Here is a 52,919-nt window from a genome sequence, read left to right as displayed (position 1 = left end):
AATCAATCCCTACATAGATTGATTCTCCGCTAAAATCTCTTACTTTTGTTTTCATATGCTTCGGTTTTTGGTTTTCACTGCTGTTAACTTAAAGTTACTGTGAAACTGATTCCGAAGCTATTTTTTCAAACATACAAACTCAAAAGTTTTTTGTACCAAATAATATCGCTACGGCGAACCGTTTGGAATTTTTCCTCACCGCGCGGCGGCCGCCCCAACCCCTCTCCCGAGGGAGAGGGGCTTAAAGTCTCCCTCCGTGCGACGTCCGCTCCTTGTTCAGGAGAGGGAGATTTAGAGGGTGAGGAGATTTTGTGCCAAATAATATTTGGTGCAATTTCCTTTTGAGACACCCCCTTTGGATATATATATTAAAGACTTACATTAAGCATTGCCACATTTGCCTCCGCTTGAAGTACCACCTTTTGTTGAGCATACTTTTTTCTTGATACCGCTTTTGCCTGTGCTACCTTTATGTGCATACACTTTTTTTACTGTGCCATTGCTTGTAGTGTTTGGCTTTGATAAACAGACATTTTTTACCTGACGGTTTTTGGCAGATACGGTATTTTCAGTATCAAAGGCATTATCTGAATAATAAGAGTTGGATAATACGATAAAGGCAAATACAGAAGTTAGTAATAGTTTCATCTTAAAAAGAGGATTTAAAAGTAAAGTTCATCATAATTATAGGGATAAAGGTAATGAAAGATTCTTATCTACACAATCAGGAATACATGAATGGCGTGGGAATACAAAAAAAATAGAACTTTTGCTTCTTGCCGATTGACTGAAGTACCTGTCAGGATTATTACTTCTGCCTTTTAATCAATAAGTTACCGGACAATAAATATTCTATGGTGGTTTACAAGCACTTGAATAGATTTGTTAAAGTCTGCTTTTTTTCGTAAATTATATAATGGTTATCGTACAAAACCACCACTTTAAACTGACTGCCTTTTAGCTGATTTCAAACCATCAAATGATATAGACCATGTTTTTTTTCAGAATCAATAAAGTAAAGATTTTTGATAACCGTGAGAAAAAGAAATTTCTCGGTATTTTTGGTAGAGACCTGGCACAGGTCAAATTCCTGAGTTTTGTTTCAACCGAGTTTTCGGCATTCCCTGATTTATCCGATTTCCTGAATACCAATAATGCTGAAGAAAAAAAGGCCATTATAAAAAAGGAGGTAGAAAATGTAATTGCCAGCCGGATATTTACCGAAATACAGAACGTAAAAGATAACCACGTAATGACCTTTGGCGATACTGGATTCGTGCTGTATCAGTCAGCAGAAATTCCGGTATTTTTCGATTGGCAGTTTATTGCCTTTGAAAGTGATGAACGCATCAGAGACACTGGCAGAATGGTAGAGGATATTCTGAACGACAATGAGTTTGACAAGTTTACCAATAATCTGGGAACGCTGGTAGCTGCGGCGGCTAATCCGGCGTTTTCGGCCTCGGTTGAGATAACCAAATTTGCCCTGAAAGTGATTTCTAAAATTACACAGGCCAATAAAGATGAAATGATTGGTATTCTGATGATGTCGTTGAACAGGGTAGAGCATTATCCGCATGGCGAGCGAAAAAAAGACGATGTACCCGATTTGACCAATAATATGTTTATTGATTATTCTTTGTTTGGGTTTTAGGGGAGGGGTGGAGAAAGGAAAACGGAACAAGGAGAAAGTATTTATTTTTATCTAATGTCGGATATGTTAAAATTTGGTATGCGCATCACTATATTCTCATGGGTTATTGCCTGTCTGCTTATTTCGTGCGGAAGTAATCAATCCAAAGAAGCCCAAAAGGACAAACAGGAAGACTTTGAAATTTTCTGGCAGAAATTTCAATATGATAAGGATTTTCAGAAGTCAAGAGTTAAGTTTCCACTGCTAAGTAAATACTATGGTGTTGACGACGAATATCACGAAGAAACCACAAAAAAATCAGAGTGGGAGTATCGAGATTTCAACATAGAAGGACTCATCAAAACCCTTAATAAAGAATCACCTACCCGAACTATCATGGCCTTGATGATAGAAGATACGGGAGTGTATGTGGAATATATTTTTGAATTAAGGAATAAAAAATGGTTTCTGATAGAGACTGTTGATCAAAGTACCTGAGTGTTTTTATACAGAAGGCGATGATTTAACAAATAAATCATACATTTGATGCGTTGAATCGTTTCCCTGATGGCTGCCTTATGAAACACCTCATACTTTTTTTGCTACTGACAATCGGACTGGACACCTACGCCCGAAAAATAGAGGGCTACGTGGTACTGAAAAATGCTGATACCCTGAAATGTGAAATTGTTCAGAATTTTGCGGTGATAAGCGGTATTGATGTTGCTTCGTTTCAGTATGGCATCAGAGTAGTGTTTGACGATGGGAAAAAGCGGAATTTCATGCCCGAAGATATTAAGGCGTTCGGTATTTATGTCAAAAATGATACCCTGCACTTTGTGTCTGTTACAGTAGTATCGCCGGGCATGTTCGGAGGCGTAGATGAGAAACGGGTCTTTATGCGAATCATTCAGCGAGGGCATATAAAGGTTTATTATTTTATCGACCTCATGAATGGCCCTAACGGACCTGTCCGGACACCTGTTTATGCCGTTCAGTTAAGATATGATGATGTTGCTTATTGGTTGGAAGCCAAAAGAAACGATACGGGCCGATACGATTTCAAGGCTTTTTTCAAGAATTTCATACCCGAATATTATGCCTTTTTTGATTCCTTGCCTGACAGAGCGAGATTGGAAGAGGTACTGGATAAAATCAGGAAATTTAATAAGGCTATGGTAAAATAGTGATTTTGTTTTGTTTCAGTAGAGACGTAATGCATTACGTCTCCGAGGGCATATCCTTTTAGATGAACGTGTTTCGGGGGATATTTTTGAGAGAATAGATAATTATTTTAGCGCATAGTCCTTTGGTAATTAGGTTTCAAGAAATATACATTCCGATTTGTAGTGCGAATGCTATAGATCTCTGAGGCGTCCATTCAAGGTTTGTCTAATTCAAAATAGTATCTATTGGGTTAGATAGTCCTTTGGAGACGTAATGCATTACGTCTCTACGAGAAAAAACGATTTGAAGAATGTTTATTTCTTGAAACATAACCATCACACCTCTACAAATCACAGAACTCTCCTAATAAAACGCACTAAAAAAAAATATACCCACCATCTGTTTGGTATTCTCATTTGTATCTATTAACTTTGTTTTACAAAGTACTTTTAATTTTATTGACGATGTTTACATTCAGGCGGGGATATGCCTTACTGGCGCTCATTTTTTTTATCATTGAAGTACTTATTGCTCTTTATGTCCATGATGCTTTTGTCAGGCCTATTTTAGGCGATTATTTAGTGATGTTTCTGATGTATTGCTTTGTTTTTGCTTTCTATAATACCCATTTTATGAAGGCATCAATCGCAGTACTGTTGTTTGCATATCTGATTGAAACGGTACAGTATTTTCATTTTGTGCAACTCATGGGTCTGGAGAAGTACAAAGTATTAATAGTAGTGCTTGGCAGTAGTTTTTCGTGGTACGATATGTTGGCTTATACTTTAGGCTTTCTGACAATAGTTCTGATAGAAAACCGGAGAGCAGGTGCTACTAATTCAATATTGAAACAAAAAAAATTGAGCAGTTATGAATGATTTTGTTGACAAAAACTCAATTGTAAGAAAAATTTGGAGCAATTCAGATGTGATTTTATTCATCTTTGCCGGGTCGGCAGCCGAGTTTGCTTTAAATAAGGCCGTTGACTGGTTATATTTTACGGGTAAAATACCGTCTGACCCTTTGGGCAGGCTGTTTTCAACGGTTGGCTATGCCCGGAAGATTGTCTTTGCCGATACCGAAAATGCGTTTAAAGCCATAGATAAAATCAATAGTATTCATAAAGGGGTTGAGCAGAGTAGGGGAGCCAGGATTCCCGACTGGGCTTACAGAGATGTGCTGTATATGCTGATTGATTATTCGGTTACTTCCTATGAATTGCTTGAAAGAAAGCTGAGTTATGCCGAAAAAGAAGAAATTTTTGATGTTTTTCAGCGCATGGGTTTGCGGATGGGTTTAAAAGAACTCCCTGATACTTATGCAGACTGGCGACATTCCCGGGAGGCCCACTTACAGGCCGACCTCGTGCATGGGCATTATACAGCCGACCTTTATCTGCAATACAAAAAACACCTCGGTGCTGTACGTTACCTGATTTTATTAGAGTGCCAGAAACTAATTGTTCCTGACAGAGTATCCAGCTTATTAAAATTCGGTAGTTCGATGAAAGGTAAAATATTGCTGAATCTGTATCTGCTGAGTCGCAAACTGAAAGTTGACGGTTTGGTAAAACATATTCTTCTTCCGGCTGAATATAGTGAGCAGATAAACGACCTGAACTATATAGATACTCCCAAACCAATGCCGAAAGAGCCTGAATATGCTGAAAAACAGTATCACTAATCTGCATTAGTTTCATTGGTGTTTTTCCACTACAATCGTTCTATAATCCTATCTCTGACGATACAACCTTGAGTATCTCTAAGCAAGTGGATAAAACTAATTGATATTATTAACCACAGAGTTTCACTGAGCGACCGACGCCCGGTTTTGCACCGAGTTTCACAGAGTATTTATAGCTAAACTATGTGTGAATCACTCTGTGTAACTCGGTGAATTTTACTCCGAGAAACCGGTCGTCGGTCGCTCCGTGGTTTTAAGTTTTAAAAGCAATTAATATTTCCTCTTTACTTGTACACAAAAAATATTAAATTAAGTTTTGTAAAATTATATTGTGTACAATTTAATTTTGTGCTACATTTGCACAATCAGATTTTCAACCGATGACAGAGTTATTGAAATTACAGAATCAGATGTGTTTTCCGGTGTATGCGCTGGCAAGAGAAATCATCAACCATTACAGGCCTATGCTTGATGAACTCGAACTGACCTATCCGCAATACCTTGTTTTATTGGTGCTTTGGGAGCAGGAAAAGCAAACCGTTAATCAGCTTGGCGAAAAACTCATGCTTGATAGTGGCACACTTACGCCTTTGCTGAAAAGACTCGAACAAAAAGGCATTGTGAAACGGGAAAGGAGCACCGCTGACGAACGAGTAGTTTTTATTTCACTTACCGAACAGGGAAAGGCACTGGAAACCAAGGCCACTTGTATTCCTGAACAACTGATGCAATCGCTCAATATGTCGATGGAAGATATGATACAACTGAAAAGTATTAGTGATAAAATTTTAAAAGCTGTTTAAGTTAAATTTTATGAATCAAAATGTATTATTTTTTACAAAGACAAGGAGCTAAAACCGCAGTTTAGCAGAGCTAAATGAGGATTTTAGTGACGCAGTATTTGTGAAAAAGAATCATTTTGAACGAAACAATATTAACTTAAACGGCTTTTTATATCAACAACAAAAAAACAATTAAAATGAAAGCATTATATACAGCCGTAGCAACGGCCACAGGAGGAAGAAACGGACACGTAAAATCAGATAATGGTGTATTAGATTTGCAGGTAAGAATGCCAAAAGGTTTAGGTGGTGCCAACGATGATTATACTAATCCTGAGCAGTTATTTGCGGCAGGTTATTCGGCTTGTTTTGATAGCGCCTTGAACCGTATCATTAAACTGACTAAAACCGAAGCAGATGAAACCACAGTAACCGCCAAAGTAAGTATCGGACAGATAGAAAACGGCAGATTTGGTCTGGCAGTAGAACTGGCAGTAAATGTACCCGGCGTAAGTATCGAACAAGCCCATACATTAGTGGAAGAAGCGCATAAAGTATGTCCGTATTCTAATGCTACCAGAGGTAATATTGAAGTATTGCTGACAGTGAGTAATCATTGATAGGTATTTATAAGAATTGTGAGGGTGTCTCAAAAGGAAATTGTGCCAAATAATATTTGGCTTGGCAAAATTTTGAGACAACCTCACTTCTATCATACTTAATCCTTCTCAAAAACATATACTTTCCCATTGGCCGGATTATTGAATTTTTCTCCGGTAAAACCTCTGGCCGCAAGTACTTGCTGTAATAGCATCATAATAAATCCATGACTGACAATCAGCACTTCTTTTTCCTGGCCTGATAAGAGTTTTTCTACAAAATCAATTAATTTCTTTTCTGCTGCTTCCCTGACAGGGTTGTTGGCAAGCGTTTTACGCTTAATAAGAATCGCCCAGACAATAAGCGGAAGCCTGTACCGTGTATTCATCAGGTTCAAGGCACTTATCTCACGCAAATCATCAAGCAGGAGTATATTTCCTTTATAGATATGCCGGGCAGTATTGTGTGCTCGGCTCATGGGGCTGGCGTAACAGATTTCCCAGTTTGTCTCACGCAAATCAACGTTCTTATAGTGTATGTCGGCTTCATCGTATCGGGCATACCAATCGGTCAGGGCATCATGGCCTATCAGAAAACCTTTAGGCAATTGCTGCTTTACTTTAAAATGTCTTACCAGTCCTATCTTCATATTTTACTGTAAACAATATAAATACTATCAGGGCTACTGTAAATGCACAGCACCCCGATAGCAAAGGTAATCATAAAATTTATACCTGAATAATCACTTTAAACAGATATATCTATGGTGTTATCAATATAAATCATGCACTTCCAGCAACCTACGCTCCTGTACATACGCAGGCTGGTTGGCAGCCACATAAGACGTCCAGGCCATATCCCAGAAATACTCAACCCGGCGAGTCCAGTCATTTTCTGAGGCAACTTTTGTCCGCTCGTTTGCAATGGCCTCGTTGTTTTTCTCTATGGCTCTTGACACGTTACCGATAAAATCTTCGTGGGTAGCTGACAGATACACAGACTCGCCAAAAGAGGCAATATCTTCAGAGAAATTGGTGGTTACCACAGGTTTACCTGCGGCCAGATACTCGTTGATTTTCAACGGGTAAATGCCTGCTGTAAAATTGTTATAAACAAAAGGGATAATTGTGCAATCAAAGTATTGTAAATAAGCGGGTAATTCATCAATTGTTTTAGGGCCTGTAAAGACGATATTCGGAATCGCATTCAAATCTACAGAACTATATAAGTCGTTTTTGCGTGGACCTACCAGTACAAGGGTTTTATCCGGGTTTGCTTTGGCCAGTTTTTCAAGCAGAGGGTAGTCAATGCGCTGACAAACGGCTCCTGTATACCCGATAATGGGCGTAGTAATGTTTTGCAACTCAATGGGTTTAGGGTACTCGTTTTTCATCGCACTTTTAAACAGGGATACATCAGCACCATTGGGGAAAAACGCTACATTTTTACCCGAGCGTCGGGCTATATGTTTACTCAGCCAGTTTGAGGTAGCCAGCACGAGGTTATAGTTTCGGGTACATTCGTTTTCTTTGGTAGTACCTGTGGCTTTTATGGCCTCTATGTTATCACGGCTTTGGTAAACGCTGTAAGTAGGATTTAAATAATTGGTAAGGTCTGATAAGTAGAAAGGATTAAAAGAATTAAGCATGAGGTAATGCTTAATTTTCTTCTCTTTCAAAATACGTTTCACAAGCCTTGCCAGAATAAAATTATTGATTTTAGTAAACACCGTATTGAGCATTCCTTCGGGTAACGAACCTGCCGGAAGCATAACGCCGGGTGTAGCGGCTACTAATTTTTCTGATTGATTAGGAATAGGGGTGAGGTAGTTTTTTCCGAATAGCAAGGCAGGTAGTCTTTTTCTGACAGAAGCCAGTCGACGCTCTTGCCAGAGGCTTTTTAAGGTATAAGGGAAATCGATATAATACACATGATTACTGGCGCTGAAAACTTTTGCCAATGCTAAAGAAGCCGATGATATTTCTCCGTCCCAACGAGACATGGTAGTAATGAAAATCGGCATTTTACGGAATTCTTCTTGGGTAAGCATAATCTTTTTGCAGTTTGAAATCAGGTTTTTAAATCTTTATAGTAAAACGGACATCTAACAGGTACTTCCGCACCGAAAAAGAACTTCAGCTCAAAGAAACAACTGCTGTATGGGCATGTTTTTTCAGGCACAGCTATCCGCTACAGCCTGCATACAAAGTGCTGTTTCACACAAAAAATACTTTTTCTGAACGAAAGTAATTTTTAAAATACCCTATTAAACAGGGCTTTTGAAATACACGTTTTTTAAAATTAAAAATAGCTTAACTGAATGATTGCTGCATTTCGACAAATACAATTACACCAATCTGCAAAACCAGACAGTATAGCAAACATTTAAAAATAGATTATTATTGACCGTAGAATTCTTTCAACGTACGCATCTCTACAAGAGGAAATAAAGATGAACGACAGCAAAGAAATACAAGATTTGTGTCGATATTTTTCAATATCTGAGGTGTTATAATAATCAATAGCAATTGTGTACCGATAATTCAAAAATCAAACCAAAGCCATTGGCTATCTGTCTGAAAAAAAAAAATTTTATCAGCATTGTATCGGTTTATTGCTTGATTGTGCGACGTAATGGTAAAATGTGCCGACGAAAAAGGGTAGAATTTTTGAATGGTTTAGGTCAGAATTTTTTTTGCTGATACTGGCCGGAAATTTTGGCATGGGGGTAATGGTTGTTAATTGCTTGAAAATTGTTACAGATGTGTATTTGAATACTGAGTAGGAAAGGCTTAAACAAGAATGTGGCAGAAATCAGGATTTTGATTAATAAAAAAAATGACACGTGTAACGTTTCAGGTTACATTTGTGTTAAGGTTAAAAGCATTCAGCATAAAGGTTTACGGCAGTTTTATGAAGATACTTCTAAGTTGCCAGCAGCCCATATTATCAGAATACGTAATATCTTAACAAGACTGGAATTTGCCCAGTCATTAGATGATATAGGAACCCCTGGCTCTCGGTTACACCCTTTATCGGGAAATTTAAAAGGGTTTTATGCTGGAAATGTATCTGGAAATTGGCGGATTATATTCAGATTTGAAGATGGTCACGTGTACGATGTTAATTATTTAGACTATCACTAATAAGGAGATGTACTATGTTAAAAAGAGGAATGCGGCCAGCTCATCCGGGAGCACTTATAAAAGAAACCATTGATGGTTTAAAAGAGGAAACCGGGCATACATATACACAGGCAGAGATAGCAAAGGGCTTAGGTGTAACACGTAAAACACTATCTAATATTTTAAATGAACATCAAGGCATCAGTTCTGAAATGTGCGTTAGGTTGTCTGAAGCATTTGGCACCAGTGCTGAATTTTGGTTAAATGTTCAGCGCAATTATGACCTCTGGCATGCTGAAAGAAATGTTGAACGTAAAAACATTCGTCAATTTTGGCCATTAGAGGTTAATTCGTTGCAGCCAATATAATGTTCTAATAGCAATAAATATGCTACATGGATAAAAAGTAACATCCATCCTTTTGTTTTTCATATCTTGAAAACTATAAAGGGGTATGGATTATTTTGAGAGTAATCTTAACAATTATAAAAAATTAACTTTAACCCGTACAGTAAATAGAATAAGTTTGCTTTATGAATATGATAACTTTATTATTGTAGTATAGACGCAAAATCTTTAACATGTCTGTAGAATAGCAAAAGCCTTTTAGAACTTAGTAAAAACTGATGACTTTTTCTTTTAAATTTTTAAGCTTTGTATGATAAGACCATTAACAGATAATTTGTTGGTGACTGAATTTCTTGAAGGTATTTTAGGAGAAGACAGTGATATAATTAAATCTAAAACTGTAAGTAAAATTAGTGCCGCAGAATTGACAATAAAAGGTTTTGATTTAGATAACAATACTTTAAATAGCAGGAAATATAGAGACCCGAATTTTAGTACAGATAGAGATAGAAGGAAATTAAGAGACCAGATTGTTGAAGAATTATCCAATATGAAAAGGCTTTCTGATGATAATGATATAGTATTAGGAGAAGGAGGAGCGTTGCCATTGACTACTGTTAAAAAAGAATCACAAGCTTATATTGTTACAGGTTTGCCTGCATCAGGTAAATCTGGAATTGCAAATAAAATTGCGGATTCATTTGGTGCAGCCCTATTAGATTCTGATTATGCCAAAAGAAAATTGCCTGAATTTGAAGACTTTAATGCAGGTGCAAGTATTATTCACAAAGAATCAGGAGCCATTATTTTTGGCAGTGCTACTTTTAATAGTACATCTTTTGAAACGCTTCTTGATAAGTTTTCTGTTGATAATACAAATATTGTTGTTCCTAAAATCGGAGATTCAGTAGAGGAGCTATTAAGTTTAAAGAAAAAACTGAATGAATTTGGTTATGAAGTACATCTGACACTTGTAAGCCTTGATAGAAAGAAGGCTACAGAAAGAGCAATAAAAAGATTTGAATCAACAGGTAGATACGTACCATTGAGCCGGATTTACGATGTTTACGCCAATGAACCCATCCTGTCTTATTATCGGATAAAAACATTTCATGAACATGAATTTAAGAGTGTAGGTAAAATATCAAATGATGTTGAAGTAGGTATGCCACCAAGATTTATAGCATGTAATAATATAAGCAATCCGGCGTATTTGTATAAATAAAAGTTTATATTTGTATATAAAATTTGAAATAGATAAGCGTTATGAAAAGTGAAAAAATTAAGAGTAATAACAGTCAGCCTGTTATAAAAACTGCTTCTTATGCACTTCAGAAAAGAAGAATTGAAAGAGTTAGAGAAGGTATAATGGGAGTAGTTTTGCAAGAGAAAAGTCATATTGAAGACTTATCAGGGTATATACCTGCTGCTAAGAGAAAACTTGTTAAATAGAATAGATTATTGTAAATAGTTGTTGTCTATCAGTATTTTTGAGTGAAACAGACTTAATAAGCCACAAAAAAAAGCTACCCAACAGGTAGCTTTTTCAACAAAAAACCTTAATAAAATACTTGTTAATGCCATTTCAATCTATGGCGGCACATACATTGATTGGCTTTATCAAAATTAACCTATTGGCGTATTGCCTGAAACATTAATCTGCTGAGTGTAAGATTCTGCCTGATGAATGTAGGGTATGGTATGACAGATTGTTTACCGACCCAGCCAGTCTTTAAAATCGGGTACTTTATGTACACTCACAAAAACATCTTTACGAGGCACCGGGGCTAAATCTAACCTGATTTTGGTAGGGGAATATATCTGAATAGAAGTAAGTGCTTTGCGGGATACGAGAAATTGTCGGTTTACCCGAAAAAAATCAGCAGCATTCAGCTGGTTTTCCAGCCCATCAAGGCTATATTCCAATGGCAACAACTGTCCTGATTTTGTCAGCAAAAAAGTAGCTTTTTCTTCGGAATAAAAAAACGCAATATCTGCTACCTCAATACTATATATTTTAGTGCCGACCGTAACCATAAACCGTTGTTTAAAGGTGGTTTCTTTTGGTTTTTGCACCAATTGCAGTAATGCGTTCATATCAAAACCAGGGGTGGCTTTCAGGTTTTTAAACTTCTCTAAGGCACGTGCCAGTTCGTCGGCATCAATCGGTTTCAGCAGGTAATCAATGCTATTTACCTTGAATGCCTTAAGCATATATTCGTCAAAGGCAGTAGTGAAAATAACCGGAACATTCAGATTGGGGATTTGCTCAAAAATGCTGAATGCCTGTCCGTCTTCCAGATGAATGTCCATAAAGGCTATATCAGGCACAGGGTTGTGGGTAAACCAGGCAACCGATTCTTTCACAGAAGGCAACTGCGCCAGTACCTCAATGGTAGGGTCGTAGGTTAAAAGCATTCTGACTAAAGCCCTTGCCGTGCGTTCTTCATCTTCAATGATTATTACTTTCATCGGAGTAATGGTATCTTTACCATATAAGATTGATTAATTATTTCGTGGCTTACTTTCAGGTCGGTTAAGAGTGCATACCGGTTGCTGATATTACTCAACCCTACACCTGTTGATACATCGGGCTGGTCTCTTAACTGTAAGGGGTTTTCGACCACTAAGAAAGGTGCTTCATAATAAATTTTTATCAGCAATGGGTCAGTTACCGACATCCGGTTGTGTTTGACGGCGTTTTCAACCAACATCTGTAAAGCTAATGGTGTAATCTGATAATGATTTTTTATGTCAGCAGGTACATCTACCAATACATCAAACTTGTTTTCAAACCGTATTTTAAGTAGAAACGTATAAGATTCAATAAAATCCAATTCTGTTTTAAGCAGAATGAGTTCCTGGTCTCGCTGTTCTAAAATGTATCGGTAGGCTTTAGATAATTGCTGCACAAATTTACCTGAGAGGTTAACGTCTTCGTAAATGAGGGAGTTAAGAATACTCAGGCTGTTGAATAGAAAATGGGGATTCACCTGACTTTTGAGTGCGGCAAATTGTGCCAGCACGGCTTCTTTTTCTAATTGCTCGGTTTTTAGCTGCACGTCTTTTAATTGCTGATAGGCTCTGAAGTTGAGGGTAAGATAAAAGGCCGAAAACATGATGACTACCGAAAACCCCTGATTGAAGCGGGTAATATAAGACCATGTATCCGGCGAAAGTTCCATTGGTTTTTTTTCGGGCCATGAGGGCCAAATCGGATAAACAATACTTATGATGCCCTTGATGGTGTATCTTAACGTAAAAGTATAGGCCACAGATAAGCCCAATGCAATGACAATAGAAAGTAACAAGGCTCCTATGCTGAATTTCATCAGGAAGTCTTTACCCAACCAGATGCCTATCTGATATTGAATCCAGTCGGTAAAGGTAATCCAGATAAAATACATCAGCGTGGTTAAGGACGTAAAGACCACAAGAATACAGAGAAAAATGGGCGAAAAAATATGGCTTCTTTGCGCATCGGGCATATTGACATACAATAAAACCGGAGAGAAGAATATCACCAATCGGAGTGCTAATTGCCATTTTTGTCGGGCAGTCAATAAATGAGCCATAGGTACACATTTAGAAAGGTCAAAGGTAGTGCCTATGTGTCGGCCAATCAAAGAAAAGAAGAAGAACGGACATTTCAAAGCCCTGAATGTAGCTTTTGGGAGATGAGTGGAGTATAGGAGTGGTAGGGATTCAAAATTTTGAACCCCTACTATAAAACATAACCTCTGCTATATATCATAATTTATGATTTCTTCCCCCTTTTAGCCCTTACATATTGTACAGGCCATTGAGTGTCATAGCTTAATTCGGTGGCGGCTCTGAGTGGAAAATAAGGGTCTCTTAGGAACTCACGGGCTAATAATACCAAATCGGCTTTGCCAGATACAATAATTTCGTCGGCCTGTTCGGGTGAAACTATCAAACCCACGGCTCCGGTTCTGATACCTGTTTCTGCCTTGATAAGTTCGGCAAAAGGCACCTGATACCCAAGCCCAACCGGAATATTGGTTGGGGCAGTCAAACCACCTGATGAGCAATCAATGAGGTCAACGCCTTTGTCTTTCAGTATAGCCGACAGTCTGACAGAATCATCGGGTGTCCAACCGTTTTCTTCCCAGTCAGTAGCCGAAATACGTACCCATAGGGGATAGTTTTCGGGTACGATAGCCCGTACTTCACCTGTTAAAGTGAGTAAAAGACGAATACGGTTCTCAAAACTACCGCCATATTCATCGGTTCGGTGGTTGATTAAAGGTGAGAGAAATTCGTGAATCAAATACCCATGTGCGGCATGTAATTCAAACACCTGAAAACCTGCCTCTAAGGCTCTATGCGTGGCTGCTTTAAAATCATCAATCACCTGCTGAATGTCTTCGGTAGTTAAGGCTATGGCTTTGCTTTCGCCATCGCTCATAGATACCTCACTCGAAGAAAAGTTCTGCCACCCACCAGCCGATTGAGGTATAAATTTGCCGCCTTTCCAGGGGCTTTGTGTGCTGGCTTTATGCCCTGCATGTGCCAGTTGAATGCCGGCAACAGCGCCATGCTGATGGATAAAATCGGTGATTCGGCGCAAGAAAGGAATATGCTCGTCTTTCCAGATACCCAAGTCGTTAGGAGAGATACGTCCTTCTGGTGAAACGGCTGTTGCTTCGGTCATTACCAAAGCCGCACCACCTACCGCCCGACTTCCGAGATGTACTAAATGCCAGTCGTTAGCAAAACCATCTTCGCTTGAATACTGACACATGGGCGAAACAACTATGCGATTTTTGAGGGTAATACCCCGGATTTCTAAAGGAGAAAAAAGATTTGGATTCATATAGCGGCGATTTTTTAATGATAGAAAACTAACGCCTGTATTGGGTTTTATGTTCCTGCGTTGGTCGGTTTGTTTTTCTTTTAATAGTTGTTGAATCTTTTGTGGCGCGAATCTCCAGGTTCGCAGATTAGACAAAAAAATCGCTATTGCAAATTAGAACCATCAGAGGCGTGGAGTCTTCTGAATACAAAGCTCGACAGGATACTGATAAGCCCGATAACCATAAACGTATAACGGAAAGCGGTATGTGTACTGTTATCAAGCATAGCTTTGTTGGCTTCAAAGTATTTCAGTATTAATAATCCACTCGAAATTCCGAACCCGATGGCTAACTGCTGATTAACTGCTAATAACGAGTTACCGCTACTGGTATGGTATTTCCGCAGGTCGGCAATGGCTATGGTATTCATAGATGTAAACTGGATGGAGTTGAAAAAGCCAATGGTAACAATAATAGGCACAAACCAGTAAATAGAAGTATGTATGCCCGGAATTGCCAGAGAAGCTATCAGCAGGCCGATAATCATGGTATTAACAACCAGAGTATTTCTGTATCCGAATTTTTGAAGGATAGTAATTACCCTCGATTTGGCGAAAATAGCCATCAGTGCCATCGGAGCTATCATCCAGCCCGATACAATAGCCGACTGTCCGAAAACGGTTTGTATCATCAAGGGCAGAAGCAAAGGCACCGAGCTTATCCCTAACCTTGTGGCAAAATTACCTAAAATACCCACCCTGAACGTGCGCACCATAAACAGATTGGTAGGGAAAATAGCATTCTGTGATTTGCGGGCATAGATAAAATACACAATGAGCGACAAAATGCCGATGATAAAAATCGTTAGTACAAGTGTCAGGTTCTGCACATCTCCCAATAATTCTATCGAAAGAGATAATAATAATGAGGCTAAAGAAAAATAAACAAACCCCCGGAGGTCGAATTTAGGTGCATCAGACCTATAATTGGGCATATAACTTCGGGCAAGAATAATACCGACTACACCAATCGGAATATTAATCAGGAATATCCAATGCCAGGAAAGGTAAACCGACATATATCCACCCACCAGAGGCCCCATTACCGGACCAATCAGGGCAGGCACAATGGCAAAATTCATGGCCTTTACTATTTCTTTGGTATCGAATGTTTTGATAATGGCTAATTTGCCTACGGGTGTCATCAGGCTGCCACCTGCCCCCTGAATGATACGGGCAATGATGAGATGGGTGAGGTTTTTTGATAAAGCACAAAACAAAGAGCCGATGCTAAAAATAAGCAATGCCATAATAAACACCCGTTGCGTGCCGAATTTATCGGCTAAAAAACCACTGACGGGCATTAACAAGGCGAGTGTAAGCACATAGGCCACAATGGCATAGTGCATATTAATGGCAGACTGGTTGAGGTCACGGGCAATAGCAGGCAGGGCTGTATTCAGAATCGTAGAATCCAGCATCTGCATAAAAATGGCTATTGCCAGCGTAATAGGCAATCGTTCTTTAACTAAAGTGTTTTCTGTCATTAAGCGTATTTGTATTAATACTTATTATATTAACGTAAGCTCGATAGAATAAATCCCTACGGGACTACAAATACCTTGTAGTCAGCTATTTACCTGTCGAACTCACGTTATATTACTTTACAATTTTGCCACGATGTACACAAAAGTCACAATGTTACACAATTTGTTAAAGTGAAAAATTAACTAAGCGTTCCTGTTTAGTCCTATTATTAAAATTGTATAGTAGTATAAATACTTATACTCAAAAACAGGTGTATTTGTTTTGGTGGGGATTTGGAGTTGGGGTTCAAAATTTTGAACCCCAACGATTATTTGATTTAATTTACTCCCACACCACCGCCTTAAACACAATCTGTGAGTAGCGGTCTTTTTCGTATAAAATACCAATGGTTTTCTTGTCTATGGCTACTATATCTGAATAAGCCGTGTAATCTCTATCATTTTCATCAGGGCTTTTGTCAATTACTTTGCTGACTGGCCATGTGATTCCTTCGTCATAGCTGATTCTGAGGGTCAGGTTATCCCGTTTGGTCTGGTGAGCCGGATTAGTAAATGCCAGCACATGCTTCCCATTTCTGATGCCTAATGAGAGAATACTACCTTCACACACAGGGTCAGGTAGTTGCTCATCCATATACATATGCACCCAGCTTGCGCCTCCATCTTTACTGATTACCACTAATCGTGACCTTATATCGCCTTTCTGGTTGCGGATATTGAGCATTACTCTATTGCCTGATAGCTCTGTTGCCGTACATTCATTGCTGCCTTCTATGAGAACTACATCGCTGAGTTGAAAGGTTTTGCCGTGGTCGTCGCTATAAAAACCGTGCGAAAAATAATCTTCGCCATCTTTCCGTGGTTCTCCTGCCGAGTGGTTGGCGGCTATGTATAACCGACCTTTGTATTTGCCGTGCTGTAGCTGAATGGCATGCCCGGGTGTATTGGCATAATGCCGCCAGTCTTCGGCAAAGTTATACGCAGGATTAATGGCTGGTTGTTTCGGGCGGTGTACCTGTGTGGTAATGTTTATGCTCTCACTCCACGTTTGTCCGCCATCGGTTGAGGTTTTGTACCAGACTTCCCGCAAGCCATTGCCTTTTCTTACCTCGCCTTCGTGATTATTGCCTGTATTGTAAAAAAGAAAAATCCGGCCTTGCGGAAAAGCAGGGTCTGAACTATCAAACACAGGGGCAGGGTTTCCGGCTTGCAGGTGAGCATAATCTACAAGAGTTGAGAGTGTACCCCAGGTTTTGCCATTATCGGTGCTGCGTTTCATCACGATATTGATGTCGCCAAAATCTCCGCTTCCGTTTACCCGTCCTTCGGCAAAGGCAAGCAGGTCGCCTTTAGGTAATTGAATAATGGCCGGAATACGGTAAGTTTTATGCCCTTCTGTACCCGATACAAAAACAGGCACACCCGATTGCTGCGCATGGATTTGATGAAAAACAAAGGTGGAAATAACCAATAAAATGATTTTTTTCATGGATTGAAAAAGGGGATAGATTGGGTTATTTTTTTAATGATTGAAGGTTGGCAAAAACAAATTGCAGATGAAATGTGGATTAGACTTTCTAAAGTTTGCATATCCGGTAGGGGTTCAAAATTTTGAACCCCTACAAATCTTTAACCCCTACACCTAAAACAACACTATACTCTTATAGGCCTGTAATAGTTTAAAGTCGATTTTATCTGAATTGGTTTTCTGGATAATAAAATCAAAATCTTTGGGAGTATTGGCTACAAAGCGGGGAAGCATTTCAAGGCTACCTCTGATAGGTCTGGTAAAATCATCCCAGTGGAGCGGTACTACTATTTTTGGGTGTAGTTTCCCGATAGTCTGTTCGTAGTATTTGTTCTGCCAGGCAGGTTCTTTTTTCGAGATAGTCCCTATGCCAATAAAACATACATCGGCTTTCAGGGTATCTAAGGCACCTTCAATATAATTAGGACTTGGTTTAATATATATCCGGTGGTCGTTATGTTTAATTAAGAAATCGAATGACCCACCTTCGGGGTAATCTTTCATTTTCACAGGCTGGCGTATCGGCTCTTTAATGACTACGCCCGAATCTTTTAACGCACTGGGTGAGGAGTGTATGGAGGGGATAATCTGCACAGTAAATTTGCCTAACCGGATTTCTTCGTAAGGCACAAACAAGTGTAATTGTTCTTCTTTCAGCCCACCACCACGACCGATATTGAGTGTTGAAACCGAGCCATACAAAGTGGCATTCATTTTTTTTGCGTCGTAGGCTACATCAAAGGCGTGGTCGTAGTGCGAGTGGGTGGCAAAAATACCTTTTACTCTATCCATTTTATAGCGGCTTACCAACCCATCAATCAGGGCCGTATCAGTAGAGAGTGCAGAGGTGATTAGTTTCAGAAAAGGGGGTCTTGTAAAAAAGCCATCGATGAGCAACTGGGTTTCCCCATCGTCGAATAGCAGGGTAGAAACCCCGAAAAATGTAGCTTTTACTTGTCCGTTGGTGGGTACAGACGTATCGTCTGCATAAAATTTCTGATATTTTTCTATATCGCCTGAGGGTGATAGCATATAAAATACACCTCCAAGCACAGCAGCAATCAAAACTACCAGTACAATTAAAATATTCTTTTTCATTGTTGTCTGAAACATTTTGAACAAATTTATTCATTGGAAGCCAAGAAACAAAATAATAGATTTGATGAAAAGCAGTAAATAAATATGATAACCTGTCAGCAGATTGAGATATCCTGGACAAAAGAGGCACGTGGAGGTAGATTAGCTACTGTAAGAAATGCTATACCGTATGCTTTTGAAATTTCATCAGACAGGAAATCTCTGACTATTGAAAAATATATTTCAGTCATTTATGAATCTATGCAAGTGCCGGATAATGCCACTAATAAATTAATCAGCGTTGTTGGGAATCTGATTTTTGAGATAGAAAATAACATATTGCAGGTGAAAATTCCACGGTATAATGGATATGACCAGAAACTGGCATCGCTTAATCCTGATGACACCATTCAGTTTATGAAATTTTCAACAAGCATAGATTACGAACATACCATTACTTATCATAAATGGGTAGTGAATATGGCTTTTAGCAACGGAAATATTTCATCTGATTATTTTCAGACACAGCCTTTTAAATATCAGTTTGATGAAAAATCAGGAATATGGTATTAATATTTAGCATAGTATATAACACATAATCATTAATGAACAGAACTTTTATATTTCGGGGTGATGGTTCAGATAAATTCTGGCGTGTTTCTATCGAAGATACCACTTTAACCGTATTTTTTGGTAAGAGTGGAACCCTGGGAAGAGTAGAATCAAAAACCTTCCCATCAGGTGTGGAAGCAGAAAAAGAAGCCAACAGGCTTATTGCCGAAAAACTAAAAAAAGGCTACAAAGAAGCCAATACAGTAATATTCGGAGAAGAAGACTTCTGGAATATGATAGAAAGAGCCAGAAAAAATTCAGAAGGAGAGGTGGACTATCAGGCAAGTGTAGTCTCAGAAATGCTGTCAGAAAGACCAGTGGCAGAAATGATTGAGTTTGGAAAAATATTAAACCGATTGCTTCATGCTTCCTATCGGTCGGACTGGTGGGGAGCGGCTTACCTTATCAATGGTGGTTGCTCTGACGATGGGTTTGAGTATTTCAGATGCTGGGTTATTTTAAAGGGTAAAAAAGCATATGATGAAGCCTGCGAAAATCCTGAAAGTTTAGCAAAATATATTAACGAAGAGAATATTGGTGAGTGTGAAGCTGAATCATTACTCTATGCGGCGAGCACTGCCTATAATCAAAAAACAGGTAAAAGTGATTTTTATGACCATATAGAAAAACAGCCTTTACCAGAAATTGTATTTGACTGGCAGGAAGGTGATGATAGTTTAGCCATCAAATTCCCTAAGTTATCGAAAAAATGCAGCGCTTTAGGTTTCTGAAAAGGCTGTACACTCACTTCCACAAGCGTAACATTTCGCTTTCTTCGCCAAAAATGGGGTCTTTGGTGGGTAATGGCAGATTTTTAATACGGGGTAGGGCGTGTTTTCTTTCTTCGGCGGTGCCTGTGAGTAAATCCCAGTCTTTGCCGTCGGGGTAGCCGCCCACCATTTCATAATTTTTATGGTCTGACACAGAAGCGTGGCCGACACCTGCGGGTAAAATGAGTGCATCTCCCTTTGAAACGTTTACAATTATGCCTTTTTGTCCGCCTATCTGTAGTTCAACACTGCCTTTGCCTACACCAAGCACCTCGTGCGTAGTGCTATGAAAATGGTCGTAAGGCAACACAATGTCTCGCCAGTTATTTGTCCAGCCATTGGCTTTGAAACGCTCTTCGAGCCAGGCTGATGTATCTTCTGCGTCTGTTACCTGCCGATAGACAATCACAGGCAAACGGTTGTTGGGAGTAATGCCGTCGTCGGGGAAATGATATTTTTCAACAGTAATATCTGCCATTGGATGAATTGTTTGAATGCGCCGGACAATTTAACAGAATATTTCTGATGATTGCTTTGGGCAAACAGAAAATAGTTCGACTAATTGGCAATCCTGTATTCAGTGGGTGATTGCCCGACCCATTGTTTGAAAAGGCGTGTAAAATGTGCCGGATACTTGAAGCCCATTTCGTAGGATACTTCGCTGATAGACCTGGTAATGTCAACTACCTTTTCTTTGGCAAGGTTGATAATGGCCGAATGGATAAATTCCTGTGCCGATTTGCCTGTTTCTTTCTTTATCAGGTCGCCAAAATAATTGGCCGACAAATGCAGCTGTTCGGCACAAAAGCCTACCGACGGCAGCCCGATGGTTTGCGGTTTGTCTGATTGAAAATAGTCGTTCAGCAGTTCTTCAAATCTTACCAGTATATCTTTATTCAGGTTTTCACGGGTAATAAACTGACGGCCGTAAAAACGGGTACAATAATTCAGAAACAACTCGATATTACTGATAATAAGCGTTTTACTGTATTTGTCAATGCCATGTTCCAGTTCATCTTTTATTTTGCTGAAACACTCTATCACAATCTGCTTTTCACGGGTTGAAAGATGCAATGCCTCGTTGGAATCATACGAGAAAAAACCGTAGTCTTTTATTTGCTTGCCCAAGGCAGTACCTCTGATAAAATCAGGATGAAATACCAATGCCCAACCCGTAGGCTGCACCAGATTGTCGGCAGGTAAATCAATGCCATACACCTGACCCGGCGCAATAAAAATCAGCGTTTCGTCTTCATAGTCGTAGTGGCTTCTGCCATAGGTCATAGGCCCACATTTCACATCTTTCAGAAATACCACATACAATTCGGAGATATATCTTGTAGATTGTATGGATATGGACTTTGACTGGTCGAGTACGCTTACTAAAGGGTGAAGCGTAAGCTGACCCCTTTTGGTATTAAACTGTGTAACGCTTGTTAGTTTTTCTATCTTTTCCATGAGCATCGTTATTCTGATGAATCAAAATTAACAGAAATAGCTGAGGCTTTTTCTATGATTTTACCAAATCGGTAATAATGGTAAGAGATGCAGTAATTTGTATAAGTTACTGACCAAAAAAAGTAAAGACCTTTGTTTATCAAAAATAATGAAGAGATGCTTTTGAAGCTTTTGATGTCAAATAATGTTTGGAGAATACCCCACCCTAACCCTCCCGCGTGGCGTCCGCCCAACTGTGGAGGGAGGGGACGAAAAAGCCCCTCTCCCCACAGTTGGGGCGGCCGCCGCGCGGAGAGGGGTTGGGGTGTGGGCGGACGTCGCACGGCTCGAAGCTCAGCCAAATAATATTTGGTATAAAAGACTTTCCAAACCCCCTCATCAAACCCCCATATGAACCACCACACCCAACAAGTTAAAGTAAAATCAGGAGAACAGATATGGGTATTGAACCTGAACGACTGTCCGGCAAGCAGGGGGTTGATGGCATTTTTACCATTGTCTTTGCGCTTGACCGATTTATTTGGCGTACAAAAATATGCTCGTCTGCCTGAGGCATTGACCGAATCGGGGATATGTATGCAAAAAGCAGAAATAGGACAGGTAGCTTATTGGGCACCCGGCCCGGGTATTGTTATTTTTTACCGACAATATCAACTGATGCCAGATAGTGGTTTTTATTTGTTAGGTAAAATTGATTCGGGGGCAAATATGTTAAATATAGGGCAACACAATGAACTCAGGATGGAAATTAGCTGATAACTATTTAATCATAAAATTATGAAATCACTTAGCTTGCAGGCAATTCTACTAACAATTTCAGGCTTTTTTAGCTTGTATAGTCTAAACGCACAAACAACAATGGAAACAAACACGATTTTTCCGAAAGGTGATAAGCTGACCAACGGGTATTTTACCGGAGATGCTTTTCTGAAACCACTTTTAGCGAGAGATAAGAATAACGACTTTGTAATAGGTAGTGTAACTTTTGAGCCCGGTGCCAGAACAAACTGGCATACTCACCCGAAAGGACAGGTGTTGATTGTTACAGAAGGGCAAGGCTTTTATCAGGAAAAAGGTAAACCTGCCCGAATCATAAAAAAAGGTGATGTGGTGAATATACCCGAAAATACCGAGCATTGGCATGGGGCTGCCGCCGAGATAGGCATGATACATATTGCTATCACCCATTTTAAAGACGATGTAAATGTGGTATGGTTACAACCGGTTTCAGCAGAAGAATATGGTGAAGTAAATAAAAATAATAAACCTTAAGATGAATAAAAACAGCATCAGGTTCTGGGCAATGCTTCTGGTTGTGGCAATGAGCATGAGTATCCTCAAAGCACAGCACCTGAAGCAGCCTTTAACTGCCGAAAAACAGCCGGGTTTAATAACCCCGAACAGGGATACAACGATGATGGTACGCATAGCAGAGATTGAAATTCTGCCCGAATATTTAGATGAATATAAAGCGATACTGAAAGTTGAATCGGAGGCGTCTGTAAAAATTGAGGCGGGGGTTATCTGTATTTTCCCGATGTATGAGAAAGAAAACCCCACCCGGATAAGACTTCTGGAAATATATGCCAGTAAAGCGGCCTATCAGGCGCATTTACAGACACCTCATTTTCAACATTACAAAACTACTACCCTGAAAATGGTAAAATCGCTCAGGTTAGTTGAGATGAACACTATTAATCCCGAAGCCATGCAGGAGATATTCCGAAAGATGAAATAAAGAAGTAATTGATATGTTCGAATATTTAGCCATCAGCAATGCTATTTAATTTTCACTATTCAGTAATTATAGCATAGTTGTGACTTCCGTGTTTTATGCAGGTACAATACAATCTTACTAAGAGATTAGCCCACATTTGAGATGCTTTATTTTTTTCCTGCCTGCGTCCATTTAAGAGCGTTTTCAATCAGCCTTATAAAATGCTCATTTTTCCAGGCTTCTTCGTTATGCCCGATAGAGGTATAGAAAGTTTTTCCTTTGCCTATGGGCTTGCACCAGGCTACGGGGTGGTCTTTACCCATGCCATAATTTTTGTCTGTTACAAACAGGATATTGCCACTTGGATTAATGGTTTCGCCGTTGATGGTAAACTGGATATTAAAGCCTTTTTCACGGGGATTTTTGAAAAATACATACCATTCGTCGGAATGACTCCATACCTTTGGAATACCTGCCGTAAGGGAACTATCGGCCTGTGTGTCGAGTAATACATCGGTTTTCTGGAATTGCGGACTGATTGGGTGGTGAGAAAATTTTGCACCTAAAAGATTGTTTTCGTACCAGTCCCAATGATGCGAGTCGTCTCCGGCTCCGTGAATACCCATCAGACTACCGCCATTTTCCACATATTTTTCGAGTACACGTTTTTGCTCATCGTTAATGACCTCTCCTGTTGAGTTATTGAAAATCACAGTACTGAATTTAGCTAATTGTGCTTCGTTGAAAACGCCGCCTTCTTCGGTTTCATACACAAACCAGTTGTTTTTCTTTGCCAGTTCAGTAATGACTGGTTTGGAGGCTTCGATAGATTCGCCATGACGGAATCCGGTGGTTTTTGAGAAAAGCAAAATGGCAGGTTTATCAGCCGGAAAGTCAATCTTAGGAGCTTCAGTCTCATACGAAACCGGGAAACCATACTTAACCTTGTAGATAAATACGCCGATGAGTCCACCAAGTACTACAACGAGTACCAATACCGACCAAAGCACGATTTTAAGGATTTTCTTCATAATAGGGGATGGTTTTAGGTGAAAGATAATAGAATAGAAACAAATGTAAGCATTTAAATTGTATTGTCTATTTTTTAGACGATAAAGCGAGGGGATGGAACAAGGAACAAGGAGGAGGGGCAGGGAATAAGGAAAAAGGGGTAAGTAAAATTAGAAAGATTAGAATAGGCATTTTTATAGGGGTGTTTTGAGGTTTGATTTTTGAAAATTTTAATGCAATCAATTTATCTCAACCAAAATATCCCTGATTTCATCTAACTTCGCAATAAGCATTCATTGATACTATGGAAAGAAATGTAAGAATAAGCCTGAGTCATTGGGTTTTTATAGATGATACCAAGTTTTTCGGGCCCGGCAGGGTGCAATTATTGGAACATATTCAGGAAACGGGTTCTATTGTAAAAGCGGCGCAGCAGATGGGAATGTCGTACAAAAAAGCCTGGGATATGGTGGTTTCCCTGAATACTCTGGGCAAAAATCCTTATGTGATTACCCATAAAGGCGGTCAGCATGGGGGCGGTGCAGAAATTACCGAAGCCGGACTGCAAGTGATAGAGGCCTATAAAAAATTGGGGCAGAAACTAAAGGCTGTAGCCGAGGCAGAGCAGGAACTACTCAACCTGATTTAACAATATTTTTGTTTTGAATCTTGTGCAAAGGTTTTTCTCCTATATTTGCGATATATTTTTAAATATATATCGATTTCATGAAAAAGCTTCTACTGATTTTCAGCCTTGTATCAACACAGATTTTTGCGCAGAACGAACCCTCAGAAACCCCCGACCGATTGTTTCAGTTAGGAGAAATCAGAATATTGGCAGATTCGCTGAGAGATACCCAACAGCGTATATCTTACCAACGCATAGAGAAATTTAATAGGCTGGACTTATCAAACGCCCTGAATCTTTTACCGGGGGTAAATATTGCCAATGTTGGCCCAAGAAACGAATCGGTGGTATATGTGCGTGGGTTCGACCTGCGTCAGGTTCCGGTATTTATTGATGGTGTACCCGTGTATGTGCCTTACGATGGCTATGTAGATATGGGCCGATTTACGACTTTCGACCTCGCCGAAATTAATGTTTCCAAAGGTTTTGCTTCTATACTGTATGGTGCTAATACGATGGGAGGTGCCATTAATCTGGTGTCAAGAAAACCCGTAGAGAAATTTGAAGTCAATGGCAGGGTAGGAGTTTTCAGTGGTGAGGGTTTCCGTGGCAATATCAATATAGGGTCAAGGTTGGGTAAGTTTTATTTTCAGGCAGGGGCATCGCAATTGAAACAAAAAACTTTCCCTTTGTCGGCTGATTTTAAAAAAAGAAGATTTCAGCAGACAGATAATCGGAAAAATGCGTATAGAGACGACCGTAAACTGACAGCCAAAGTGGGTTTTACGCCCAATGCCACCGATGAGTATGTAATTGGCTATGTGAATCAGCAGGGAGAAAAAGGCACACCGCCTTATGTGGGCGATGATTCCAAAATCATGACCAGATTCTGGAAATGGCCTGAATGGAACAAGCAAAGCCTGTACTTTATCTCGAATACAGCTTTGGGCGAGCATAACAAAATCAAGTCGAGACTTTATTATGATACTTTTGTGAATCAGCTTTTCAGCTACGATGATACCACCTATACCAAGCAAACAAGACCGTATGCTTTTCAGAGTTTTTATAACGACTATACCGTAGGAGGCAATGCCGAGTTTGAATCGAAAGCACTAAAAAACAATGTTTTCAGGGCTAATATTCAATATAAAAGAGATATACACCGTGAAAATGACTTGGGTGAGCCTGTACAGTCTTATATTGATAACACACTATCGGTAGGTATCGAAAACATTTATCAGGTTACGCCTGCCTTGGCCTTAATTCCCGGCGCAAGTTTTAATACCCGTGGTAGCGAACAGGCGCAGGAATATAATGCCACTACCAAAGAACTCACTAATTTTGCCGATAGTAAGAACAATGCAGTCAATGCGCAACTGGGTATCTTCTATGATATTCGCACCGGCCATTCTATCAAGGCGTCTATTGCCAGAAAGACCCGTTTTGCTACCATCAAAGACCGCTATTCGTACCGTATGGGTCAGGCTATTCCGAATCCGTCATTGCATGCCGAGGTAGCTGTTAATTTTGACCTGAGCTATACCGGAAAAATAGCCGACAAACTAAGTTTGCAGGCAAGTGTGTTTAATAGCAGTATCAATGATATTATTCAGCAGGTAGATAATGTGCAACCCGGCCGATTTCAATTGCAGAATGCAGGTAAAGCCCGGTTTTATGGCGCAGAGTTAGGGCTCGACTATAAAGCTGAAAAAGGGCTGGCATTGGGCGCCAATTATTCGTATATCAAGCGTAAAAATATCACTAACCCGGCTATTCTATTTACCAATGTGCCAGAAAATAAGGTATTCGGCTATGCTGATTATACCTTCCTGAAACGGGTTAATCTGTTGCTGAGTGCTGAGTATAATAGCGACCGTTATAGTACCAGTTATGGCACGCAGGCAAAAGCCTATACGTTAATGAATACGAAGGCATCAGTAAAAATTTATAAATTCATTTCGGCAGAAGCGGGGATAAATAATATTTTTGATAAAAATTATACGCTCGTTGAAGGTTTTCCTGAAGCAGGACGAAATTACTTTGTAACGCTGGCGTTTAGTTATCATTGAAAACAGGCTTAATGTTGTAGCTAAGACAGTGTTTTAGCAGACAAATGAACAACAATACTCACATATCACCCCAGCAATCAAACCGGAAAGGCTTCCGGTGGTTGCTGTTGAGCATAGCGGTGGTAAGTGTAGTTATAAGCGGATTAAACACAGACGATAACCAGCCGGAACCTTACCCGTTGGTCTATCCGGCCAATTTTGGAGGTAGAATTACTATTCCTGCTGATAACCCTACTACCAGAGAAGGGGTGGCGTTGGGCAGAATGTTGTTTTATGAAAAGAAACTATCGGCCGATAATACGCTGTCGTGTGGGAGTTGCCATGAGCAGAAACTGGCTTTTACAGATGGCAAAGCCTTTAGTGTAGGGGTTGATAAATCGCTCACTGCCCGTAATTCGATGGCTTTGGTAAATCTGCTATGGGTACGCAATTTTTTCTGGGATGGCCGTTCGCCGGGTCTGGAAGAGCAGGCTGTTTTTCCGATGACAAATCCCCACGAAATGGGGCAATCAATGGAAGCATCTGTCAGAAAACTGCAACAGGTGCCTGTCTATGGGACGATGTTTAAAAAAGCATTTGGTACAGCCAATATTGATGCCGATAAAATCAGAAAGGCGCTGGCTCAGTTTGAACGCACGCTTATTTCTGCCGACTCGCCATATGACCGTTATCTGGCCGGAACTTATCAGCCTACTGCGCAAGAATTAAGAGGCATGAACCTGTTTATGGAACCTCCAGCACCGGAAAAAGGGATAAGAGGGGCCAATTGCGGCCATTGTCATGGCGGACCAAAAACATTCAAGGAGTTGTTTCATAACAACGGACTGGATGCCACGCCTAAAGACTCTGGTCGGGAGGCCGTCAGCAATCAGGCAGAAGACAAAGGCAGATTCAGAGTACCTACGCTAAGAAATATTGCGCTCACAGACCCATATATGCACGACGGACGTTTTAAAACACTGGCCGAGGTATTGGAACATTATAACGAACACATTCAGGAAAGCCCTACTTTGAGCAGTTTTCTAAGAGGAACTTCCAACGAAAAAGGAGGGAAAACACTCTTGCTGAATCAGACAGAAAAAGCAGATATAATCGCCTTTTTACAGATGCTTACCGACAAGACATTTATTAATAATCCGGCATTTTCAGACCCCAATAAATCTTTAAAACAATGAAAAAAAATAAAAACATTGCCTTACTGGTTGTCACGCTCTTGATAAGTATTCCTTTCATGAGCCTTGCCCAGCAAGCGGCATCTATCAGTATAAGCGGTGAGGTATTGACACCCCTTACGCTCACGAAAGCAGACCTCGCCAACTATAAATCTGCAAGCCATAAATCCAAAGATAAAGATGGTAAAGAACACGAATACAAAGGCGTAGCATTGGTTGAGGTACTCGAAAAAGCCGGAGTAACATTGGGCGGCAAACTGCGAGGTGAAAATCTGGCTAAAGTAGTACTGGTTCAGGCGGCTGATGGCTACGAAGTAGTGTATTCATTACCAGAGTTAGACCCTGAATTTAGTAATAACACTGTTTTGTTGGTAGCAGAAAAAGATGGTGCTCCCTTGGCCGCAGGTGAAGGCCCTTTCCGCCTCGTAGCTCCACAAGACAAAAAACAAGCCCGCTGGATACGGGAAGTACGGTCTATTAAGGTAGTGTTTGTGAAGTGATAGCAGGGTTTAATAAAGTTAAAAATGTACAATAAATTAATATACTTTATTGTGTATTTTTAACTTTATTGTATTTTTTATTCAAGTGAGAAAGAACGCTCTTTGTGTTCCCTCAGGGTCTCCCGAAGGGGACCCTGAGGGAAGGGGATAAAAAATTATACCCTAACAGGTATATTTATTAAGAAATGTTTTATATTTATACCCGATAAGGTATGAATATTATGAATCCAATCAGTGAATTTGTTAAGCAAAAACGCAAAAGCGTGAAATTAACTCAGGAAGAATTAGCTCAGAAAGCAGGCGTAGGTCTCCGTTTCTTACGTGAGCTGGAACAAGGGAAAACCACCCTCAGGCTTGATAAAGTAAATCAGGTATTAGATATGTTTGGCAGTGAAGCCGGGGTTATCAGAAAGGAGGTGAAAGATGAATAGGGCAAGGGAGGTGTTTTTTTATGAACAGCTATGCAACACGCTGAAAGAAATGTATGCTGAAATTTCTTTTATGAGCGACATGTATATCTGAGAAAGTTTAGGTAGGGGTTCAAAATTTTGAACCCCTACTGCATACATCTATCTTCCTGTCTGCTCCAAAGCCTTTTCATACGCATCTAAACACTTATTCAGAGGTTTGCCTTCAGTATGAATACAGTTGCAGAAATCATCTGTGGCTTTGGGGTTTTTGCTGTTTTTTGCCTGTCTTGCGCAATCTTTCAGGGTATTATAAGGCTCAATGTTATACATATTCACGAGTACTGTAATCAGCACTACCAGTGCAGCGAAAGCACCTACAGCAAATTTCCAGGGGAAACTTCTGATGCGTTCGGTTTTAGCTCGTAAGACCTTGTGCTCAGGTGGTTCATTAAAGGGTAGTATATACTTAATTTTATGGTAATCCCACAGAATTAAGAAAAGACAGGCAAGTACCATCAAAGGCGAACTGATATGTGAGCCAACAAAACGAACCGCCAATGATAGAATGGTGATGTTGAGGATAATTGGAAAATAAAGAAGTGCGCCAAGTGTAGCAGTGCGGGGGATTAATAACAAAATGGCGGCTGTTACCTGCAAAATACCGATAAACGTATAATAGTATCCGGTATAATAGAGTGCTTCAAGGTAATGACCCATCGGGTGGTTGACAGAAAGGTCGGTAAAGCGTTCATCAAAAATTTTAACCAGTCCTGACGGAATAAAACCTGCGGCCAGCGCTACCCGACAGAAAATAGAAAAATATTGCAACCAGACATTTTTACGGAGTTGGGCGTGAATCTGGTCGAGTTTAGCAAAGAAAGGCATAAAATAAATAAAATGAATTATTGAAACTAAAAGTACTTTTTTTTTCAAAGTAAATATTTATTTCATAAATTCGCAAATGAATTTTCAAGAATGTTTTTTGCAAAAACCGATTGAGATTTATTAAACTGTGAACGAAAGGCAAATGATGAAAAAATACCTACTCATCTTACTGAATTTTATTGCCATTTGCGGCATATATCATGTGGTTACTTATATTTTAGGGCATTACTATTCTATCAAAAACCTTAGAAACTTTGATATACTGCCTGCCTTGTTTGTTATCTCTTATCTGCTGGCGATTTTTATTTTACCCTATTTATCTTTTCACTATCTGCTTAAAGAACCCCTGAAACTAAGACTGGTAGGGGTGGCGTATGTGTTTTTCTGGTTCGTAATAATTAGCTCGTTTTATAATAGTGCTTTGCAGAAATAGCTGATACTTTTTTAGTTTAACCTGACTAATTCCTTTAGTTTTTTCATTTGCGGTACCAGTATCCAGATGCCGATTGGGAGTAGCAGGAACAGTAGCATGTATACAAAAATGCCATACGATTTAAGATAATGCGCCTTTTCTGCGTTGTTCAGCTTTCTGGCTAAAATATAGAGAATGTACCCCATCATCAGGCAGAAAAAAGGCATGAGTAGCACTGTTTCAAGAAAATCAAGCCCATAGCCATTGACCAGCATAGTGCAGAACAGGTACATGAAAATCAGATTGAACAGAAAGAAGAGAATACGCTGTATAGGGCGTTTTTTCTGACTGAATTGTCGCAGAAACTCGTAGGAAAGGATAAGAAAGCCAAAAAATAATAAAGGATTGATACCAATGAGCAGATCGGTATAAAAGGGATTGTTGAGGAAAAACAACATTAAAATCCGGGGACTCATCAATAGTAAGAATATCTGCCAGGTTTTTAGTTTCAGAATCAGGTTCATAAGGCGTGCTTAAATCAGGTAGCCAATTAAACCAAAATAAGCAGTGACACCCAACAAAGACCGCAGAATGAGCCTTTATTTTTATTGAACAAATAGCTGACAGCGAAGCTCTTGGTATTTTGCACGATTAAATCAATAAACGCAAGGTTCTGAGTTTTGAAGCCTTGCGTTTATCAAATTATTCATAATCAAAACCTTTACTTTATCTGCTGCTGATTACTACTTTGCGGCTTCTTGCCCAGGCTATAAATCCGGCCATTGCTATCACCAATAGATTGAAACCTATCTGCGAGGCTTCTCCTCTTGCTATATGAAAAATACTGGCAGTTAGCATTAAAGCGATAATGCCATAGGCGGCATAGATAGTAAGTGCGGGTCTGATGCGTAAGGTTGAAGGTAACAGAATACCCAGCCCTCCCAGTAAGTCAAATAAGCCTGTTATTCGGGTAAGGGTTGGGTTGTCGGCTGTCCAGGGCCACATCAAGGCTAATTCGTCGATGGGTTTCAGCCATTTCATAGCCGCTGCCCACAGGAGCGTAACAGCTAATAATAGCTGGCATATCCAGACAATGATGTTTACTACTTTTGAGGTGCTTAGATTTTTTTCCATTGCTTGCTATTTTCTTTATGGGGCAAGATTACGTAAATTTGCTATCCAAATGATAGTACTATCCTTTCGGATAGTGCTATCCTGAAAGATAGTATCACTAAAAAGCAGTAACAATGTTAGCAAAAGGGGGTTGTCCTAAAAGTATGCTTTCTATCAAAGATGCGCTTGAAGCGGTTGAAGGCAAATGGAAATTACTGATATTATTTGCCTTATCGGCAAGCCCCAAGCGGTTTAAACAGATAAGCAAAGAAGTGGGTGGTATAACCGATAAAACGCTTTCAAAGGAGTTGAAAAACCTCGAAGCCAATGAATTAATTAAACGGGAGGTATTTGATACTTTTCCGCCTACGGTTGAGTATTCTATCACCGAACATGGGCTGTCTTTAGAAAAAGTCATAGACGAACTCCATTTCTGGGGTCTAAAGCACCGCAAACAGGTGATTGGGAAGTAGGGTTGGTACTCACTAATACACCAGCACCACTGTCCCGGCCATAATTAGACCTGCCCGATGGCATCAGAATTTATAATTGTACCCGACCCGGATTACCTGTGTTTCATAATAATCTTTACTCATGTATCTGAAGCCCTCGCCAAATACCTCTTTCTGAATCACCAGCGTATTCAGTAAATCGGTTGCATTCAGGAAGATTTCTCCTTTACTAAAGGTCTTTTTTATTCCGGCATCTACCGAAAATCGTGCCCCCATTTTCCCCTGCGGAATAATGTCGGGTGCCAGATATACTGCTACCAATTGCGCATCTACATTGCGAAGCAGGCGTATAGTTCCACTCAGTTTTACATTGCCTGAGATGAGCTGTTGTTCGTCTGCCGAAAAGCTATGAGGTACCGGATATTTGTTTTCAACGGTAAAGGCGTCAATCCTGTTCTGATAGATATTGGTGTTCAGATTAAGCGTAAATGCCCGGCTGATTTCTTGCGAAAGTAATAATTCTATACCCGAATTATAACTACGTTTGGCATTCTGGAAAATGGCATAAATCAGGTTGCTACCCGGTACAGTGCTGGCAATGCGGGTAATGGTTCCGTTGGCCATGCGATGATACACCGCTGAATATAAATACCCTTTTGCCCAACCTGTTTTATACCCTAATTCTAACGAATTGGTGAATTGCGGGCTCAGGGCAGGGTTTCCGATTTTTATGATTTCGGCATCATCATATTTCGGAAAAATACGGATGTCTACTTCATTCGGTCGGTCAACCCGACGATTGTAGAAGAAAGAGAGTTTATTTTTGTTGTTAACCTTATAGGCTAAACGTATGTTCGGAAATGGCTGCGTATAATTGTATCCGTCGCTTTTGTAGGTATTATGGTTCGGGTTTACTTCATAGCGCACACCTACGTATTCCAACCGCAATCCGGCTTCTACTTCATATTTCGGATTTTCGAATACATACGTACCGTAGAGCGCCGGAATGGTTTCTTTATAGGTAGCTTCGCCTCCGGCATTTACATCAAGCGGTGAGTTCAACCCCGGAATAAAAAGCATATTCGTAGGAATCACCCGTTGTCTGAATTTCAATCCGGTTTCAAAACGACCATAGCGGAGCGGACGGATATAGTCTATGTTCAGGTCGCCTACGTGTTCGTCTGAAATCAGCTTGAAAGCATCAAAACCAGTGTAGGTAGGCATGGTATTGGTAAAGAAGTATTTTTCGTCTTCCCGATGGAAAGTATAATTAAAGCCTATATTAAGCAAATGACCTGCCTCTTTAAACTTATGCTGATAGGCCGATGATGCCATTACTGTTGTTTTCAGTTCGTCTTCTAAAAACTGCCACAAACGTCGTCTTTCGGTAAGGTCTGTATTAAAGAAGGGTTCATCGCCATCATCCAGTATTTTTTCACTGCTGAAAAAGCCTGAGACAGTGAGCATATTGTTGCTATTAAAATGCCAGTCGATACCTGCTTTGGCAGTCGGCAGGCTTGTGCGGCGGTTACGTTTGGTTTGTTGCCTTACTACATCGCCATTGTCATAAAATCGGTCAACAAACTCGTTTTTATTCAGGGTTCTGGTATAGAGATAATCTCCCTGAAAAAAGGCATTTATCTTATTTCGGCGGTAATTGAGAGATAAAGATGGATTAATTTTAGGGGTTGCCTGATACTGCGGCCGGATGGTCGGGAGGTTATGATGTTTTATCCATAATGCCCCTAAACCGCTTGCTAACCCCACTTTGCCATTAAAGCCTTCCTGCTTATTGGTTTTATAAATGATATTGATGATGCCTGCATTGCCGTTAGCATCGTATCGGGCAGAGGGATTGTTGATGATTTCGATTTTTTCGATAGCTGAAGCCGGAATATTATCCAGACTTGTCTGGCTTCCAAAGCCCGTCAGGGCAGTTTGTTTGCCATCAATCAGTACAGTTATTTTATCGCTGCCCCGCAGTTGAACTTTCCCGTCCTGAATGGTTACACCCGGCAGGTTCTGCATGGCTTGTAATACCGAACCGCCACTCTGGCTGATATTATCGGCCACAGTAAAGGTTTTTTTATCCATTTTACCACCCACTTCATCCTGTCGGGCAACTACGGTTACCTCGTTCAGCAGTTCAGCTTTTTCGGCTAATTCAATGTTACCGACTTCAAGGAATGAACTCAGCGTACCAACAAAAAGCGGCTGGGTCTGGGTAGTATAGCCTGTAAAAGAAAAGGTTAATACATAGTTACCGGGCTTGATATTACTCAGTGTAAACCGACCTTCTTCGTTCGTTACGGTGCCACCTGTAAAACTGCTGTCTTTTTCGCTTTTCAGCACTACATTAACGTAGGGCAGGGCAGTTTTACTACCCTGTTCCCTTACGTTTCCCGAAACACTAATACCGGAAGTTTGAGCAAAGCTGTAAAGGGGCAATAGAAATATTATTAAAATGAGCTGTTTCATATATACAATATGAGTTCAATAAAAAACATGAGCTTGAAAATGAAGTAAGACTTTTATCATTCCTGACAGAATTTGTCTTACCGAACTCATGTTATTTATCCTGTGTGTTGAATTTATGCAACAAAGGAAATACGGCATTCTGAAGAAATTCTGAATCAGGAGAAAGAAACAGAAAAATGATGAAAATTTTTTTCAAAACGATAGCTTACTTTCCATCCGTATAAATGACAGATTTCTTTCACGATAGCTAAACCTAAGCCACTGTTGGGCGATTGTGTAGAAGCCGAAACAAAACGCTTGAAAAGCGTATCTTCATTAAGCGGACTCGTGCCTGAATTAGAGAACATAAGTGTAGAGGCTTGGTAGTCAATCGCTAATATGCCATTTCTAAGGTTGTGCCTGATACCATTCACCAGCAGATTGGTGAGCATAATTTCTATCAGATGCCTGTTGGCTTTAACCATAACCGGTTCTTTAATCCCGTTGTCGATGCTGATTTCTCCGGTGCTGGCATAATCTGACAGAATATCTATGTTTTCGTTCAATATCTGGTTCAGGTCAATGGTTTCTTCGTTGGGGTACTGATGATTCTCAATTTTTGCTAATAGCAACAGGTTTTTATTGATACGTGAAACCCTTGATAAAGGAATATTAAGTGCCGTGATTGATTCAAGCTGGGTTTTGCTGAGGGTTTTGTCTTGCAGCAACAAATCTATTTTCGATTTCAGTAAGGCCAAAGGCGTTTGTAATTCGTGTGAAGCATTTTCAGTAAACTGTTTTTGCTGATTGTACACATCAATATTATTGGCTATCAGTTTTCGGAGCACCTCATTCAGCTCTTCAAATTCTTCAATAGTTGTCGGATCCAATTTAATGGGTTTCTGACTGTTTAGGTCAAAGATTTTGAGTTGATTCAAGGTATTGCGGAAGGGTTGCCAGATTTGTTGGGCTATTTTTCTGTTCAACAACACAAACCCCAGCAAGAGTAGCACAAAGAAAACCGCCGTAACCGTTGCAATGGCAATCACAGTTTCGTGGGTTTCTTCTACATTGGTTTCTACAGACAGATGGTAGGGTTTGTTGTGGATATAAAAATAGGTCGAGCGACCTCTGAAACGCTCGTAGGTTTCATTGGCATAGGTATTAGGTCTGATGGTCTCATATACACTGTCTTTCCGTATGTTACTGACCGACACTGCACTGATTTTTACCCCCGGCTGAATCTGACTCCAGACATTGATGACGTGTGTAATTTCGTTTTCTGTCAGCGGAATATTCTTAAACCCGTCTTTGATACGCCCTTCAATGGTTTGGTTATGCACATCAATTTCGTTCAGCCAGATGCTGTCAATGACCCAATAATATACCGGAATGCTCAACGCCAAAATGAGCAACGCATACATCGTAAAAGCCTTCAGTGGCTTGTTCAGAAGCTTGTTCATATTTCCCATTTGTATCCGGTGCCGTAAAGGGTTTTCAGATAGTTGCCGCATCCGGCATCGCTCAGTTTCTTTTTCAGGTTTTTGATATGCGCATAAATAAAATCATGGTTGTCGAGCATATCAGCAATATCGCCTGAAAGATATTCTGCCAGCGCACTTTTAGAAACTACCCGGTTTTTATTGCCTATAAAAAACAATAACAACTCAAATTCTTTCCGGGTAAGGTTTACTGTCTCATCTTTTACTTTCACGGTTTTGGCGAGTATATCAATCTGCAATTCGTTCTGCTCAATACTATTGGTACTATTGAACTGTTTACGGCGAATAAGGGAATAGATGCGGGCCGATAACTCGGGTAGGTGAAAGGGCTTGGCAAGGTAATCGTCTGCCCCTGATTTTAGTCCACTCACTTTATCATCAAGGGCATTTTTTGCCGAAATAATAATTACGCCCTCCTGCCTGTTTTTTTCTTTAAGTAGCTGCAACACCTGCAAGCCATTGCCACCGGGCAACATTAAATCGAGCAGAATGCAGTCGTATTGATAGAGATTGATTTTTTCGATGGCCTGTGCATAAGTAGCCGCAAATTCGCAAAGGTAGTTTTCGGCTGACAGGTAGTCGGCCATATTTTGTGCCAGTTCTTTTTCGTCTTCAATAATCAGTATCTTCATGTAGGCAAATGTAGCAGAACAATTCTGAATTTATTCTGAAGATGCAGCCTTAATCAGTTACTCATTCCCCCTCACGATTAGCCGCCTTACACCAAAAATCAACAGGGCAATAACCGGACAAGACGCCATAATGGCCGTAAGCGGAATACTGGTACCATTGCCCAGACTGCCGATTAATGCCGTAGCAAAAGCCCCGAAACTCATCTGGATAGCGCCCATCAATGCCGAGGCACTCCCGGCATCTTTGCTGAATGGTGCCAGCGACAGGGCAGAGGTATTGGGGTGAACAAATCCCTGACAGCCTACAAATAGCAGAATACAACCTATCATGCTGTATAAAGTATGCCAGCCCAAAGCACTCAAACCAAATAAGAAAATCCCGAAAACAGTTTGTATCACCAGCACTACTCTTATGATGGTCATGCTGCTTTGTTTCCGAAGAACCAATGTATTTAACTGACTACTGCCAATCAAGGCGGCGGCAGTCAGACCAAAAATATACCCGTATTCTTGTTCATTCACGCTATATATTTTCATAAAAACCACTGCCGACCCTGCTAAATAGGCATAAATGCCCGACGATACCACCGCCCCACACAGGGCGTAAGTAATGAATTGCCCGTTGGTAAAAATCCTGAAAAAATTAGCACTTACTACTTTGGGGTGTAATGACATAGAAGCATCACCCGGACGACTTTCTGGCAGGAAAAAGAAAACGGTCAGCAGTAATGCAATACCGATAATGACCTGTAACCAGAAAACCGACTGCCAGCCGAAACCAATAATGAGGTAACTGCCGATAGTAGGGGCAATGATGGGCGAAACGCCTAAAACGAGTACCAATAAGGAAAAGATTTTGGCAATTTCATGAAGCGGAAATAGGTCTCTTACGATGGCTCTGGGTGCTACAATGCCCACACAACCGCCCAAAGCCTGGAAAAAACGCACCACAATGAGCATTTCGATAGAGGTAGATAAGGCACAACCTATGGATGCCAGTGTATAGAGAAACAAGCCGATAAGCAGGGGGATACGCCTACCAAAACGGTCCAAAAGCGGGCCGCAAATCATCTGGCCGATACAGATACCGAGAAAAAAACTGGAAATGGAATAAGAAACCGTATCAATGCTTACATGAAAATCGGCAGCGATGCTGGGGAATCCTGAAATGTAGGTATCAATTGAAAAAGCCCCGATAGCCGATAATAAACCCAGAATAATAATCAGATAAAAACGCCTGCCGCCCATAGGTTAGTGATAAAAGTTTGCAAGATAGGGAGAAAATGGGATATGCAATTGCAGAATATCTGTTATATGACCTTTACAGATGTATGTAATTGTGCCAAGGTATAAATTTAATCCCCATATTATCTGTGACATCATGCGACGACCGCGGCCATTCTCGGACGAGGATAGCCGTGCCACGGGTTGAACTGGCCTCAGCCTTGAGAGTCGCCGAACCTTCATTTAATCCTCAAGTACCCGTGACACGGCCTTTTTTTGGACGAGGATAGCCGTGCCACGGAGTTTCGTGGAGCTTGTTTATCTTTTCAAAACAAATTATTGGTCTTATGGGTTATATATAAACAATATACCACACAAAATTTTAAGACTATGAATAAGACAACGAAAGAGAAGTTTATTAAAGAACAGGTAGAGAAACACAATGAAGAGGTAAATGCCAATACCAAAAAGGCAGTGCAAGACGCCATTAATGATACCCCCAATCCACCAGAGGCGAATAATACCGAGAATGCCGTGATAGGGGCGGTAGTGGGTACCATTGTAGCAGGGCCGCTTGGACTATTGATAGGCGGAGCGATAGGCTCTACGATGGAAGGCGACGATAGGAAAGAATACGATGAAGTGTATAAAGACACCAAAGACGCCTTGAAAAAAACAGAAAAATAGTTTATTGTATAAGAGTGTTCAGGGTAAAACCATAATCTTGTATAGGTTATGGTTTTTTTATAAACCTGACTCAAACGCTTGCCTCAGGTATTTGTGCCTGTTAATTGTCTGATTATTTACCCTGTTCAAGTTTATTATTTTCTTATCAAGAAATGTCAAAATCAAAAAAAGTGCTTATCTCCGGTGCCAGTATTGCCGGCCCTACTTTAGCTTTCTGGTTGGCTAAATATGGTTTTAAAGTTACTGTTGTTGAACGTGCGCCTGCGCTGCGTCTGGGTGGGCAAAATATTGATATTAGTGGCCCTGCAGAAAAAGTAGTTAAAAAAATGGGTATAAAAACCGCTATACTCGACGGGAATACGGGTGAGATAGGTTTGCAACTGATTGGGCAGAATGGCGAAGCCGCTGCCTCTTTTCCTAAAAAAGCTGCTCTCACCGGAACGAGGGAATTAGAGATCATCAGGGGAGACCTGGTTACGATTCTTTATGAAAGCACAAAGAAGGACGTAACCTATCAGTTCGATGATTCGATTAAAACCCTGACGCAAGATGAAAATCAGGTGAATGTAACCTTTGCGAGTGGCAAAAAAGACACTTTTGAGTATGTTATTGCGGCTGATGGGGTCTATTCAACCACTCGTCAACTGATATTTGGCGACGAGCCTGAGTTTAAGTTTTTAGGGTTATATATCTCCTACATGACTATTCCCCGGGAGAAAACGGACACTAACTGGTGGCGGTGGTACACCGCCGTTGACAGCCGGGTGTTAATGCTGCGGCCTGACAATCATGGAACCATGCGGGCTTCGGTTGCCTTTTTGGAAGATGATAAAGGCTATGAAAAGCTGTCGGCCGATGAGCAGAAAAAACTTCTGAAAACCAGACTAAAAGGAGCAGGGTGGGAAGCCGAACGCATAAGCAAGGCGCTTGATGAGGCAGATGATGTGTATTTAGACAGAATTGGCCAGATAAAAGCCCCCCGATGGTCGGTTGGCAGGTTGGCGATGATTGGCGATGCTGCTTACTGTCCCACACCTCTATCCGGTAAAGGAACTACCCTTGCCATAGTAGGGGCTTATCTGTTAGCAGGCGAATTGGCAAAACATGAAAACCATCAGGATGCTTTCAAGGCTTACGAGGAGCGTATGCGCCCGTATGTAGAAAAAGTGCAGAACCTACCGCCGGGTGTACCCTGGATGGTGTATCCAAAGACACGATTTGGTGTGGCGGTACTCAATACCTTTGCCGGTATTGTTGCCAGCAAACCAGTTCAGAAATTAGCCGGGCTGTTTTCATCTAAAGGCAAAAATAAAGAGGAGGATATTGAGATTCCTGATTATGGGTGATACAGTATTTACATGAATGCTATATCCTTAAGTTGGCATAATGGGGCGTAATCAGTTTCTTCAAACAGATTTTCAGGAATTATTTCAACCCGGATTTTATTATTTACCTCCATTGTATTCTTTATCAGTAACAGGTTGTAACCATTGTACAATGCCTTTTTCTGTTTTAGGAATGATGTACATTTGCTGCATGCCACTGTCCTGACTTGCTCCATGCCAATGTAATGTATTGGGCGGACATTTAACTACATCGCCTTTTCTGATGGTTTGACGGGCTTGTCCTTTTAGCTGATGATACCCTACACCATCGGTAATTATCAGAATCTGACCCGATGGATGGGTATGCCAGTTGCTTCTGGCACCCGGCTCAAAATAGACATTTCCAACTAAAGTCTGATAGGTTGTATCATTGGCAACCAACCCCAGATTCCAGGCCTTTCCGGTGAAATTTTCGCTCGGCCCTAATGTTCCCTGTGGAAAAATACCCTGACTTATATCGGCGGTTTGTGTTGCCTGCTGGCAATTCATAAGCAAGCAAGGCAAAGAAGCTAATGCGAGTAATGAGAAAAATTTAGTTTTCATAAGTGCATTTAATTTCAGAATCATGAGTGAATATTAGGGTAACTTAAAGCTGCTTAATCACCTTTGCCGGAACGCCTGCTACAACTGTATTAGCAGGTACATTGCGATTGACTAAGGCTCCAGCAGCTACAACCGCATTTTCTCCGACTGTTACACCGGGCAGAATGGTCGCACCTGCGCCAATCCAGGCATTTTGTTTGATATGAATCGGTGCCGGAAGCACGGTAGTTCTATCAGCAGGGTTCAGGGGGTGATTTTCAGAAGTAAGATTAACTCTCGGGCCAAGCATTACATCGTCTTCAATGGTAATACCGCCCATATCCAGAAACGAACAGGCGTGGTTAATGAATACATTTTTGCCCAGGCTGATATTACGACCAAAATTGGTGTAGAACGGTGGGAAAATGGCTGTTGATTCATCAATTGTCTTGCCTGTAATCTTGCCCAGTTGTTCACGTACCTGTTCTACTGTTGTAGCGGTTGTATTCATCTCCACGCATTGCTGAATGGTTTTATCCACTACTTCCATAAAGGCATGGTAGCCGGGGTCGTCTTTACAGATAGGCTCACCTGCTTTCATACGCTCAAAAATATCGGTTCTTATTCGTTCTTCTTCCATTTGTTTATTCTAATGTAAAGGTAACCTTTATATTGCCCGAGCCCAATGCTGTCGCTAATCCGTTGGTATCGTCAATTTTTCCCAGTCGGGTATAGCTATAAATGGTCGGGAACGATTTATAGAAAAGTACGAGCGTATTCCCGCTATAAAGCATTAAATCACCTGTATTAATCTTTTCAGGGTTTATATTATTGGTAGGCAGGTTGCCTGAAAAACGATAGAGTTTTTCGTTATCGTTGAAATCGCTCATTTCGATAGTCAGAGGTAATTTGGCTTTAAATGTAGTTACCGTTGGGTTATCGAGCAGTGTTGCCGTGAAGGTGCTTGACCCTATTTTAATCTTTAACCGATTTTTGTTAATAGCTGTTGAATCCATATTTAGGAGTTTTTCGCTATGCGTGTTTTCAGGTGTTAAGCTGTTATCGGGTTTACAGGCAATCATTCCAATGAAAAAAGCAAGTAATATAGCTAATGGTAAAGAACGGTTCATTTTTTTACAGGTTAAATACGTTTATAATTCTTACTGAAATTGTATGCTACCATCACATTCCACATAAAATGCTTGTTATCAGGTATGTCTGAATTGAAAGTCTGATTGATAGTTGATTGTAAGGTAAATGGAAAGTTTTTTCTGGATAATATTCCTGTAACAGACAAATAAGTGCCTTTAAAAGAATCGGGATACAGGAAATAAACCATTGGTACGAGTTGAAATCTGAAATGGTTGCTTATTTTTATATTTGATACAGAAGTATTAAGAAACAAAACGTGCGTGCGCTGAGGGCCATGTTTTTGCAGGGCTTTTCCGTAAAAATAAACGGCTCCTACACTCCAGTTAGGCGAAATCTGGTAGTTTGGTGCTACTTCTCCGGCCACAAATCTCAGAAGTTCGGTAATCTCAACAGTTTTTCCATTATCAGCTACCTTTCTTCTTACAAAATTAAAAGCGGGATGAACACCTACTCTTAAACTGAATTTCTGTTGCTCAATGATGCGATACCGTAACCAGAACAACATACTACCTTTGCTGGCATCAGGTACAAGACGAATGTCAGGGTCGAAACTCCATCTTTTTTTTTGCCATGATAAAAGGACAATAGCCGCAGGATTGTTCAACGAAAACGTAGGAATAATTGAGAATCCATTATTGGTCAGCCCTATTGTGCCTGAAAAATTTGCTACTGTTTTGGTACTATCAACCTGCTGAGAATGACCGTTTTGAGTAGAAAAAATAAAAAACAGTAGGGTAGTAATGATTTTGAAAAACTTCATTTTCTGTAATTTAAATAATATAGTTAGTTCTACTTGCAAAATTATTGCAACTCAATCAATGACTTCTTATACATTTTACAGAATTACTTACCAATTTCACCTGCCGGGATTCAGATTCAGAATAATCCATTTATTTTTGAATAGTAAATCATTGAAAAGGAAGAAAATGCTGGTATTGGATACAATTAAAAAATACAATGAGACCTTTAACAACCAGACTCTGCATCCGCTTATCAGCGTGCTTGACTTAGGTAGGTCGAAACCCTTTGCAAGAAGTAAGTTCACGGTTGGGTTTTATGCCATTATTATTAAAGACAGTAAATGTGGCGATTTGCGATATGGCAATCAGTACTATGATTACGATAAAGGAACCATCGTCTTTTTTGGCCCCGGGCAGGTAATTACCAACGAGCCTGAGGGTGAATTACATCAGCCTTATGGCATTGCACTGATTTTCCATCCTGATATAATCAAAGGCACTTCGCTGGGCAAGCATATTCACGAATACTCATTTTTCAGTTATCAGTCTCATGAAGCGCTGCACGTTTCTGACCGTGAAAGAGAATTGGTAAATATCTGTCTGGCAAATATCGAAGCAGAAATCAGGCAGAATATTGACAAGCACAGCCGTATGCTGATTGTAGCCAATATTGAGTTATTGCTAAAATATTGCTCACGATTCTACGACCGCCAGTTTATTACGAGAGAGCATGTGAATCATGGCATTATTGAGCAGTTTGAACAGCTATTGAATGAATATTTATTGAGCGACAAGCTGAAAATCAAAGGCATACCCTCTGTTGCGTATTTTGCTGACGAATTACATCTTTCGGCCAATTACTTCGGCGACCTGGTGAAAAAAGAAACAGGCAAAACGGCGCTGGAATATATGCAACTGAAATTGTTGGATTTAGCCAAAGAAAAAATATTTGATACCAGTAAATCACTGAGTGAAATCTCTTACGACCTGGGCTTTAAATATCCACAGCATTTTACCCGTTTTTTCAAACAGAAAACAGGCGTTACTCCGCATGAGTACAGGATGAATTAAACAGTTAACCTATGATGAATGGCAATTTGTTCTTTAGTTAAAAAAATAAATTGTAGTTAAAGCAAAAAGTCCCTTTGTGAGGGACTTTTTTGTAGTTTAGGGAAAGGATTAATCAGCTTTAATTAACCTGATTTGATTTCAGATATTCGTTGAAAAATAAAGCCATTTTATCAAAGGGAATTAACTCTACACGGTCGTATAAATCAATATGTCTTGCTTTCGGAACGATGTGCAATTCTTTAGGTTCAGCCGCTAGTTTATAGGCATCTTCGCTGAAATAACGTGAGTGGGCATTTTCGCCTATAATGAAAAGCACCGGACGTGGTGAAATGGTCTGGATATAATTCAGCAACGGAAAGTTGTAAAAAGACATATCGCTTGTAACTGTAAATGCACCAATCGAGTTGGGATGAAAACCACGTTTCATGGCATAATATTCAAAAAACTCACTTGAAATCGGGTCTAAACCCTCTGGCACTTTTTCTACTGGTGCCGAGGGGAAAGGATTCGTTAATTGTTGCGAACCTTTGTCAACATCTTTCCAGCGTTGTTCAGCTATCTGGTCAAGCGATTTGTTTCGTTGCGCTTCTGTCATGCTGTCTTTCCAGCCATTGCGTTTTACACGGCTCATGTCGTACATGCTGGTAGTAACTACTGCTTTTATTCTGTGGTCAACCTGCGCTGCGGTCAGGGCAAAACCACCACTACCACATATACCAATGGCTCCGATTTTGGCTCTGTCAACCAATGGATGAGTTCCTAAAAAATCAACGCCCGCACTAAAGTCTTCCACAAAAATATCAGGCGAAGAAACCCGTCTGGCATCGCCTCCACTTGTGCCATTAAAAGATTCATCAAAAGCTACGGCTACAAAACCACGTTCAGCCATATTTTGTGCATAAACTCCTGCACCCTGTTCTTTTACGCCGCCATAGGGTGTGCCTATGATAACCGCCGGATGCTTTTTAGATGGGTCAATATTTTTTGGCAAGTATAAATCGCCGGAAACAGGAATGCCGAATCTGTTTTTGTAGGTTACGTGTTGTCTAATAACCTTATCGCTTAAATTGAATGTATAATATTCGGTTGAAGGAGCTGTACTCATGGAATTTGAATTTTTTGGTTGACTTGCTTGTCCGATTGCCTGCCCCGATAACACTAATGAGGACACGGCGATTAAACATAGTTTTTTCATGGTGAAAATTGTTTTAATTTGTATAAAGGTCTGAAACTTCATTTCTTTTGCAAATTTCAGCACAATCGTTCAAACCCATTTTATACATTCTACGGAATTACTTACCAATTTCACCGATAAAAAATTCAACAGGCCGGATAAACCCATTCACAGGCCAAAAACCCGGTTATACCGAACAGTTTTTTTGAGATACTTAAATAATTTCTATCTTTAACAAGATTTCTATGGAATCAAGTCCCTACGGGACTGCAAGTGTGTTGTATTCAGTAATTTACTTATCGAACTTATGCTATCTTTAACAAGATTTATACACTACTCTTAAAATAATGATTTACTATGAAAAAATGGCTATTCCTTTTCTTTTTACCCGCTCTTGCCTTTGCTCAGGTTGACAGTACGGATATAATTGTGAAGCGGCTCATGGAGAAGCAAAAAATTGTGGGACTTTCACTCGCTATCGTAAAAAACGGGCAGCCTGTGGTAAACAAAGGCTATGGACTGGCCAATGTAGAATTAAATGTACCCGTCAGTTCAGAAAGTGTTATCAGGCTTGGGTCGGTGAGTAAGCAGTTTTTTACCACAGCTATTATGCACTTAATGCAGGACGGAAAACTAAGTATTGAAGATTCGGTACACAAGTTTTTCCCTGATGCCCCCGAGGCGTGGCGACCTATTCAAGTCAAACACCTGATGTCGCACTCTTCCGGCTTGCAAAGAGAAGCACCCGGCTACGACAATTTTAAAATCCAACCCGATATAGACGTTATCAGGTCTGCGTATCATTTGCCGCTTGTTTTTAAAACCGGAGAAAAATACCAGTACTGCAATTTAGCCTATTTCATGTTGGCTCAAATCATCACACAGGTAAGTGGCCAACCGTGGCAGGAGTATATTCATGAAAAATTATTTGTTCCCGCAGGTATGACCCATAGTTATCTGACCGATTTTTATCAGATTATTCCGAACCGGGCCAATGGGTATATGCACAAACGTGATTCGCTGATTAATGCGACGGCCATGTTTGGGATAAGACCGAGCGGTGGATTTCTTTCTACCTCTTCGGATATGATTAAATGGGAAAAGGTACTCAGTGAAGAGAAGATGATTCTTACCAAAGACAACTGGGAAAAACTCTGGCAACCGTTTATTAAAACCTCCAACAGAGCAGACTCAAAGGAGCATTATGGCTTTGGATGGATGATAGATGAATACAAAGGCCATAAAGTAATTGTGCATGGGGGTTCTAATACCGGATTCAGGTCGGTATATGCACGTTTTGTAAACGACGGACTCTCAATTGTCATTCTCACCAATACAGACGAAGCCAATCCACGGGCTATTGCCAATGCACTGGCTGATTATTATTTCAGGAAGTAGGCGCACTTTTATATCGTGCGTTTCAAGGCATCAGGGTTATTTATCTGGGGCATGTGGCGTTTGAGGCAATGTTTGTGCCTTAGATTCAAGGGTTTCCAGGCGAGCATCAAGCCTCTGAATAAGGGCTTTCAGCTGGTTGTTTTCTGCTTGCAGTCGGGTTTCTGATTGTATCCTCTCCTGATTTTCTGCTTGCAGCCGATTTTTCAACTGTGCGTTTTCAGTCTGTAAATCCTGCGTACGTTTTTCTAAAGCCTGCGAGAAGATAAACAGCAAACCGTCCATATTGAGAGTACTTACCGTAGTATCGTTGCCGATGGTACCGTATTGGTCTTTGCCGAAAGCGGTAAAAATCTCTTGTGCCATCGGCCCGTAAAAGCGTTCGGGTTTATCTCCCTGATTTTTATAATTCCATGAGCCTAATCGTAGATTTCTTAGTTTTAAGAGAAATGATTCTCCGTCAGCTAAGACGATTTTTTCTTTACGGGTTGAGTCGCTGATGGCGCTCCAGGCAGATTGCCCGCCCCACATCTGTGCACCTGTGCGTACGTTGGTGCCGCTGGTCATGAGGTAATACCCATTTTTGAAACGGGTTACTAACTGGTCTTCTGTTCCGATACCTGTTACGCCTGTATTGAGTGGGTCAGAGTCGCCAATCATAAAAGCACCTTTCTGGTTGCTGGTATTTACTTTATTTCCGAGTGCTGTTGAATAATCGCCGCTGGCAGTTGTTTCATTGCCAAAGGCAAAAGAGGCAATTCCTGTGGCATTAGTCAAGTGTCCGCCCGAATGGGCATATTGCCCACTGGCTGTTGTCTGATAGCCCGATGCCGTTGCTCCCAATCCGCTGGCAATAGTAGTAAATCCCATTGAGGTAGCGTAGTCGCCACTTGCCAATGTTGAATGACCCATTGCGGTAGAAGAGAAAGCACTGGATTGAGTAAAATTCCCCAAAGCAGTAGAGGCAACACTGTAAGCTCTCGAATAAAAACCAATGGCAGTTGAATAATTACCACTGGCCAATACAGAACTTCCGGCAGCAAATGACATTTCACCCCATGACTGGGCATTAAACCCTATGGCTATTGAGCCTAATCCGGTGGCACTGGAAGAAGTTCCTATTACATGACTGTGATTACCGCTGGCCTCACTGTCATAACCTGCCACAAAAGAAAATAAACCTATCTTATTCGCATTCCAGATATAAGGGTTTTCGCTATTGACCGTACCGACTCTGAAAGCTGACCGACTGGGTATCCACATCAGACGTGTGCCTCCACTCTCTACAGGTGCTGTGGGAGGATTGGTCGTGTTATCAGCAAAGGATGGTACTTCAATTGGATTGGCCGACCAGAAACCACCTGCATTGGTATTTTTGATTTCGTTGCCTGCCGCACCTGCTAATTGCCAGTAACTAACTTTGGGTAGTTCAAGCCATTCATTGGTTTGCCTGTACCAGTAACTCTGCGTATCGGTATCAAAAACAAGGGTTCCGTTGGCAGGATTGTTCAGCGCAGTTCGCTGGGTGGTTGTCATTTGCGGGAGAAGCAATCCGGGTGATAAAGTCGTGCTTTGGGCAGATACTTTCTGAAAAACAGTTACAATGAAAGTGAGGATAATTAGTTGTCTCATGTGCTTTTTAGTGTGTTAGTATAGATAAACAAACAACAATAATACACAAGAGATTTTTATTAAGCAATTATCCTCATTGATTTATCTGTCGGCTTTTGCTGATTGACTATGCTGATTTTTCTCTTGTAAAAGTGTCTCCATATTCATCAGCCGTGCATCCATTTTCTGAATAATGGCTTTTAATTCCTGTGTTTCAGTAACCAGACGTTCTTTTAACTGTTCGTTCTCCTGCTTCAAATCCTGCGTGCGTTTTTCCAATGCCTGCGAGAAGATAAACAGCAGGCCGTCCATATTGAGGGTGCTTACGGTGGTATCGTTGCCGATGGTACCGTATTGGTCTTTGCCGAATGCAGCAAAAATCTCTTGTGCCATCGGCCCGTAAAAGCGTTCGGGCTTAGCTCCCTGATTTTTATAGTTCCATGAGCCTAATCTGAGATTTCTTAATTTTAAGAGAAACGATTCGCCATCGGCCATTACGATTTTTTCTTTTCGGGTCGAGTCGCTGATGGCACTCCAGGCAGATTGCCCGTTTGCTATATAAACTCCTGTCCGGGGAGCATCGTCTCCACTGGTCATCAGGTAATAGCCATTATTAAAACGGGCTACAAACTGGTCTGGAAAACCAACACTGGTTGTACCCTGATTCAGTGGGTCAGAGTCGCCGAAAATAAATGCCCCTTTTTGATAATTGGTACTCACATTTCTTCCTATAGCCACAGAGTTATCTCCACTTGATTCTGTATATTCTCCCATGGATAATGAAGAGTTTCCGCGTGTAATGGCGTTAACCCCCAAAGCCGTAGAATTATGGCCAATGGCAATCGCATAGTTTCCGATGGCAATAGATGCGTTCCCAAAGGCTTGAGAACGGAGGCCATGTGCCAAGGAATAATTGCCTGTTGACTCTGAATAATAGCCTGATACTAACGAATACTCGCCTGTTGCTCCGGTAGCATAACCAAATGAGGTAGCTGCATAGGCACTTGCTCTGGTATTGTACCCGAAAGTGGTGGCATAACTCCCGCTGGCCGTAGTAGCAAATCCGAAAGCAGCAGAGGTGTATCCACTGGCTAAATTGCCGATACCAATAGCTGTTGATCGTTCGCCTGTGGCTTGTGTACCGGCTCCTATCGCTGTTGTATAAACATTGCTTGCCTGGGTTTCGGCACCTGCTGCAAAAGAAAACAGACCAATATTGGCAGCAGACCATCGGGCAGCATTACCTTCGCTAATTGTGCCTACTCTGAAAGCCGAGCGGCTGGGTATCCACATCAGGCGTGTACCTGCGCCTTCTACAGGTGCTGTAGGTGGGTTGGTAGTATTGGAAGCGGCACTGGATACTACTGTTGGATTGGCAGACCAGAAACCACCAGAATTGGTATTTTTGATTTCGTTGCCTGCTAAGCCTGTCAGTTGCCAGTAATTGGCGGTGCTGCCCCCTTTGGGTAATTCAACCCAGACACCCGATTGCCTGTACCAGTAACTTTGCGTACCTGTATCGAAAACCAATGTGCCATTGGTAGGAGAGGCTAAAGCTACTCGCTGGGCGGTTGTCATGGTTGGTAAGATTGTACCGGGCGTGAGTGTGGTACTTTGTGCAAAGGCTACTTGGGTAGCCAGTAATAAGAACAAGGTATATAATTGTTTCATAAATAAAAATTGTTAATTATTTATCAGTTTGAGAGAGGAGTTGTTTTGTAGAACTATTTTCAGGTAAATAAGTTTCTAACATTGCCAGCCGTGCATCTAACTTTTGAATTATGGCTCTTAGTTCGCTTGTCTCATTTTTTAATTGTGTATTTTCAGCCTGCAAATCCTGCGTGCGTTTTTCTAAAGCCTGTGAGAAGATAAACAGCAGGCCGTCCATATTCAGGGTGCTTACGGTGGTATCGTTGCCGATGGTACCGAATTTATCTTTGCCGAAAGCCGTAAAAATTTCCTGTGCCATCGGCCCGTAAAAGCGTTCGGGTTTAGTTCCCTGATTTTTATAATTCCATGAGCCTAATCGTAGATTTCTTAGTTTTAAGAGAAATGATTCTCCGTCAGCTAAGACGATTTTTTCTTTACGGGTTGAGTCGCTGATGGCGCTCCAGGCAGATTGGCCGTGTGCTATCTGTACCCCTGTGCGAACTTGATTTCCACTTGTCATCAGGTAATAGCCATTATTAAAACGAGCCACAAACTGGTCAGGAGCTCCGCACAAGGTAACACCATCGGCATTAGGATGTGAATCACCAATGATAAAAGTCCCTTTCTGGTTATTGGTATTTACCTGGCTACCCATAGCAGTAGAACGCTCGCCACTGGCAGTATTGTAATATCCTGCTACTAAAGAGAAATCTCCACTGGCAACAGTACCCAATCCTGATGCTGTAGCGCCATAGCCACTTGCGGTTGAACTGATGCCAAGAGCAATTGAAGCAGTGCCCGTAGCTTGCGTACTGAGTCCTATAGCTATAGCATATTTGCTGCTCGCCAGATTATCGTATCCGGCGGCAAAAGTAAATAAACCGATATTTTCAGCCGACCCTCTATCTTCATTGTCAACACTAACTGTACCCACTCTGAAAGCTGAACGGCTGGGTATCCACATGAGTCGGGTGCCTGCCCCCTCTGCAGGAACTGTAGGTGGATTTGAGGAATTATTTGAACCAACTGTAAGCCCTGTAGGGTTAGCAGACCAGAAACCACCTGAATTGGTGTTTTTGATTTCGTTGCCTCCTAAACCTGTTTGTTGCCAGTAATTAGTGGTGCTACCGCTTTTGGGTAGTTCAACCCAGTTTCCTGATTGCCTGTACCAGTAACTCTGAGTACCTGTATCAAAAATCAGGGTACCATTGGTGGGAGAGGCTAAAGCCGTGCGTTGGGCGGTGGTCATACTCGGTAAGACAGTGCCCGGTGTGAGTGTGGTACTCTGGGCAAAAACAAGATGTGTAATAAGGAATAATAGAAATGTGTGAAGTTTTTTCATAGTCATATAAAATTGTGTAATTCACTAAGAGACTGTTTAAAAATGAGTCAAATCTTTTAATAGGCTTTAATAACAACAAACAAAGACAATAACTGTTGATGATTTTATCAGTTTTTTCAAGCTAAAAATCAGTCTTAAAACTGATAAATTAAGTAGTAAAAATTAATTCGAATAAAATTTCTAACTTTATTTCTACGATGATGTAGATAGCAATTAGAAAACCACAACATAAATATATAACAAAATATAGATAAAGTACCAGGCAATACAAAAAGCACGATCGCTGCGGCAGCCCAATAAAACTTTTGCCTATTATAGTGTTTGCGGTTAGCTTCATGAAGCCTCCAGAAATTTAAGAACTCAATAAAATTTTGAATCAAAAAATGAAATATTCAATCAGTAAAGCATTTTTTGGACTGCTATTTCCATCGTTAGTCATTTGCTTTATATCTTCTTGCAATCAGGACAAAAATTCAGATCAAGACAAACAAGAGCAAATGGAATTACATAAGCCCTGGCTTGAACAAAAACAACAACCTATCTGGACCACTTCTATACCTGACTTTGAACTAATAAAAGGAACGGAATCATATAAAGATGGTATGGTGTATGATGTTTCCAAACCTACCATTACTATTTATAAACCACCTAAAAATAATACGGGAGCGGCTGTGCTTGTATTTCCAGGTGGTGGCTATAATAAAGTTGCTATTGAGCTTGAAGGTTCCGAAATATGTGAGTGGTTAGCTTCAATTGGGGTTACAGGAATTTTACTTAAATACAGAGTACCAGCATCAGGGCATCATTGGGACAAAGATTGTAAATGCGGAAAAGATCCAATAAAACCTCTTGCCTTACAAGATGCTCAAAGAGCAATGAGTTTCGTTCGTTCAAAAGCCAAAGAATGGGATATCGATTCAAATAAAATTGGTGTGATGGGATTTTCGGCAGGAGGACATTTAGTTGCTGATGTAAGTACCAATTACAGAAAAAAAGCATATAAATTAACTGATGAAATTGATAAAATCAGTTGTAAGCCGAATTTTGGAATTTCTTTTTTCCCGGGACACATGCTTGTACATACTGATAACGAATATGGCTTAAATAGGACACTTCCAGTTGATAGCAGTACGCCACCAATGTTTATTTTGCAAGCAGGAAATGACCCAATTGACACTATACAAAACTCTTTGGTTTACTACATAGCACTAAAAAAAGCGAATGTACATGCTGAGTATCATGTATATGCCGAAGGTGGACATGCTTTTGGTTTAAACAGGACAGCACTTAATAACCCAAACTGGAATGAACTTCCTATTGCAGACTGGGAAGTATTAGTTGAAAGATGGCTATATACAATAAAAATGACTCCTACATGGAGTGGGAAAAGCCAGACCCCCTCATTGAAAAAATAAATATTATTACAAATTAATTTTGTAAGAAAAATTCATTATCCTATGACACTATTTATCGGCTATTTGTTTTTTTTCGGTATCTGTCGCAGAAGAAGACTCTAATTGTTGCAGACGTGCTTCCATCTTTTGCATAAAGTCTTTCAACTGGCGGTTTTCGGCTTCCAGTATTTCAGTGCATTTTTCAAGATTGTGGACATAATTTTTTAAATCCTGCGTGCGTTTTTCTAATGCCTGCGAGAAGATAAACAGCAAGCCGTCCATATTGAGGGTGCTTACGGTGGTATCGTTGCCGATGGTACCGTATTGGTCTTTGCCGAAAGCCGTAAAAATTTCCTGTGCCATCGGCCCGTAAAAGCGTTCGGGTTTAGTTCCCTGATTTTTATAATTCCATGAGCCTAATCGTAGATTTCTTAATTTTAAGAGAAATGATTCTCCGTCAGCTAAGACGATTTTTTCTTTACGGGTCGAGTCGCTGATGGCACTCCAAGCAGATTGCCCGTGTGCTATCTGTACTCCTGTGCGAGCTTGATTCCCGCTCGTCATCAGGTAATAGCCATTCCAGTATCGGGCTACAAACTGGTCTGTTGCTCCACTATAGGTTACTCCCTCATTGTTGGGGTCAGAGTCGCCGATAATAAAAGCACCTGCATAATAATCTGTGTTTGCCCCATAACCCATAGCGGTAGATAAGCGACCACTCGCCGCAGTTACATATCCCATTGCTGTCGCATATTGTCCTGACGCCCACGTATGCGCACCCATAGCGGTAGCATAAGATCCACTGGCAGTAGTGTAGCCTCCGGTAGCCAGCGCACCTTCACCACTGGCAGTTGTATAGTTTCCGATAGCTGTTGTATAAGCACTACTGGCATGGGTGTTGTACCCCATAGCTGTTGACACATAACCGCTTGCGGAATTTAAATAGCCTGTAGTAGTAGATACGTATCCGGTAGCGTTGTTAAGTGCCCCCAATGCCACAGAAGCCTCATTGGTAGCGTTGTTTCCTGAGCCTAAAGCCACCGATCCTAAGCCACTGGCTGTAGTAACATTTCCCATTGCTGTTGACCATTTGCCGTTGGCTTGTGTGTCGAATCCTGATGCAAAAGAGAATAAGCCTATTTTACTGGCTGACCAGATAGAAGTATTTGACACCGTACCCGCCCTGAAAGCCGACCTGTTGGGTATCCACATCAGGCGTGTACCTGCTTCGTTTACAGGCACGGTAGGTGGGTTAGAAATAGTATCAGCAGTAAACGGGACTGCAACAGGGTTTTTAGACCAGAAACCACCGGAGTTGGTGTGCGTAATTTCATTACCTGCCATACCCGATAATTGCCAGTAATTGGCCATATTACCACCTTTGGGCAATTCAACCCATACGCCCGCTTGCCTGTACCAGTAGCTTTGCGTACCTGTATCAAAAACCAATGTGCCATTGGTGGGAGA

General features: G+C 40.7%; 56 protein-coding genes. 28 read left to right on the top strand and 28 right to left on the bottom strand.

The window, feature by feature from the left end; translation table 11 throughout:
* Window positions 1-381: 381 nt before the first annotated feature.
* Window positions 382-648 carry a hypothetical protein gene (locus EWM59_RS21225; RefSeq protein ID WP_130023260.1) on the bottom strand — a complete coding sequence of 89 codons (267 nt, stop codon included), beginning with the start codon at window positions 646-648 and terminating at the stop codon, window positions 382-384.
* Between the two features lie 343 nt (window positions 649-991).
* On the opposite strand from EWM59_RS21225, the gene EWM59_RS21220 reads away from it, so the two are divergent.
* The 7 genes from EWM59_RS21220 to EWM59_RS21190 all read left to right on the top strand — a co-directional run bounded on the left by EWM59_RS21220 (window position 992) and on the right by EWM59_RS21190 (window position 5,885).
* Window positions 992-1,654, top strand: a complete 663-nt coding sequence (locus EWM59_RS21220) for a hypothetical protein (protein WP_130023259.1) — start codon at window positions 992-994, stop codon at window positions 1,652-1,654.
* 63 nt (window positions 1,655-1,717) lie between these two features.
* Entirely contained in the window at window positions 1,718-2,131 is a 414-nt protein-coding gene (locus EWM59_RS21215; RefSeq protein ID WP_165372254.1) for a hypothetical protein, read from the top strand.
* A gap of 80 nt (window positions 2,132-2,211) precedes the next feature.
* Window positions 2,212-2,820 carry a hypothetical protein gene (locus EWM59_RS21210; RefSeq protein WP_130023257.1) on the top strand — a complete coding sequence of 203 codons (609 nt, stop codon included), beginning with the start codon at window positions 2,212-2,214 and terminating at the stop codon, window positions 2,818-2,820.
* Window positions 2,821-3,264: 444 nt separating this feature from the next.
* Window positions 3,265-3,678: a ribosomal maturation YjgA family protein gene (locus EWM59_RS21205; protein WP_130023256.1), complete on the top strand. Its 414-nt coding sequence runs from the start codon at window positions 3,265-3,267 to the stop codon at window positions 3,676-3,678.
* Window positions 3,671-4,483, top strand: a complete 813-nt coding sequence (locus tag EWM59_RS21200) for an oxygenase MpaB family protein (protein WP_130023255.1) — start codon at window positions 3,671-3,673, stop codon at window positions 4,481-4,483. The genes EWM59_RS21205 and EWM59_RS21200 overlap by 8 nt, the downstream gene beginning before the upstream one ends.
* A gap of 380 nt (window positions 4,484-4,863) precedes the next feature.
* On the top strand, window positions 4,864-5,286 hold the full coding sequence (locus EWM59_RS21195; protein WP_130023254.1) for a MarR family winged helix-turn-helix transcriptional regulator: 423 nt from the start codon (window positions 4,864-4,866) through the stop codon (window positions 5,284-5,286).
* A gap of 176 nt (window positions 5,287-5,462) precedes the next feature.
* Window positions 5,463-5,885 carry an organic hydroperoxide resistance protein gene (locus EWM59_RS21190; RefSeq protein WP_130023253.1) on the top strand — a complete coding sequence of 141 codons (423 nt, stop codon included), beginning with the start codon at window positions 5,463-5,465 and terminating at the stop codon, window positions 5,883-5,885.
* A 98-nt stretch (window positions 5,886-5,983) separates the two neighbouring features.
* Here EWM59_RS21190 and EWM59_RS21185 read toward each other — a convergent pair whose 3' ends face one another.
* Together EWM59_RS21185 and EWM59_RS21180 are read right to left on the bottom strand one after the other, a co-directional pair.
* Window positions 5,984-6,514 (bottom strand): histidine phosphatase family protein, encoded by a 531-nt coding sequence (locus EWM59_RS21185; protein WP_130023252.1) that lies wholly within the window; start codon window positions 6,512-6,514, stop codon window positions 5,984-5,986.
* Window positions 6,515-6,637: 123 nt separating this feature from the next.
* Window positions 6,638-7,915, bottom strand: a complete 1,278-nt coding sequence (locus tag EWM59_RS21180) for a glycosyltransferase (protein WP_130023251.1) — start codon at window positions 7,913-7,915, stop codon at window positions 6,638-6,640.
* Between the two features lie 754 nt (window positions 7,916-8,669).
* On the opposite strand from EWM59_RS21180, the gene EWM59_RS21175 reads away from it, so the two are divergent.
* The 4 genes from EWM59_RS21175 to EWM59_RS21160 all read left to right on the top strand — a co-directional run bounded on the left by EWM59_RS21175 (window position 8,670) and on the right by EWM59_RS21160 (window position 10,789).
* Window positions 8,670-9,011, top strand: coding sequence for a type II toxin-antitoxin system RelE/ParE family toxin (locus EWM59_RS21175; RefSeq protein WP_229239406.1), 342 nt, complete (start codon window positions 8,670-8,672; stop codon window positions 9,009-9,011).
* Window positions 9,012-9,025: 14 nt separating this feature from the next.
* On the top strand, window positions 9,026-9,358 hold the full coding sequence (locus EWM59_RS21170) for a HigA family addiction module antitoxin (RefSeq protein ID WP_130023250.1): 333 nt from the start codon (window positions 9,026-9,028) through the stop codon (window positions 9,356-9,358).
* A 289-nt stretch (window positions 9,359-9,647) separates the two neighbouring features.
* Window positions 9,648-10,562 (top strand): zeta toxin family protein, encoded by a 915-nt coding sequence (locus EWM59_RS21165; RefSeq protein ID WP_130023249.1) that lies wholly within the window; start codon window positions 9,648-9,650, stop codon window positions 10,560-10,562.
* A gap of 41 nt (window positions 10,563-10,603) precedes the next feature.
* A complete protein-coding gene (locus tag EWM59_RS21160; protein ID WP_130023248.1) occupies window positions 10,604-10,789 on the top strand; it encodes a hypothetical protein in 186 nt (61 codons plus the stop codon).
* 261 nt (window positions 10,790-11,050) lie between these two features.
* Here EWM59_RS21160 and EWM59_RS21155 read toward each other — a convergent pair whose 3' ends face one another.
* From EWM59_RS21155 to EWM59_RS21130, 6 genes are all read right to left on the bottom strand, one after another.
* Complete coding sequence (locus tag EWM59_RS21155; RefSeq protein WP_130023247.1) at window positions 11,051-11,809, bottom strand: LytR/AlgR family response regulator transcription factor; 759 nt, start codon at window positions 11,807-11,809, stop codon at window positions 11,051-11,053.
* Window positions 11,806-12,990 carry a sensor histidine kinase gene (locus tag EWM59_RS21150; RefSeq protein ID WP_229239405.1) on the bottom strand — a complete coding sequence of 395 codons (1,185 nt, stop codon included), beginning with the start codon at window positions 12,988-12,990 and terminating at the stop codon, window positions 11,806-11,808. Before EWM59_RS21150 ends, EWM59_RS21155 begins: the two co-directional genes overlap by 4 nt.
* A gap of 104 nt (window positions 12,991-13,094) precedes the next feature.
* A complete protein-coding gene (locus EWM59_RS21145) occupies window positions 13,095-14,174 on the bottom strand; it encodes an NADH:flavin oxidoreductase/NADH oxidase (RefSeq protein ID WP_130023246.1) in 1,080 nt (359 codons plus the stop codon).
* Window positions 14,175-14,317: 143 nt separating this feature from the next.
* Window positions 14,318-15,700, bottom strand: coding sequence for an MFS transporter (locus tag EWM59_RS21140; RefSeq protein WP_130023245.1), 1,383 nt, complete (start codon window positions 15,698-15,700; stop codon window positions 14,318-14,320).
* Window positions 15,701-16,022: 322 nt separating this feature from the next.
* Window positions 16,023-17,189: a sialidase family protein gene (locus EWM59_RS21135; RefSeq protein ID WP_130023244.1), complete on the bottom strand. Its 1,167-nt coding sequence runs from the start codon at window positions 17,187-17,189 to the stop codon at window positions 16,023-16,025.
* 153 nt (window positions 17,190-17,342) lie between these two features.
* Complete coding sequence (locus EWM59_RS21130; protein ID WP_165372253.1) at window positions 17,343-18,326, bottom strand: MBL fold metallo-hydrolase; 984 nt, start codon at window positions 18,324-18,326, stop codon at window positions 17,343-17,345.
* Between the two features lie 84 nt (window positions 18,327-18,410).
* Here EWM59_RS21130 and EWM59_RS21125 point away from each other — a divergent pair, with 84 nt between their 5' ends.
* Both EWM59_RS21125 and EWM59_RS21120 read left to right on the top strand, forming a co-directional pair.
* The gene (locus EWM59_RS21125; RefSeq protein ID WP_130023242.1) at window positions 18,411-18,878 is read left to right on the top strand and encodes a hypothetical protein; all 468 of its coding nucleotides are present in this window, start codon (window positions 18,411-18,413) and stop codon (window positions 18,876-18,878) included.
* Between the two features lie 32 nt (window positions 18,879-18,910).
* The gene (locus EWM59_RS21120) at window positions 18,911-19,648 is read left to right on the top strand and encodes a DUF4240 domain-containing protein (RefSeq protein ID WP_130023241.1); all 738 of its coding nucleotides are present in this window, start codon (window positions 18,911-18,913) and stop codon (window positions 19,646-19,648) included.
* 13 nt (window positions 19,649-19,661) lie between these two features.
* On the opposite strand, the gene EWM59_RS21115 is transcribed toward EWM59_RS21120, so the two are convergent.
* Complete coding sequence (locus EWM59_RS21115; protein ID WP_130023240.1) at window positions 19,662-20,165, bottom strand: cupin; 504 nt, start codon at window positions 20,163-20,165, stop codon at window positions 19,662-19,664.
* Window positions 20,166-20,245: 80 nt separating this feature from the next.
* A complete protein-coding gene (locus tag EWM59_RS21110; protein WP_130023239.1) occupies window positions 20,246-21,145 on the bottom strand; it encodes a helix-turn-helix domain-containing protein in 900 nt (299 codons plus the stop codon).
* Between the two features lie 390 nt (window positions 21,146-21,535).
* On the opposite strand from EWM59_RS21110, the gene EWM59_RS21105 reads away from it, so the two are divergent.
* From EWM59_RS21105 to EWM59_RS21095, 3 genes are all read left to right on the top strand, one after another.
* Window positions 21,536-21,901: a cyclophilin-like fold protein gene (locus tag EWM59_RS21105; protein ID WP_130023238.1), complete on the top strand. Its 366-nt coding sequence runs from the start codon at window positions 21,536-21,538 to the stop codon at window positions 21,899-21,901.
* 102 nt (window positions 21,902-22,003) lie between these two features.
* Window positions 22,004-22,417, top strand: coding sequence for a (R)-mandelonitrile lyase (locus EWM59_RS21100; RefSeq protein ID WP_130023237.1), 414 nt, complete (start codon window positions 22,004-22,006; stop codon window positions 22,415-22,417).
* A gap of 1 nt (window position 22,418) precedes the next feature.
* Window positions 22,419-22,883, top strand: coding sequence for a putative quinol monooxygenase (locus EWM59_RS21095; protein WP_229239404.1), 465 nt, complete (start codon window positions 22,419-22,421; stop codon window positions 22,881-22,883).
* Window positions 22,884-23,029: 146 nt separating this feature from the next.
* Here EWM59_RS21095 and EWM59_RS21090 read toward each other — a convergent pair whose 3' ends face one another.
* Window positions 23,030-23,893, bottom strand: a complete 864-nt coding sequence (locus EWM59_RS21090) for a ThuA domain-containing protein (protein WP_130023236.1) — start codon at window positions 23,891-23,893, stop codon at window positions 23,030-23,032.
* A gap of 284 nt (window positions 23,894-24,177) precedes the next feature.
* Here EWM59_RS21090 and EWM59_RS21085 point away from each other — a divergent pair, with 284 nt between their 5' ends.
* From EWM59_RS21085 to EWM59_RS21065, 5 genes are all read left to right on the top strand, one after another.
* Window positions 24,178-24,522: a winged helix-turn-helix domain-containing protein gene (locus EWM59_RS21085; RefSeq protein ID WP_130023235.1), complete on the top strand. Its 345-nt coding sequence runs from the start codon at window positions 24,178-24,180 to the stop codon at window positions 24,520-24,522.
* 77 nt (window positions 24,523-24,599) lie between these two features.
* The gene (locus EWM59_RS21080) at window positions 24,600-26,570 is read left to right on the top strand and encodes a TonB-dependent receptor plug domain-containing protein (RefSeq protein ID WP_130023234.1); all 1,971 of its coding nucleotides are present in this window, start codon (window positions 24,600-24,602) and stop codon (window positions 26,568-26,570) included.
* Between the two features lie 44 nt (window positions 26,571-26,614).
* Window positions 26,615-27,745 carry a cytochrome-c peroxidase gene (locus EWM59_RS21075; protein ID WP_130023233.1) on the top strand — a complete coding sequence of 377 codons (1,131 nt, stop codon included), beginning with the start codon at window positions 26,615-26,617 and terminating at the stop codon, window positions 27,743-27,745.
* Window positions 27,742-28,242, top strand: coding sequence for a molybdopterin-dependent oxidoreductase (locus EWM59_RS21070; protein WP_229239403.1), 501 nt, complete (start codon window positions 27,742-27,744; stop codon window positions 28,240-28,242). The genes EWM59_RS21075 and EWM59_RS21070 overlap by 4 nt, the downstream gene beginning before the upstream one ends.
* A gap of 221 nt (window positions 28,243-28,463) precedes the next feature.
* Window positions 28,464-28,673: a helix-turn-helix transcriptional regulator gene (locus EWM59_RS21065; protein WP_130023232.1), complete on the top strand. Its 210-nt coding sequence runs from the start codon at window positions 28,464-28,466 to the stop codon at window positions 28,671-28,673.
* Between the two features lie 138 nt (window positions 28,674-28,811).
* Here the strand turns inward: EWM59_RS21065 and EWM59_RS21060 are convergent, their stop codons facing one another.
* Window positions 28,812-29,537, bottom strand: a complete 726-nt coding sequence (locus EWM59_RS21060; RefSeq protein WP_130023231.1) for a DoxX family protein — start codon at window positions 29,535-29,537, stop codon at window positions 28,812-28,814.
* A 142-nt stretch (window positions 29,538-29,679) separates the two neighbouring features.
* Between EWM59_RS21060 and EWM59_RS21055 the strand changes: the two genes are divergently transcribed.
* Window positions 29,680-29,970 (top strand): hypothetical protein, encoded by a 291-nt coding sequence (locus EWM59_RS21055; RefSeq protein WP_130023230.1) that lies wholly within the window; start codon window positions 29,680-29,682, stop codon window positions 29,968-29,970.
* 11 nt (window positions 29,971-29,981) lie between these two features.
* Here the strand turns inward: EWM59_RS21055 and EWM59_RS21050 are convergent, their stop codons facing one another.
* Together EWM59_RS21050 and EWM59_RS21045 are read right to left on the bottom strand one after the other, a co-directional pair.
* Window positions 29,982-30,473 (bottom strand): hypothetical protein, encoded by a 492-nt coding sequence (locus EWM59_RS21050; RefSeq protein WP_130023229.1) that lies wholly within the window; start codon window positions 30,471-30,473, stop codon window positions 29,982-29,984.
* Window positions 30,474-30,675: 202 nt separating this feature from the next.
* The gene (locus tag EWM59_RS21045; protein ID WP_130023228.1) at window positions 30,676-31,083 is read right to left on the bottom strand and encodes a DoxX family protein; all 408 of its coding nucleotides are present in this window, start codon (window positions 31,081-31,083) and stop codon (window positions 30,676-30,678) included.
* A gap of 113 nt (window positions 31,084-31,196) precedes the next feature.
* On the opposite strand from EWM59_RS21045, the gene EWM59_RS21040 reads away from it, so the two are divergent.
* Complete coding sequence (locus EWM59_RS21040) at window positions 31,197-31,535, top strand: winged helix-turn-helix transcriptional regulator (RefSeq protein ID WP_130023227.1); 339 nt, start codon at window positions 31,197-31,199, stop codon at window positions 31,533-31,535.
* 63 nt (window positions 31,536-31,598) lie between these two features.
* Here EWM59_RS21040 and EWM59_RS21035 read toward each other — a convergent pair whose 3' ends face one another.
* The 4 genes from EWM59_RS21035 to EWM59_RS21020 all read right to left on the bottom strand — a co-directional run bounded on the left by EWM59_RS21035 (window position 31,599) and on the right by EWM59_RS21020 (window position 37,353).
* Window positions 31,599-33,992, bottom strand: coding sequence for a TonB-dependent receptor (locus tag EWM59_RS21035; protein WP_130023226.1), 2,394 nt, complete (start codon window positions 33,990-33,992; stop codon window positions 31,599-31,601).
* Window positions 33,993-34,147: 155 nt separating this feature from the next.
* Window positions 34,148-35,434 (bottom strand): sensor histidine kinase, encoded by a 1,287-nt coding sequence (locus EWM59_RS21030; protein ID WP_165372252.1) that lies wholly within the window; start codon window positions 35,432-35,434, stop codon window positions 34,148-34,150.
* Window positions 35,431-36,105 carry a response regulator transcription factor gene (locus EWM59_RS21025; protein WP_130023224.1) on the bottom strand — a complete coding sequence of 225 codons (675 nt, stop codon included), beginning with the start codon at window positions 36,103-36,105 and terminating at the stop codon, window positions 35,431-35,433. The genes EWM59_RS21030 and EWM59_RS21025 overlap by 4 nt, the downstream gene beginning before the upstream one ends.
* A gap of 57 nt (window positions 36,106-36,162) precedes the next feature.
* Window positions 36,163-37,353 carry a multidrug effflux MFS transporter gene (locus EWM59_RS21020; RefSeq protein WP_130023223.1) on the bottom strand — a complete coding sequence of 397 codons (1,191 nt, stop codon included), beginning with the start codon at window positions 37,351-37,353 and terminating at the stop codon, window positions 36,163-36,165.
* Between the two features lie 366 nt (window positions 37,354-37,719).
* Between EWM59_RS21020 and EWM59_RS21015 the strand changes: the two genes are divergently transcribed.
* Both EWM59_RS21015 and EWM59_RS21010 read left to right on the top strand, forming a co-directional pair.
* On the top strand, window positions 37,720-38,016 hold the full coding sequence (locus tag EWM59_RS21015) for a DUF456 domain-containing protein (protein ID WP_130023222.1): 297 nt from the start codon (window positions 37,720-37,722) through the stop codon (window positions 38,014-38,016).
* Window positions 38,017-38,168: 152 nt separating this feature from the next.
* A complete protein-coding gene (locus EWM59_RS21010) occupies window positions 38,169-39,362 on the top strand; it encodes an FAD-dependent monooxygenase (protein WP_130023221.1) in 1,194 nt (397 codons plus the stop codon).
* A 99-nt stretch (window positions 39,363-39,461) separates the two neighbouring features.
* Here EWM59_RS21010 and EWM59_RS21005 read toward each other — a convergent pair whose 3' ends face one another.
* From EWM59_RS21005 to EWM59_RS20990, 4 genes are read right to left on the bottom strand one after another with little or no spacing between them, the layout of a single operon-like run.
* Entirely contained in the window at window positions 39,462-39,944 is a 483-nt protein-coding gene (locus tag EWM59_RS21005; protein WP_130023220.1) for a cupin domain-containing protein, read from the bottom strand.
* Window positions 39,945-39,987: 43 nt separating this feature from the next.
* A complete protein-coding gene (locus tag EWM59_RS21000; protein WP_130023219.1) occupies window positions 39,988-40,563 on the bottom strand; it encodes a sugar O-acetyltransferase in 576 nt (191 codons plus the stop codon).
* 4 nt (window positions 40,564-40,567) lie between these two features.
* Complete coding sequence (locus EWM59_RS20995; protein WP_130023218.1) at window positions 40,568-41,053, bottom strand: cyclophilin-like fold protein; 486 nt, start codon at window positions 41,051-41,053, stop codon at window positions 40,568-40,570.
* An 11-nt stretch (window positions 41,054-41,064) separates the two neighbouring features.
* Window positions 41,065-41,835, bottom strand: a complete 771-nt coding sequence (locus EWM59_RS20990; RefSeq protein ID WP_130023217.1) for a hypothetical protein — start codon at window positions 41,833-41,835, stop codon at window positions 41,065-41,067.
* 166 nt (window positions 41,836-42,001) lie between these two features.
* Between EWM59_RS20990 and EWM59_RS20985 the strand changes: the two genes are divergently transcribed.
* The gene (locus EWM59_RS20985) at window positions 42,002-42,886 is read left to right on the top strand and encodes a helix-turn-helix domain-containing protein (protein WP_130023261.1); all 885 of its coding nucleotides are present in this window, start codon (window positions 42,002-42,004) and stop codon (window positions 42,884-42,886) included.
* 118 nt (window positions 42,887-43,004) lie between these two features.
* Here EWM59_RS20985 and EWM59_RS20980 read toward each other — a convergent pair whose 3' ends face one another.
* Window positions 43,005-44,081: an alpha/beta hydrolase gene (locus EWM59_RS20980; protein WP_130023216.1), complete on the bottom strand. Its 1,077-nt coding sequence runs from the start codon at window positions 44,079-44,081 to the stop codon at window positions 43,005-43,007.
* Between the two features lie 336 nt (window positions 44,082-44,417).
* Between EWM59_RS20980 and EWM59_RS20975 the strand changes: the two genes are divergently transcribed.
* Entirely contained in the window at window positions 44,418-45,458 is a 1,041-nt protein-coding gene (locus tag EWM59_RS20975; protein ID WP_130023215.1) for a serine hydrolase domain-containing protein, read from the top strand.
* Between the two features lie 36 nt (window positions 45,459-45,494).
* Here the strand turns inward: EWM59_RS20975 and EWM59_RS20970 are convergent, their stop codons facing one another.
* The 3 genes from EWM59_RS20970 to EWM59_RS20960 all read right to left on the bottom strand — a co-directional run bounded on the left by EWM59_RS20970 (window position 45,495) and on the right by EWM59_RS20960 (window position 50,058).
* Window positions 45,495-47,087, bottom strand: coding sequence for a phage tail-like protein (locus tag EWM59_RS20970; protein WP_130023214.1), 1,593 nt, complete (start codon window positions 47,085-47,087; stop codon window positions 45,495-45,497).
* A gap of 81 nt (window positions 47,088-47,168) precedes the next feature.
* Window positions 47,169-48,737: a phage tail-like protein gene (locus tag EWM59_RS20965; RefSeq protein ID WP_130023213.1), complete on the bottom strand. Its 1,569-nt coding sequence runs from the start codon at window positions 48,735-48,737 to the stop codon at window positions 47,169-47,171.
* A gap of 16 nt (window positions 48,738-48,753) precedes the next feature.
* Window positions 48,754-50,058 (bottom strand): phage tail-like protein, encoded by a 1,305-nt coding sequence (locus EWM59_RS20960; RefSeq protein ID WP_165372251.1) that lies wholly within the window; start codon window positions 50,056-50,058, stop codon window positions 48,754-48,756.
* A gap of 371 nt (window positions 50,059-50,429) precedes the next feature.
* Between EWM59_RS20960 and EWM59_RS20955 the strand changes: the two genes are divergently transcribed.
* Window positions 50,430-51,473: an alpha/beta hydrolase gene (locus EWM59_RS20955; protein ID WP_130023211.1), complete on the top strand. Its 1,044-nt coding sequence runs from the start codon at window positions 50,430-50,432 to the stop codon at window positions 51,471-51,473.
* 48 nt (window positions 51,474-51,521) lie between these two features.
* Here the strand turns inward: EWM59_RS20955 and EWM59_RS20950 are convergent.
* Window positions 51,522-52,919, bottom strand: a 1,398-nt coding sequence (locus EWM59_RS20950) for a tail fiber domain-containing protein (RefSeq protein ID WP_130023210.1), incomplete at its 5' end; no start/stop codon positions are given.

It is taken from the genome of Emticicia agri (assembly GCF_004168285.1).
GTDB lineage: Bacteria > Bacteroidota > Bacteroidia > Cytophagales > Spirosomataceae > Emticicia > Emticicia agri.
The sequence above is the reverse complement of the archived record's forward strand: the minus strand, read 5'-3'. Positions and strand labels throughout refer to the sequence as shown.

What these genes read in the sequence shown, in the direction of transcription:
- EWM59_RS21225 (WP_130023260.1), bottom strand. Translation starts at nt 648, where the DNA reads ATGAAACTATTACTAACTTCTGTATTTGCCTTTATCGTATTATCCAAC.
- EWM59_RS21220 (WP_130023259.1), top strand. Translation starts at nt 992, where the DNA reads ATGTTTTTTTTCAGAATCAATAAAGTAAAGATTTTTGATAACCGTGAG.
- EWM59_RS21215 (WP_165372254.1), top strand. Translation starts at nt 1,718, where the DNA reads ATGTTAAAATTTGGTATGCGCATCACTATATTCTCATGGGTTATTGCC.
- EWM59_RS21210 (WP_130023257.1), top strand. Translation starts at nt 2,212, where the DNA reads ATGAAACACCTCATACTTTTTTTGCTACTGACAATCGGACTGGACACC.
- EWM59_RS21205 (WP_130023256.1), top strand. Translation starts at nt 3,265, where the DNA reads ATGTTTACATTCAGGCGGGGATATGCCTTACTGGCGCTCATTTTTTTT.
- EWM59_RS21200 (WP_130023255.1), top strand. Translation starts at nt 3,671, where the DNA reads ATGAATGATTTTGTTGACAAAAACTCAATTGTAAGAAAAATTTGGAGC.
- EWM59_RS21195 (WP_130023254.1), top strand. Translation starts at nt 4,864, where the DNA reads ATGACAGAGTTATTGAAATTACAGAATCAGATGTGTTTTCCGGTGTAT.
- EWM59_RS21190 (WP_130023253.1), top strand. Translation starts at nt 5,463, where the DNA reads ATGAAAGCATTATATACAGCCGTAGCAACGGCCACAGGAGGAAGAAAC.
- EWM59_RS21185 (WP_130023252.1), bottom strand. Translation starts at nt 6,514, where the DNA reads ATGAAGATAGGACTGGTAAGACATTTTAAAGTAAAGCAGCAATTGCCT.
- EWM59_RS21180 (WP_130023251.1), bottom strand. Translation starts at nt 7,915, where the DNA reads ATGCTTACCCAAGAAGAATTCCGTAAAATGCCGATTTTCATTACTACC.
- EWM59_RS21170 (WP_130023250.1), top strand. Translation starts at nt 9,026, where the DNA reads ATGTTAAAAAGAGGAATGCGGCCAGCTCATCCGGGAGCACTTATAAAA.
- EWM59_RS21165 (WP_130023249.1), top strand. Translation starts at nt 9,648, where the DNA reads ATGATAAGACCATTAACAGATAATTTGTTGGTGACTGAATTTCTTGAA.
- EWM59_RS21160 (WP_130023248.1), top strand. Translation starts at nt 10,604, where the DNA reads ATGAAAAGTGAAAAAATTAAGAGTAATAACAGTCAGCCTGTTATAAAA.
- EWM59_RS21155 (WP_130023247.1), bottom strand. Translation starts at nt 11,809, where the DNA reads ATGAAAGTAATAATCATTGAAGATGAAGAACGCACGGCAAGGGCTTTA.
- EWM59_RS21145 (WP_130023246.1), bottom strand. Translation starts at nt 14,174, where the DNA reads ATGAATCCAAATCTTTTTTCTCCTTTAGAAATCCGGGGTATTACCCTC.
- EWM59_RS21140 (WP_130023245.1), bottom strand. Translation starts at nt 15,700, where the DNA reads ATGACAGAAAACACTTTAGTTAAAGAACGATTGCCTATTACGCTGGCA.
- EWM59_RS21135 (WP_130023244.1), bottom strand. Translation starts at nt 17,189, where the DNA reads ATGAAAAAAATCATTTTATTGGTTATTTCCACCTTTGTTTTTCATCAA.
- EWM59_RS21130 (WP_165372253.1), bottom strand. Translation starts at nt 18,326, where the DNA reads ATGAAAAAGAATATTTTAATTGTACTGGTAGTTTTGATTGCTGCTGTG.
- EWM59_RS21125 (WP_130023242.1), top strand. Translation starts at nt 18,411, where the DNA reads ATGATAACCTGTCAGCAGATTGAGATATCCTGGACAAAAGAGGCACGT.
- EWM59_RS21120 (WP_130023241.1), top strand. Translation starts at nt 18,911, where the DNA reads ATGAACAGAACTTTTATATTTCGGGGTGATGGTTCAGATAAATTCTGG.
- EWM59_RS21115 (WP_130023240.1), bottom strand. Translation starts at nt 20,165, where the DNA reads ATGGCAGATATTACTGTTGAAAAATATCATTTCCCCGACGACGGCATT.
- EWM59_RS21110 (WP_130023239.1), bottom strand. Translation starts at nt 21,145, where the DNA reads ATGGAAAAGATAGAAAAACTAACAAGCGTTACACAGTTTAATACCAAA.
- EWM59_RS21105 (WP_130023238.1), top strand. Translation starts at nt 21,536, where the DNA reads ATGAACCACCACACCCAACAAGTTAAAGTAAAATCAGGAGAACAGATA.
- EWM59_RS21100 (WP_130023237.1), top strand. Translation starts at nt 22,004, where the DNA reads ATGGAAACAAACACGATTTTTCCGAAAGGTGATAAGCTGACCAACGGG.
- EWM59_RS21095 (WP_229239404.1), top strand. Translation starts at nt 22,419, where the DNA reads ATGAATAAAAACAGCATCAGGTTCTGGGCAATGCTTCTGGTTGTGGCA.
- EWM59_RS21090 (WP_130023236.1), bottom strand. Translation starts at nt 23,893, where the DNA reads ATGAAGAAAATCCTTAAAATCGTGCTTTGGTCGGTATTGGTACTCGTT.
- EWM59_RS21085 (WP_130023235.1), top strand. Translation starts at nt 24,178, where the DNA reads ATGGAAAGAAATGTAAGAATAAGCCTGAGTCATTGGGTTTTTATAGAT.
- EWM59_RS21080 (WP_130023234.1), top strand. Translation starts at nt 24,600, where the DNA reads ATGAAAAAGCTTCTACTGATTTTCAGCCTTGTATCAACACAGATTTTT.
- EWM59_RS21075 (WP_130023233.1), top strand. Translation starts at nt 26,615, where the DNA reads ATGAACAACAATACTCACATATCACCCCAGCAATCAAACCGGAAAGGC.
- EWM59_RS21070 (WP_229239403.1), top strand. Translation starts at nt 27,742, where the DNA reads ATGAAAAAAAATAAAAACATTGCCTTACTGGTTGTCACGCTCTTGATA.
- EWM59_RS21065 (WP_130023232.1), top strand. Translation starts at nt 28,464, where the DNA reads ATGAATCCAATCAGTGAATTTGTTAAGCAAAAACGCAAAAGCGTGAAA.
- EWM59_RS21060 (WP_130023231.1), bottom strand. Translation starts at nt 29,537, where the DNA reads ATGCCTTTCTTTGCTAAACTCGACCAGATTCACGCCCAACTCCGTAAA.
- EWM59_RS21055 (WP_130023230.1), top strand. Translation starts at nt 29,680, where the DNA reads ATGATGAAAAAATACCTACTCATCTTACTGAATTTTATTGCCATTTGC.
- EWM59_RS21050 (WP_130023229.1), bottom strand. Translation starts at nt 30,473, where the DNA reads ATGAACCTGATTCTGAAACTAAAAACCTGGCAGATATTCTTACTATTG.
- EWM59_RS21045 (WP_130023228.1), bottom strand. Translation starts at nt 31,083, where the DNA reads ATGGAAAAAAATCTAAGCACCTCAAAAGTAGTAAACATCATTGTCTGG.
- EWM59_RS21040 (WP_130023227.1), top strand. Translation starts at nt 31,197, where the DNA reads ATGTTAGCAAAAGGGGGTTGTCCTAAAAGTATGCTTTCTATCAAAGAT.
- EWM59_RS21035 (WP_130023226.1), bottom strand. Translation starts at nt 33,992, where the DNA reads ATGAAACAGCTCATTTTAATAATATTTCTATTGCCCCTTTACAGCTTT.
- EWM59_RS21030 (WP_165372252.1), bottom strand. Translation starts at nt 35,434, where the DNA reads ATGAACAAGCTTCTGAACAAGCCACTGAAGGCTTTTACGATGTATGCG.
- EWM59_RS21025 (WP_130023224.1), bottom strand. Translation starts at nt 36,105, where the DNA reads ATGAAGATACTGATTATTGAAGACGAAAAAGAACTGGCACAAAATATG.
- EWM59_RS21020 (WP_130023223.1), bottom strand. Translation starts at nt 37,353, where the DNA reads ATGGGCGGCAGGCGTTTTTATCTGATTATTATTCTGGGTTTATTATCG.
- EWM59_RS21015 (WP_130023222.1), top strand. Translation starts at nt 37,720, where the DNA reads ATGAATAAGACAACGAAAGAGAAGTTTATTAAAGAACAGGTAGAGAAA.
- EWM59_RS21010 (WP_130023221.1), top strand. Translation starts at nt 38,169, where the DNA reads ATGTCAAAATCAAAAAAAGTGCTTATCTCCGGTGCCAGTATTGCCGGC.
- EWM59_RS21005 (WP_130023220.1), bottom strand. Translation starts at nt 39,944, where the DNA reads ATGAAAACTAAATTTTTCTCATTACTCGCATTAGCTTCTTTGCCTTGC.
- EWM59_RS21000 (WP_130023219.1), bottom strand. Translation starts at nt 40,563, where the DNA reads ATGGAAGAAGAACGAATAAGAACCGATATTTTTGAGCGTATGAAAGCA.
- EWM59_RS20995 (WP_130023218.1), bottom strand. Translation starts at nt 41,053, where the DNA reads ATGAACCGTTCTTTACCATTAGCTATATTACTTGCTTTTTTCATTGGA.
- EWM59_RS20990 (WP_130023217.1), bottom strand. Translation starts at nt 41,835, where the DNA reads ATGAAGTTTTTCAAAATCATTACTACCCTACTGTTTTTTATTTTTTCT.
- EWM59_RS20985 (WP_130023261.1), top strand. Translation starts at nt 42,002, where the DNA reads ATGCTGGTATTGGATACAATTAAAAAATACAATGAGACCTTTAACAAC.
- EWM59_RS20980 (WP_130023216.1), bottom strand. Translation starts at nt 44,081, where the DNA reads ATGAAAAAACTATGTTTAATCGCCGTGTCCTCATTAGTGTTATCGGGG.
- EWM59_RS20975 (WP_130023215.1), top strand. Translation starts at nt 44,418, where the DNA reads ATGAAAAAATGGCTATTCCTTTTCTTTTTACCCGCTCTTGCCTTTGCT.
- EWM59_RS20970 (WP_130023214.1), bottom strand. Translation starts at nt 47,087, where the DNA reads ATGAGACAACTAATTATCCTCACTTTCATTGTAACTGTTTTTCAGAAA.
- EWM59_RS20965 (WP_130023213.1), bottom strand. Translation starts at nt 48,737, where the DNA reads ATGAAACAATTATATACCTTGTTCTTATTACTGGCTACCCAAGTAGCC.
- EWM59_RS20960 (WP_165372251.1), bottom strand. Translation starts at nt 50,058, where the DNA reads ATGAAAAAACTTCACACATTTCTATTATTCCTTATTACACATCTTGTT.